Genomic DNA, 56,437 nt, shown 5'->3' with positions numbered 1-56,437 from the left:
GGGGACCCCGCAGAAGGCGAGGGTGTAGGCCCGGGCGATGAACCGGCCGCGCCGCGAGGCGGGCAGCACGTCCGCCAGATAGCAGTCGGACAGGGCCTGTTCGGCACCGATGCCGAGCCCGGCGAGGAAGCGGGTCACGATCAGCCAGGCGGCGTTCGGCGCGAGGGCGCCGAGCAGCGAACAGACCGAGTAGACGGCCAGGTTGACCTGGAAGGCCCGGCGCCGGCCGAACCGGTCGGCGATCCGGCCGAGCGTCAGCGAACCGAGGAACTGGCCGAGGAACGCGGAGGCCAGGACGAGCTTGAGCGAGGTCGTGCCGAAGCCGAAGTCGCTCTGCAGCACCTTGCCGATGGTGCCGGACAGGTTGTTCTCGAAGGTGTCGAAGAACAGGCCGACGCCGATGACCGCGGTGAGTCTGCGGTGCAGCGGAGTGATCGGCAACCGGTCCAGGCGGGCGCCGATCGGGGCGGGAGCGGTGAGACCGCCCGCCGCCGCGGTGGTCTGGGACATGGGGCTGGCTCCTTACGGGTTCCTGCGTGGGGTGCACGTCCGCCCCTGGCCAAGGAACCGCCCGGGCCGCCGACGGGCCCGGGCGTGCGGCCCGGGGGCCGGGGGTGTGGGGTTGTGGGGAGGTGGGGGGTGGAGGGTCGGGGAAAGGGCGCCGCGGCGACAGGTGGGGGGTCAGACCGATTCCATGGCCCGGCGCCGGATCTGCTCCTCCACATCGCCGCGGCGGACCGGCGCGCTGACCTCGTGGAGGTAGGAGGCGACCTCGCGGTAGGAGGCCCAGAACCCGACCTCGTGGTACGGCACACCGCGTTCGGCGCAGTACTCCATGGTCAGCTCGCGGGCGCGCGGCAGGTTCTTCTGCGGCATGGCCGGGAACAGATGGTGTTCCACCTGGTAGTTGAGGCCGCCGTAGAGGAAGTCGACCAGCCTGCCCGGCCGGATGTTGCGGGAGGTGAGGACCTGGCGCTCCAGCCAGTCCAGGGTCTCCTCCTCGCCGTCGCGGATCTGCATGCCCTTGTGGTTCGGGGCGAAGATCATGCCGAAGTAGACGCCCAGGGAGGCGTGCTGGACGACGATGAACGCGACCGCGAGCGCCGGGGACAGCACGGTGAAGACGCAGGTGAGATAGACGGCGGCGCGCAGCAGGATCAGGAACGTCTCCAGCACGGGCCGCTTGGTCCTGCCCTGGGCGATCGACAGGACGGCCGTCTTCAGCATCTTGAAGCCCTCCAGCACGAGCAGCACGAAGAACAGCACGCTCTGGTAGCGCACGACGAACTTCTGGGTGCCCTTGCGGGTGGGGTACTGCTTGATGTCGAAGATGGCGGTGCGCCGGGCGATGTCCGGGTCCATGTCCAGGTGGTTGGGGTTGCTGTGGTGCCGGTTGTGGTGGTTGACCCACCAGCCGTAGCTGACCCCGTTGACCAGGTTGGCGTGCACATAGCCGACCGCGGACGCGGCCTTCTTGCTGCGGAACATGGCCTTGTGGCCGGCGTCGTGCCACATGAACGCCGACTGGCCGCCGCACAGGCCCATCCACAGGGCCGTGACGAGCTGCCACCAGGTGTCGCCCAGCTCGAAGAAGGCGGCGAAGCCGATCAGCAGCAGGGTGGTGTTGAGGGCGAGCTTGCCCACGTAGTAGCGGGGGTCGAGGTCGAGCAGGCCCTCGGCCTTGACCCGTTTGAGCAGTTCGGCGAAGGTCGCCGAGGCGCCGGGGCGCGGGGCGGCCTCGGAGGCCGGGACCCCGGCCGTCTGGGTGTGCGGACGCTGCATGCGTTGCTCTCCTTGGGAGAAGTGCCCGGTGCGAGCGGCGGCGCCGCTGCCCGCGCGGAGCCGCGGGCGCCGCGAGTTCGACTTCGGCTCCCGCGTGCGGTCACCGTCGCGGGACAGGTCCTGTCGGGGCCCGCCCGGCGGGTCCGGGCGACGGGAACACAGTGCGGTGCTCCCGGGCCCGGGCCGCCGGGCGAACGTGTGGCCAGCGTTCCGTGCCGTACTGATGTGGCACTGATACCGGTCTGATCGGGCCGCCGGCGCTCCGGCCGGCGGCCGCCGGCGGCGTGGTCAGGCGGCCGCCTCGGCGCACAGCCGCTCGTCCAGCGCGCGCACGGCGGCGTCGGCGGCCTCGGCGACCTGCTCGTCGTCGGGCGCGCCGATGACGGCCATCAGCTGCTCGACCATGGCGTGCTGGAGTTCCTCGGTGGACGGGCTCATGACGAAGTCTCCTGTTCGGTGAGGCCAGATGAGGTGACGTGAGGCGATGACGGCCGGTCAGAAGGCGTTGCACGCACGGAAGATGTGCGCGAAGCCGGGCAGCGAGGCCTGCGGACCGTCGAAGGCGACGTACTCGGGGATGATCACGTCCGGCGCCCACTTCTGCTTGTACGACAGCTGGGTCTGCGCCGGGTACAGCGCCGCGCCCTCGGCCCACAGGGCGTGCATCAGCCACTGGAACGCGGGGCTGTGGCCGTCGAGTTCGTGGCTCGCGTCGAGACCGGTGAACGGGGTGAACCCGAAGTGCAGCCACTCGACGCCCTCGGCCCGGAACACCTCGATGGCGTGCGCGTTGATGGCCTCCATCAGGCCCGGGGAGCCCTCGGGGATGCGGCGGCTGAGGTCGTGCATCCAGCCGGCGCGGCTGCCGTACACCGGCGAGTACGAGATGTAGGCCACCGGGGCGCCCTCGATGGTGCCGGTGAACAGCCGGCGGTGCGCCTGGGCCTCGCCGCCGATCTGGCCGACGAGGAACTCCAGTTGCTGGGCGCCGCCCTTGGAGCCGAGCCAGGCCTTGTCGATGGTGGCGATGGCGTCCTGCACGGCGGCCGCGTCGGCCTCCTGGATCGTCAGGCCGTTGCGGTGGGCGCGGGAGATCTTGTTGCGCAGCTGCATGAACTTCGTGCCGCGCAGGGTGAACTCGGCGAGGGCAACCGCCCAGGAGGCGCCGACCTGGTTGACGATGCAGCCGCGCCGGGCGTAGCGCTCGGCGTCCGTGCGCTGGAGCTGGACGCCGACGAGGTTCAGCCCCTCGTCGCGCACGTACTGCCGGAAGGCGTCGAGGAGGGTGTCGTAGTCCTGCTCGGCGGCGAACGGGCCGCCGAACTGCACGGCCCAGCGGCCGGTGCGGCGGTACACGACGACGCCGTCCGCGCCCGGGACGGTGAAGATGCTGTTTCCGCTGTTGAGCGCCAGGAAGGAACTAGGATTCTCGCTCGCGGTGTGCCTGCCTATCGCGTCGAGAATCCGGTTGCCGGTGGCGGTTTCGGTGGTGGTGGCGGTCATTCCCTTACCCCTTTCGGGAGCGTTTTCACGGCACGGGAGTGTCGAAGCGAGTACAGCACCGGAAGGTTGTCCCGGAAAAGGGTCGTTGGAAATTCATTGCCTGCGTCAGAAGCGTGTCAGCATTCCGTCAGCCGGTACTGCCAATGTGGTCCATGTGAACGGCGCGGGGCATCCGGGCCGGGAACGAGGAGAGGTGCCCGGAGTGGCTGATCGGGGACCGTGAGCACAGCTCTGGTCGGGCCCAGCAGGCCCACGCAGGTTCAAATCCTGCCCTCTCCGCCGACAGCCGGAATCATCGCCGAACGGACTTCCCCATCCGGGTGAAGGGGAATTCGCCGATTCGGCGAGCGGAATCGGATTCCGCCCGGCCGGTGCGCCGCCGAAGACGATGGCGCACCGGAACCCCCAGAGACCGCCGGCCACCCCCCGTCCCGGCGGAGCAGCCGCCCCGGCGGGCCGATGAAGGAGTCGAGGCCCGCCGGGGCGCGGCCTGTTCGGTCACTCTGTCTTTCACCGCAGCACCACCCCAGAAACACCATCGCCGAGGAATTGTCGTCAAGGGGGAGAGACATGCTGAGGTTCTCCGTTCTCGGGGCACTCGAGATATGCACCGCCGCGGGTCCGGCGGACGTCTCCGGGGACCTGCAGCGCACCCTGGTGCAGACGCTGCTGGTCAGCGAGGGGCGTCCGGTCTCCGGGGAGGGCCTGGCCGAGGAGATGTGGGGCGACGCCGTACCCGACCGCCAGGCCAACGCCCTGCAGGCGCACATCAGCAGGCTCCGGCGCAGGCTGCGGGCGCTGGAACCGGACCGGCCGGCCTCGCGGGTGACCATCCATCCCGCCGGATACCGGCTCAGTGTCGGCGAGGGCGAGCTGGACGCGGCCGAGTTCGTGCGGGCCGTACGGCAGGCGGAGACGGCCTCGGACCGGGACGCGGCGCGCACCGCCCGGTCGCTCGGCGAGGCTCTGGCGCTGTGGCGCGGGCCCGTGTTCGGCGGCTTTCCCGGCGGCACCCTCTGCCAACTGGCCGGCGCCCGCTACGAGGAGTACCGGATGCGGGCCATGGAGCTGCGCTTCGACGCGGAGCTGCGGCTCGGCCGGCACGCGGCCGTGCTCGCCGAGCTGGCCGAGGCGCACGCCAACCACCCGTTGCGGGAGCGGTTCTGCGAGCAGCTGATGATCGCCCTGTACGGCGCGGGCCGGCAGGCCGACGCCCTCGACGTCTTCCGCCGTATGCGCCGCCACCTCGACGACGAACTCGGCATCCAGCCCTCCCCCGCGCTGCGCAAGGTCGAGACCGCGATCCTCTCCCACGATCCGGTCCTCACCGGTGACCCGCGCATCCACACGCCGCTCCAACCCGTCTGACGGCCGTGCGGATCGACGGCCGTGAGCGCCCGTCAGTCGCCGGTCAGCGCGCCCTGCCACGCTCGTGCCCACGCACGCCGGGGCCGGCAGCCGGCGCGGGCGCGGCATCCGATGTCCACCTCACACAGAGGCAGGGAGACATGAAGTCCCAGGTCGCGGAACTGGCCGCACTGCGCGCACGCGTGCTCGCCGGCCCCGGTGAGAAGGCGACGGCCGCACAGAAGGCCAAGGGGAAGCTGACCGTGCGGGAACGGATCGGTCTGCTCCTCGACGAGGGCTCGTTCCACGAGGTCGAGCCGCTGCGCCGGCACCGGGCGACCGGGTTCGGCCTGGAGGCGAAGAAGCCGTACACCGACGGTGTGGTCACCGGCTGGGGCACGGTCGAGGGCCGTACCGTCTTCGTCTACGCCCATGACTTCCGGATCTTCGGCGGCGCGCTGGGCGAGGCCCACGCCGCCAAGATCCACAAGATCATGGACATGGCCATCGCGGCCGGTGCCCCCCTGGTGTCCCTGAACGACGGGGCGGGCGCCCGCATCCAGGAGGGTGTGACCGCGCTCGCCGGGTACGGTGGCATCTTCCGCCGCGCCACCGCCGCCTCCGGGGTGATCCCGCAGATCAGCGTGATGCTGGGCCCGTGCGCGGGCGGCGCCGCCTACAGCCCGGCCCTGACCGACTTCGTGTTCATGGTCCGCGAGACCTCGCAGATGTTCATCACGGGCCCCGACGTGGTCAAGGCGGTGACCGGCGAGGAGATCACGCAAAACGGCCTGGGCGGCGCCGACGTCCACGCCGAGACCAGCGGGGTGTGCCACTTCGCCTACGACGACGAGGAGACCTGTCTGGAGGAGGTCCGGTATCTGCTCTCCCTCCTGCCTCGCAACAACCGCGAGAACCCGCCCGCGGTGCCCTGCGACGACCCGGCCGACCGGCGCTGCGAGTCGCTGACGGAGCTGGTGCCGGTCGACGGCAACCGGCCCTACGACATGGCCCGGGTGATCGAGGAGATCGTCGACGACGGCGAGTACCTGGAGGTGCACCAGCGCTGGGCCCGCAACATCATCTGCGCGCTGGCCCGCCTCGACGGCCAGGTCGTCGGGATCGTCGCCAACCAGCCGCAGACCCTGGCCGGTGTGCTGGACATCGAGGCGTCCGAGAAGGCGGCCCGGTTCGTGCAGCTGTGCGACGCGTTCAGCATCCCGATCGTCACGCTGCTCGACGTGCCCGGATTCCTGCCCGGCGTCGGCCAGGAGCACGGCGGCATCATCCGGCACGGCGCCAAGCTGCTGTACGCCTACTGCGATGCCACCGTGCCCCGTATCTCGCTGATCCTGCGCAAGGCCTACGGCGGCGCGTACATCGTCATGGACTCCCAGTCGATCGGCGCCGACCTCACCTACGCCTGGCCGACCAACGAGATCGCGGTGATGGGCGCGGAGGGCGCCGCGAACGTCATCTTCCGGCGGCAGATCGCCGAGGCCGACGATCCCGAGGCCAGGCGGGCGGAGCTGGTCAAGGAGTACAAGGCCGAGCTGATGCACCCGTACTACGCGGCCGAACGCGGCCTGGTCGACGATGTGATCGATCCGGCCGACACCCGCGCCGTCCTCATCGGTGCGCTCGCGATGCTGCGCACCAAGCACGCCGAGCGCCCGGCCCGCAAGCACGGCAATCCCCCGCAGTGAGTGTCCCCGGTGAGTCCCGCCATGTGACGGAGGTCCCCATGCCCGTGTCCCCCGCGTCCCCCACTCCCCCGATCCGGGTCGAGAAGGGCCAGGCCACCGACGAGGAACTGGCCGCCCTCGCGGTGCTGCTCCTCAGCCGGGGCGCCCTCGCCGGTGCCGATGCGGAGCCTTCCTCCCCCGGCACCACCTCCTGGCGCCCGCACGCCTTCCACGCGCCGCACAGCTGGCAGCGCTCCTGACCGGCGCACCCCGCGACAGCACCGAACGGCCCGGCGCATCCCGCGTCCGGGCCGCCCGGTGCCCCTCGCTCACCCCCGGCCGAGGGTGATGTCCTGGTCCGTGACCGCGTGGAAGGCGGGCAGCGGGGCGATGCCCGAGGGGCGCAACTCCGTGAGGGTGGCCTGCACATGGGCGGTACCGGTGCTGAGGGTCTCGGAGTCGGCCCTGCCGGTGTTCTGCCACCGGTGCTCGGCGCCGTCGCACCGCGCGACGCCGCCGCCGATGCCGTGCTTGACCCGGGCGTCGCTCTGGCTGAGCGAGGAGCTGACGAACACCGGTCCCGTGCCGGCGGTGCAGCGGTAGCTGCCGGAGAGCGTGATCGTGCCGTCGGACGCGATACGGCCGGTGGTGTCGACGGTGACGGTCTCTGCGGAGTCGGCGCCTGCCGGGCCGCCGGCGACACACAGCAGGGCGACGGCGCCGAGGGCCGCGGCGAGGGCGGGGCGAGTGGGCATGGGGTATCTCCCGGTTCCGCGGGGGGACGATGGCTTCCACTGGTACCGGTCGGCCGTGCCGCAGGGCGTGATCATCACTCCATCGGTGGCGCGTCTTGGAACCGTCCGGGAGTTGTCCGGTTGTTGTCACGCTTCACGGCGCGCGGTTCCGGGGCGTTCACGGCGGGAGCATGGTCTATGCATGACGGGCGGCGGCCGAACCCGCCGGCCCCTCACATCCCGATGTGGAGGTGCGCCATGTGCTCCAACCAGTCCTCGTGCCCCGCGTCCGGCCCCGCCCTGCGGCATCCGGTGGCCGCCCATCCCGAGCAGGGCTGGACCTTGCTGTGCGACGGCTCGATCGTGTTCGACGACAGCGGCGAACTGCACCCGGACGGCAGCGTGGTCCCGCCGTGCCGGGTCCCGGCCGAACGCCTCGCCACAGCGGCCTGACCCCGGCCCACTACGGCAGCACCGCGAACCCGTCCAGCTCCACCATCGCCTGCTCGTCCCACAGCCGTACGACCTGTACGACGGCCATCGCCGGGTAGTCCCGGCCCGCCAAGTCCCGCCAGATTCGGCCGAGTCGGCCGGCGTGCGCGCGGTACGCGGCGACGTCCGTGGCGTAGACGGTGACCCGGGCGAGGTCCGCGGGGGTGCCGCCGGCCGCGCGCAGGGCCGCGAGGAGGTTGCCGAGGGCCCGCTCGAACTGCTCGGGCAGCGTGTCCCCGGTGACCTTGCCGTCGGCGTCCAGGGCGGTCTGGCCCGCGAGGAACACCACGCGCGAGCCGGAGGCGACGACGGCGTGCGAGAACCCCGTGGGCGGGGACAGCTCGGGCGGGTTGACGCGCTCGGTCGTCACCGGGGGGCCTCCTCGGTCCTTGCGTACAACTCCTTGGCGATGATGCCCCGTTGGACCTCGCTCGCGCCCTCGTAGATGCGCGGGGCGCGCACCTCGCGGTAGAGGTGTTCGAGGAGGTGGCCGCGGCGCAGGGCCTGGGCGCCGTGCAACTGGACGGCGGTGTCGACGACGTACTGCGCGGTCTCGGTGGCGAGCAGCTTGGCCATCGCGGCGCGCTTCGGGACGTCGGCGGCGCCCTCGTCGTACGCCGTCGCCGCCGCGTACACCATCAGCCGGGCGGCCTCGGTGCGCAGGGCCATCTCGGCGACCTGGTGGGAGACGGTCTGCAGGTCCATCAGCCGGCCGCCGAAGGCCTCGCGGCGGCGGGTGTGGCCGAGGGTGGCGTCGAGCGCGGCCTGGGCCATGCCGACCGCGAAGGCGCCGACGCTGGGGCGGAAGAGGTTGAGGGTGCCCATGGCGACCGTGAAGCCGCGGTCGCGCTCGCCGAGCATGTCGTCGGCGGTGACCGGTACGGCGTCGAAGTCCAGGGCGCCGATGGGGTGCGGCGAGAGCATGTCCAGCGGGGTGCCGGTGAGCCCGGGCCGGTCCGCGGGGACGAGGAAGGCGGTCACGCCGCGGGCTTTGGCGCCGGGTGTGGTGCGGGCGAAGACGGTGTAGAAGTCGGCCTCGGGGGCGTTGGAGATCCAGCGCTTGGCGCCGGTGAGCCGCCAGCGGCCGGCGCCGTCGGGCTCGGCGGCGAGCGACAGCGCGGCCGCGTCCGAACCGGCCCCCGGCTCGCTCAGCGCGAAGGCGGCGACCGTGCTGCCGTCGGCGACCTGGGGCAGCCAGCGCTCGCGCTGGGCGGGGCTGCCATGGGCGTGCACCGGATGGGCGCCCAGGCCCTGCAGCGCGAGCGCGGTCTCGGCCTCGGTGCAGGACTGAGCGAGGGACTCGCGCATCAGGCACAGGTCCAGCGCGCCCGAGGTGAACATCCTTGCGAGCAGGCCGAGTTGGCCGAGCTCGGCGAGGAGCGGCCGGTTGACGTGTCCGGGCTCGCCCTTGTCGGCGAGCGGGCGCAGCCGTTCGGCGGCCGTCGTGCGCAGCTCGGCGCACCAGGCCGTCTGCCGCGGGTCGAGCGAGAATGCGGGCACTGCCGGTCCTCCCTCCGGTCCGGGCCACCCTGACCCTTCCCGTTCACCGTCCGGGACGGCACCACCGCGGCCCGCTCCAGCGCCTTCCGGCGACGAGCCACCCTCTCGGCCACCCCGGCTCCCCACCCACGTTATCGCGCAAGCTTGACTGCCGTCACCAAGCCGATACGCTCGTTGCGCGAGCCCATCAGGACGCCGGTGCCCACCACGACGCCCGTCTTCGACGCTTGTCACGGCAAGGGGGCGAACCGCCATGCACCGCTCGGCCCATGTCGACACCTTCGCGCGCGACCATCTGCCGCCGCCGGACGAATGGCCCGAGCTGCGGTTCGACCTGCCGGAACTGCGCTACCCCGAACGGCTGAACTGCGCCGCCGAACTCCTCGACCACGCCGAGGCGGACCGCCCGGTCTTCCACACCCCGGACGGGCCGAGCTGGACGTACGGCGAGCTGCGCGCGCAGGTGGACCGGATCGCGCACGTGCTCACCGGCGACCTCGGCGTGGTCCCCGGCAACCGGGTGCTGCTGCGCGGCCCCACCACGCCCTGGCTGGCCGCCTGCTGGCTGGCCGTGCTGAAGGCGGGCGCGATAGCCGTCACCGTGCTGGCCCAGCAGCGCCCGCACGAGCTGGCCACCATGTGCGAGATCGCCCTGGTGCGGCACGCGCTGTGCGACATCCGGTCGGTGGCGGATCTGGCGAAGGCCGACATACCCGGGCTGCGGATCACGACGTACGGCGGCGACGGCCCCGACGACCTCCTCAACCGACCGGCGCCCGGCGCGCCGTACCCGGCGGTCGACACCGCCGCCGACGACGTGGCCCTGATCGCGTTCACCTCGGGGACGACGGGTCGCCCGAAAGGCTGCATGCACTTCCACCGGGACGTGCTGGCGATCGCGGACACCTTCTCCCGGCATGTGCTGCGCCCACGCGCGGACGACGTCTTCACCGGCAGCCCCCCGCTCGGCTTCACCTTCGGCCTGGGCGGCCTGGTGGTCTTCCCGATGCGGGCCGGCGCCAGCTCCCTGCTCCTGGAACAGGCCGGCCCCCGGCAACTGCTCCCCGCGATCGCCGAGCACCGCGTCTCGGTCCTGTTCACCGCCCCGACCGCCTACCGCGCCATGCTGGAGCAGCTCGACGGGCACGACGTCTCCTCGCTGCGGCGCTGTGTGTCGGCCGGCGAGAACCTGCCCGCGGCCACCTGGCGGGCCTGGCACGAGCGCACCGGCCTGCGCGTCATCAACGGCATCGGCGCGACCGAGCTGCTGCACATCTTCGTCTCCGCGGCCGACGAGCGGATCAGGCCGGGCACCACGGGGGTGCCGGTGCCGGGCTGGCAGGCGCGGGTGCAGGACGCGCACGGCACGCCGGTGCCGGACGGCGAGCCCGGACTGCTCGCCGTGCGCGGCCCGGTCGGCTGCCGCTACCTGGCCGACCCGCGCCAGCGCGGGTACGTACGCGGCGGCTGGAACATCACCGGCGACACCTATGTCCGCGAGCCGGACGGCTACTTCCGCTATGTGGCCCGGGCCGACGACATGATCATCTCCGCCGGGTACAACATCGCCGGACCGGAGGTGGAGGACGCGCTGCTGCGGCACCCGGACGTGGTGGAGACGGCGGTCGTCGGCCGCCCGGACGAGGCCCGCGGACAGGTGGTGGTCGCCTACACCGTGCTGCGCGAGGGCGCCCGGCACGACCCCGAGGCCCTGCGCGGCTTCCTCAAGTCCGAGCTGGCACCCTACAAATGCCCGCGCGAGTTCGTCTTCCTCGACGCGCTCCCGCGCACCGCCACCGGCAAGCTCCAGCGCTTCCGGCTGCGCAGCGAAGGTGACCGGCAGTAATGCCGACGACCTAAAATGATCAACGTGTCCGAGCAGCACGCCCCCAGGTCCCTCATCGTCACGCTCTACGGCGCGTACGGCCGCTTCATGCCCGGCCCGGTGCCCGTCGCCGAGCTGATCCGGCTCCTGGCCGCGGTCGGCGTGGACGCGCCCTCCGTGCGTTCCTCGGTGTCCCGGCTCAAACGCCGCGGCCTGCTGCTGCCGGCCCGCACCGAGCAGGGCGCGGCCGGCTACGAACTCTCCCCGGAGGCACGTCAGTTGCTGGAGGACGGCGACCGGCGCATCTACGCGACCACGCCCGTGGAGGACGCGGGCTGGGTGCTCGCGGTGTTCTCCGTGCCCGAGTCCGAGCGGCAGAAGCGGCATGTGCTGCGCTCCCGGCTGGCCGGCCTGGGCTTCGGCACGGCGGCCCCCGGGGTGTGGATCGCCCCGGCCCGCCTCTACGAGGAGACCCGGCACACCCTGCGCCGGCTGCACCTGGACCCGTACGTCGACCTCTTCCGCGGCGAGCACCTGGGCTTCGCCCCGACGGCCGAGGCGGTCGCCCGCTGGTGGGACCTGGCCGCGATCGCCAAGGAGCACGAGCGGTTCCTGGACGCGCACGCCCCGGTGCTGCGGGCCTGGGAGCGCCGCGGCAGCACCCCGCCCCAGGAGGCCTACCGGGACTACCTCCTCGCCCTCGACTCCTGGCGCCACCTGCCGTACACCGACCCCGGCCTGCCCACCCCTCTGCTGCCCACCGGCTGGCCGGGCGTGCGCTCGGCGGAGGTGTTCCGGGGGCTGCACGAGCGGCTGCGGGACGCGGGGGCGGAGTTCGCCGGGGTGTGAGGCGGGGCGGTTTCACAGGGAGGTCAGGCAGTACAGGTGTGCTCCCTCCGTCCGGGCGCGGTGGGCCAGGCCGACGAAGGTGCGGATGCTGTCCTCGGCGTGCAGGTAGTCGGCGAAGTGCGCCTCGTCGATGTCGCACGCCTGGAGCGCGAGCATCGGCACCGCGTCCTCGACCACGTCGGCGAGCGCATCCCGCCAGGCGTCGGGCAGTTCCTCGAGGAACGTCCCTTCGTCCCAGGCGGTCCCGGACACCACCAGCGTCTCATGGGGGTACGGCACCTCGTCCGGGTCGGGCGAGACCAGTTCGGGCCGCTCCCCGCGGGCGGGCGGTATGCCCGCCGCGAAGGCGATCAGCCGGGGCAACGCCAGATGAGGGTCCATGTTCCCCACATCGAGCCCGTCCAAGCCCAGCCACTCACCGTCCGGCCCGATGACCCGCTCCACCGCCGTGCCCCGGTCGCCGGCGAGGAAGTACTCGTGCGACACGCCCATGATGTCTCCGTTCGTCTCACTCCCCCACGAGTCGAGTACAGCAGACGGCACTGACAATCATCCGCCGAGGGTCAACCGCGGCTTCGGGGCGTCCGTGCGGCCGGTCTGCGGGCGGCGGCTGCCCGCGCGATAGGGAGCGGGCCAGGCGACGCCGGGGCCTTCGTACCCCTGCTCGGCCGCCGCGTGCAGGGTCCAGTGCGCGTCGTACAGGTGCGGACGGCCCAGCGCGCACAGGTCCGCGCGCCCGGCGAGGAGCAGGGAGTTGACGTCGTCCCAGGACGAGATCGCGCCGACGGCGATCACCGGGACACCCGCCTGCTGCCGGATCCGGTCGGCGAACGGCGTCTGGTACGACCGCCCGAACTCCGGCCGCTCCTCGGCCACCACCTGCCCGGTGGAGACGTCGATCGCGTCGGCGCCGTGCGCGGCGAAGGCGCGGGCGATCTCCACCGCGTCCTCGGCGGTCGTACCGCCCTCGGCCCAGTCCGTCGCGGAGATGCGCACGGTCATGGGCCGCTCCGCCGGCCACACCGCGCGGACGGCGTCGAAGACCTCCAGCGGGAACCGCAGCCGTCGCTCCGGCGAGCCGCCGTAGGCGTCGGTACGCCGGTTGGTGAGCGGGGAGAGGAAGCCGGAGAGCAGATAGCCGTGCGCGCAGTGCAGTTCGAGCAGGTCGAAGCCGGCCCGCGCGGCCCGCCACGCGGCCGCGGTGAACTGCTCCCGGATATCAGTGAGTTGGGCCCGGGAGAGCTGCCGTGGGAGCTGGCTGCCCGGCTTGTACGGCAGCGGGGACGCGGCGACCAGGGGCCAGTTGCCGCGCGGCAGCGGCTCGTCCATGCCCTCCCACATCAGCTTCGTGGAACCCTTGCGGCCGCAGTGCCCGAGCTGCACGCCGATCGCGGTGCCGGGCGCCTGGGCGTGCACGAAGTCGGTGACCCGCCGCCACGCCTCGGCCTGCCTGCCGGTGTAGAGCCCGGCGCAGCCCGGCGTGATCCGGCCCTCCTCGCTCACGCACACCATCTCGGTCATCACGAGACCGGCCCCGCCGAGGGCGCGGGCGCCGAGGTGGACGAGGTGGAAGTCGCCGGGGACGCCGTCGGTGGCGGAGTACATGTCCATCGGCGACACCACGACCCGGTTGCGCAGGGTCAGACCACGCAGCCGAAACGGGGTGAACATCGGGGGTGTGCCGGGCGGGCAGCCGAACTCGCGCTCGACCGCCGCGGTGAAGTGGGGGTCGCGCAGCCGGAGGTTGTCGTGGGTGACGCGGCGGCTGCGGGTGAGCAGGTCGAAGGCGAACTGGCGGGGCGGCCGGCCGAGGTGGAGGGAGAGGTTCTCGAACCATTCGAGGCTGGCCCGGGCGGCGCGCTGGGTGGAGGCGACGACGGGTTTGCGCTCCTCCTCGTAGGCCGCCAGTGCCGTTTCGAGTGTGGGCTGTTCGCGCAGGCACGCCGCGAGTGCGAGGGCGTCCTCCACGGCGAGTTTGGTGCCCGAGCCGATGGAGAAGTGGGCGGTGTGCGCGGCGTCGCCGAGGAGGACGACGTTGCCGTGCGACCAGCGGTCGTCGGCCACCGTACGGAAGGTGGTCCAGGCCGAGTTGTTGGAGCGCAGGGGGCGGCCGCGGAGCGCGTCGGAGAAGATCTTGGCGCAGCGCTCGACGGACTCGTGCGGGGTGAGGTCGTCGAATCCCGCCGCCTTCCAGACCTCCTCGCGCATCTCCACGATCACGGTGGAGGCGTCGGCCGCATAGGGGTAGCCGTGCAGCTGCATCACGCCGTGTTCGGTCTCGGCGATCTCGAAGCGGAAGGCGTCGAACGCGAAGTCGGCGGCGAGCCAGATGTAGCGGCAGCGGTGTGTCGTCACCTGCGGGCGGAACACATCGGCGTAGGCGGCGCGGGTGGTGCTGTTGACTCCGTCGGCGGCGATCACGAGGTCGTACGCGGCGGAGAGCGTGTCCGGGTGGGGCGCCTCGGTGGAGAACCTCAGGTCCACGCCGAGGGAGCGGCAGCGCTCGTGCAGGATCTCCAGCAGACGGCGCCTGCCGAGCGCGGCGAATCCGTGGCCGCCGGAGCGGTGGGTGACACCCCGGTGGACGATGTCGATGTCGTCCCAGCGGACGAAGTCCCGTTGCAGGGCCGCGTAGACGACGGGGTCGGCGTGTTCGATGCCGCCGAGGGTCTCGTCGGAGAGGACCACTCCGAAGCCGAAGGTGACGTCCGGGGCGTTGCGCTCCCAGACGGTGACCTCACGGGTGGGATCGAGCCGCTTGAGGAGCGCCGCGGCGTACAGCCCCCCGGGGCCGCCGCCGATGATCGCCACGCGCATGAAGGCTCACCTCCCCCGCCACTTCGGCGGGCGTTTCTCCGTGAAGGCCGCGTGGAACTCCGCGTAGTCCTCGCCGTTCATCAGCAGGGCCTGGGTCGAGGCGTCCAGTTCGACGGAGGCCGCCAAGGGCATGTCCAGCTCGGACGTGAGCAGGGCCTTCGTCTGGGCGTACGCCAGTGCGGGGCCGTCGGCCAGGCGGCGGGCCAGCGCTTGAGCCGCCTCGTCGGCCCGCCCCTCCTCGGTCAGCTCGCTGATCAGGCCGATGCGCTCGGCCTCGGGGGCCCGGACCGCTTCGCCCAGCATGAGCAGCCGGGTGGCGTGGCCGAGGCCGACGACACGGGGCAGCAGATAGGCCGCGCCCATGTCGCCGCCGGACAGGCCGACGCGGGTGAAGAGGAAGGCGAAGCGGGCGCTCGGGTCCGCGACGCGGAAGTCGGCCGCCAGCGCCAGGACCGCTCCGGCACCGGCCGCCACGCCGTGCACCGCGGCGATCACCGGGAACGGGCACTCCCTGATCGCCCGCACGACCTGGCCCGTCATCCGGTTGAAGTCGAGCAGCCGCGCGGTGTCCATGCCGAGGGTGGCGCCGATGATCTCGTCGACATCGCCGCCCGAGCAGAAGCCGCGTCCCTCGCCGGCGAGCACCAGGGCGCGTACGGCGCGCTCCCGGGACAGCTCGGCCAGCAGGTCGCGCAGGTCGGCGTAGGCGCCGAAGGTGAGCGCGTTGAGCTTCTCGGGACGGGCGAGGGTGACGGTGGCGACACCGTCGGCGAGCCGGACCCGCAGATGCTCCCAGTCGGAGGTGCGGGCGGCGGAGCCGGTGAAGGGACTCATGACGTGCGGCCTCCTAGGGCGGCGGTGCCGTACGTTGCGCTGTCCCCTGAAGTTATCACCTGTTTGTGACTGTCGTCACGAGTACGCGACAGGCGGCGGCCGATCGGCCGGATCCGGTCACGTGCGTCACCGGTTGTCGACAGCGCCGTAACAAGGGGCCCGGGCGGGCGAGGCGGGGCGTTCGCCGGGGTAAGCCGCCCGTACCGGGGCCGAGGGTCCCGGGCGAAGCCCGCCGACGGTCCGAAGTGGCCGGGCCCGTACCATTCCTACAGTCGAAAGCAGGACAGCCTGCTCCATGAACGGACTCGCCTTGCACGAACGCCCCACCGAACCGGCCTCCTGGCGCATCGCACTGCCGCACACCGCCGCGGCGGTGCCCGTGGCCCGTGCCCTGGTGCGCACGGCCCTCGCCGAGGTGGAGCACCCGGCCGACAGCGACACCGCGGAGCTGCTCACGGCGGAGCTGGTGGCCAACGCGGTGGAGCACACCGCCGGGCGCGGCCCGCTGGAGCTGGTGGTTGAGCTGCTGCCGACCGGCTGCCAGGTCGAGGTGCACGACCCGGACCCGGCGCCGCCCGGCCATCTGACCCGGCCGGTGATCGAGGAGCCCGACGTCTGGCAGGAGGGCGGGCGCGGGCTGCTGCTGATCCGTGCCCTCAGCTCGTCCTGCGGTCACCGCCCCACCCCGTCGGGCAAGGCGGTGTGGTTCAGACTGCCTGCGGTTCCCGCTCAGCGGCGACGCTCGGCGTGACCTCGGGCGCGAGTGCCCGGGCCAGCGTGGAGTGCCGGCGGCCGTAGCCGGCGTAGATCGCGAGGCCCACCGCGAGGAACACCGCGAACTGGATCCAGGTCTGCCAGCCGGTCTCGTACATCAGGTACAGGCAGAAGCCGACGCCGAGCAGCGGGCCCACCGGGTAGAGCGGCACCCGGAAGCTGCGGGTGAGGCCCGGCTCGCGGCGGCGCAGGGCGATCACCACGATGTTCACCACGGCCATGATCGCCAGGGTGCCGATGGTGCACAGGTTCATCACGGCGTCGAGGGAGGCGAAGGCCGCCGGGAGCGCGAAGACGACCGCGACGATCAGCGTGCCGGCGACCGGGGTGGAGGTCTTCGGGTTCACCTTCTCGAAGACCCGCGGGATCAGTCCGTCCCGGGACATCGACATCAGGATGCGGGTCTGGCCGTACATCACCGCGAGGACCACCGAGGCGATGGCGACGACGGCGCCGAAGGCGATCACTCCGCCGCCGACGGCCGAGCCGGTGACCTCGTTGACGACGTACGACAGCGCGGCGGGGCGGCCGGCGACCTGCTTGCCGCCGATGGCGCCGATCGCCGCCAGCGCGACCGCGCAGTACAGCAGAGTCACGATGCCCATGCAGACCATGATCGCCACCGGGATGTCCCGGCGCGGGGTCTTGGCCTCCTCGCCGGCGGTCGTGATCGCGTCGAAGCCGATGTAGGAGAAAAACGCGGCCGTCGTGCCCGCGCCGATGCCGCCGAGGCCGGCCGGGGAGAACGGGGTGAGGTTGCCGTGCTTGAAGGCGCTGTAGCCGATGGCGCAGAAGGCCAGCAGGATGACGAGCTTGACCGCGGCCATGGCGGCCGTCGCCCGGGCGCTCTCGCGCACCCCGCGCACCAGCAGCACGGAGGCCAGGGCGATGACGATCACGGCGGGGAGGTTGATGATCCCGCCGTCGCCCGGGCCCGCGGACAGCGCGGCCGGGAGCTGGACGCCGGTGAGGCTGTGCAGCAGCTCGTTGACGTACTGGCTCCAGCCGACGGCGACGGCCGAGATGGAGATGCCGTACTCCAGCAGCAGGCACCAGCCGACCAGGAAGGCGGTGGACTCGCCGAGTCCGGCGTAGGCGAAGGAGTACGAGGAGCCGGAGACCGGGATCGCGCCGCCCAGCTCCGCGAAGGAGAAGGCGGTGAAGACGCAGGTGATCGCGGCGAGGACGAAGGAGACGACGACGGCCGGGCCGGCCTGGGCGACGGAGTCGGAGAGGCCGACGAAGATGCCGGTGCCGACGATGGCGCCGACGCCGAAGCAGATGAGCTGGAAGAGGCCCATCGTGCGCTTGAGGCCGTGGCCCTCGCGGTCGGCGCCGGATTCGGCGACGAGCAGGTGCGGGGACTTGATGCGGGGAGCGGGCATTGCGGGTGGTGCTCGTTTCTGGGTGGTGCGGGCGACCGGGTGAGGTCGCGGCGGCGGCCCGGGCTGGGGTGGTGCGGGGCCGCCGGTCAGGATAAGGGCAGGTCGGGGCGGTGGGCCAGGGTCAGCGGGCGAGTGTGGCGACCAGCACCGCCTTGATGGTGTGCAGGCGGTTCTCGGCCTCGTCGAAGACGACCGAGTGCGCGGACTCGAAGACCTCGTCGGTGACCTCCAGCGAGGTCAGGCCGTAGGTCTCGTGGATCTCGCGGCCGACCTCGGTGCCGAGGTCGTGGAAGGCCGGCAGGCAGTGCAGGAACTTCACGTCCGGGTTGCCGGTGGCGCGCAGGACGTCCATGGTCACGGCGTACGGCGCGAGGGCCTCGATCCGCTCGGCCCAGACCTCCTTCGGCTCACCCATGGAGACCCACACGTCGGTGGCGACGAAGTCCGCCCCCGACACGCCCTCCCGGACGTCCTCGGTGAGGGCGACCCGGGCGCCGCTCGCCTCGGCGAGCTTGCGGGCGTGGGCGACGACGTCCTCGGCGGGCCAGTACGCCTTCGGGGCGACGATCCGCACGTCCATGCCGAGCAGGGCGCCGGTGATCAGGTAGGAGTTGCCCATGTTGAAGCGGGCGTCGCCGAGGTAGGCGAAGGCGATCTCCTTCAGCGGCCTGGCGCTGTGCTCGGTCATGGTGAGCACGTCGGCGAGCATCTGGGTGGGGTGCCAGTCGTCGGTGAGGCCGTTGTAGACGGGCACGCCGGCGTGCGCCGCCAGCTCCTCGACCTTGGCCTGGCTGTCCCCGCGGTACTCGATGCCGTCGTACATCCGGCCCAGCACCCGCGCGGTGTCCTTCACGGACTCCTTGTGGCCGATCTGCGAGCCGGACGGGTCCAGGTAGGTCGTGTGGGCGCCCTGGTCGGCGGCGGCCACCTCGAACGCGCAGCGGGTGCGCGTCGAGGTCTTCTCGAAGATCAGCGCGATGTTCCGGCCGCGCAGGTACTGCGTCTCCGTCCCCGCCTTCTTGGCGGCCTTCAGCTCGGCTGCCAGCTCGACCAGGCCGCGGAACTCCTCCTCGGTGAGGTCCAGCTCCTTGAGGAAGTGGCGGCCGGCGAGGGCGGTCGGGACTGTCGCCATGGGGCGCGCTCCAGACGTACGACTACACATGACAATGGAAGTCTATACGACCATTCACAAATCTATACAGCGTCTCGCTCCACGGGACAGCTCATGCATCTCGGGCCGCCCCGGCCCCGGCCCAGCTCGCTGCCCGGGATCTCGATCACCTCGATGCCCTGCTTGCGCAGATGCGTGTTGGTGGTCGAGTTGCGCTCGTAGGCGACGACGACCCCCGGCTCGACGGCGAGCACATTGCAGCCGTCGTCCCACTGCTCGCGCTCGGCGGCGTGCACGTCCTGGGTGGCGGTCAGCACCCGGATCTCACCGAGGCCGAGGGCGGCGGCGATCGCGCGGTGCATGTGCTCCGGCGGATGGTCGGTGACCTTCAGCTCCTTCTCGGAGACCCCCGGCTCGATGGTGTACGAGCGCAGCATGCCGAGCCCCGCGTACTGGGTGAAGGTGTCGCCGTCGACCATGGTCATCACGGTGTCGAGGTGCATGAAGGCGCGCCGCTTGGGCATGTCGAGCGCGACGATGGTGCGTGCCGAGCCGGCCGCGAACAGCTTGTACGCCAGCATCTCCACGGCCTGCGGGGTGGTGCGCTCGCTCATCCCGACCAGGACGGCGCCGTTGCCGATCACCAGGACGTCGCCGCCCTCGATGGTGGAGGGATGGTCGGCCTGTCCCTGGGACCAGACGTTGAACGTCTCGGCACGGAACAGCGGGTGATGTCGGTAGATCGCCTCGAAGTGGACGGTCTCCCGCTGCCGCGCGGGCAGCCGCATGGCGTTGATCGCGACCCCGTCGTAGATCCAGGCGGAGGTGTCGCGGGTGAAGAGGTGATTGGGGAGGGGGCCGAGGAGGAAGTCGTCGAGGTCCATCACATGGAAGCGGACGGAGATCGGCTCCGCGTGCGCCTGCAGGAACTCGCGCTTGGTCATGCCGCCCACGAGCGCCTCGGCCAGCTCGCGTGCGGGCAGGGCCTCGAACGCGGCGCGCAGATGGTCGGCGGCGAGGGGGCCGTACTCCTTCTCGTGGAAGACGCGGTCCAGGACGAGGGCGCGGGCCTCGGGAAGCTCCAGGGTCTCCGTGAGCAGGTCACCGAAGAGGTGGACGGCGACCCCGCGGTCCCGCAGGACGTCGGCGAATCCGTCGTGCTCGGCGCGCGCCCGGCGCACCCACAGCACGTCGTCGAAGAGCAGGGCGTCCTTGTTGCTGGGGGTGAGCCTCTTGAGCTCCAGGTCGGGCCGGTGCAGGATCACACGGCGCAGCCGCCCGGCCTCGGAGTCGACGTGGTATGCCATGTCTCCATCCTGGCCGTCCGCGCCCGTCTTCACGCCCTTGTTGACTGTTTCCGACTCCTCCTGTTTTCGTCTCCCTGACGAGAAGGGGCGGTCAGATCGCGGTGCACGGGACCGGCCAGCGCCGGACGCGCGGGGGCAGCGCCACCGCCCAGCCTCCGGCGGCCAGCACCAGCCGCTCCGCGCGGAGCAGGCCGACGGCCTCCCGGTCGACCGCGTCCAGCGGTGCCGGGTCCTGGAGGCGGAGGAACGCGGCGAGGAGATCGGGGTGGTCGAGGGTGAGTCGTACGGCCGTGCCCTTCTCCCTGCGGTCCAGGACCGTGACAAAGCCGGGGCCGCGGCGGTGGTAGAGGTTCCCGAAGGCGTGTCCGGCCCGCCAGGCGGCCAACTCCGCCTCTTCGGCGGCCAGTTCGCTCGGCGGCGGCAGGTGGTGCAGCAGTCCGATGTCGTACGACGGCCTGCCCACGGCCCGCCAGGCAACCGGCAGCCCCTGGCTCTGGCACTCGCGCAGGAAGCGCACCGCCTCCGCCGTGCTGCGCCCCGAGCCGCTCAGGTCCAACGGCCCGGTCACCTCGACCCGCCGTCCGGTGACCCGGTACGGCACGGCGGTCGCCGGCGCGCTCATACCACGCCCTCGGGCAGGCGGACCGGCTCGCCCCAGGTCGGCAGGGCCACATAGGTGGCCCCGTCGCGGAACAACAGGCCGAGCTCCAAGGCCTGTCGGACCCATGCGGTGAGAACGTCCGAGGCCGGTCCCCGGCCGTCGGCGGTCAGCAGCCGGTGCAGCGCCGGTACGGTACGGCCCTCCTCCAGGCGGCGCAGGGCCTCGGCGCGCCAGCCGGTGAAGCGGTGGGTGGCCGGTGGCCGCCCGTGCCGCCGGTCGTGCACCAGCAGCTCCCCGCCGTCCTCCTCGAACAGCAGCCGGGAGTGCGCGTGCCCGGCCCGCCAGTCGGCGACGGCGGCCTGAAGCCGGCGCTCGACCGGGCCGGCGATCCCGGCGTCCTCGGTGTCGAACAGATAGACGAGGTCGGCGAGTTCTTCCTCGGGCAGCTCGTAGACGTGCTGGTACATCCGGGCCGGGCGGCGCTTGCCGAAGCCGAGGTCCGGGTCGGTGAAGTGCGGGCTGAACCGCTCCAGCTGAATGCGGTGGGCGCCGCTCGGCGGCTGGAGGTGGACCAGCGCGGGGAGCTGGTCGATCACCGGTGCGTAGTCGTCGGCCGTCTCGCCGGGGAAGCCGTAGAGGAGGTTCCAGGAGCAGGTCAGCGCGTGGTTCTCGCACTCGCGCAGGGTGCGGACGTTACGGGCCCCGGTGACGCCCTTGTCCATCAGGTCCAGCACCCGGCTGCCCAGGCTCTCGATGCCCGGCTGGATGTGCACGGTGCCGGACGCGCCGAGGAGCTCCAGCTGTGCCGGGGTGAGGTTGGACTTGACCTCGTAGTGCAGCCGCAGGTCCCAGCCGCTGTCCACCACGCGGGGCAGGAAGTCCCGGAAGTAGGCCATGTCGATGATGTTGTCGACGGTGACCACGTCGAGGATGCGGTGCCGGCGCACCAGCCGGTCGATCTCGGCCCACAGCCGCTCCCCCGGCTTGGCGCGGAAGGCCATCGCGGAGCCGTTGAGCCCGCAGAAGGTGCAGTGGTGCTTCTCGCCCCACCAGCAGCCGCGGGCGCCCTCCACCACGAGTTTCGGATGGACGTACTCCCGGACCGGGGAGGCGTCCAGCGCGGCCTGCCACTGGTCGTAGTCGGGCGAGGGGATGTCGGCGGGGGCCACGGTCCGCCGGGTCGCGGGGTTGGCGCGCGACACCGGGCCGTCCCACCAGCACAGGCCCGGCACGTCTACGGGGTCGGTGCCCTCGGCCAGGTGCCGTAACAGGGCCGGGAAGGCGTACTCGGCCTCGCCGCGGACCACATGGTCGACGAAGGGGTGGTTGCGGTGCAGGGCGTGGCCCATCGGACCGTCGCAGTTGCTGCCGCCGAAGACGACCCTCAGCTCCGCGCGTCTTCGCTTGAGTTCGCGGGCGAGCGCGAGGGAGGCGACGTTCTGCATGAAGGTGGTGGTGAACCCGACGAGGTCCGGCTCCGCCGCCAGCACCTCGTCGGCGCAGGCCGCGACGAAGGCGGCGGCGTACGGCCGCATCGCGACGGCCGTGTCGACGAAGACGTCCCGCTCGGCGGCGTAGTCCCGCAGCCGGGCCAGACCCCAGTCCGGATCGTCGTACAGGACGCCGGAGAAGACCCAGTCGCCGAGGCCGTGGAAGATGGCGTCGCTGCCGACGGAGACGTAGTCACCCGGCCGCAGCCGGCCCCCGGAGCGCTCCAGCAGGAACTCGGCCCAGCGCAGGGAGCCGTGGAACTCCGTCACCTCGGCGTCCGGGCGCGCCTGCCGGACCAGCGGGTTCAGCAGGCCGAGTTGCAGCGACGGCAGGTCGAGCGGATGCCAGGGCATCGTGACCAGGTGAACGCGCATGCTCAGCGGGTCGGCCGCTTCTCCAGGATCGCCGGCCGACGCCCGGTGCCCTGCTGCTCCTCGCGGACCACGACCTTCTTGATCTCCATGTCCACCCCTCCCCGCACGCGAACACTCTTGCGCCGCACGGCTGTCCACCATATGGACAGAGTGTGTGCGACACAAGGGCGTTCCGTGACGGACAGGATGTGACGTGGCGGACTACAGGCGCGGATCCACCGGCTCCGACTCCAGGGCCAGCACCCCGAACACCGCCTCGTGCACTCGCCACAGCGGCTCCCCGTCCGCGAGCCGGTCCAGGGCCTCCAGGCCGAGGGCGTACTCGCGCAGGGCGAGGGACCGCTTGTGGTTCAGGAACCGCTGCCGCAGCTTGGCGAGGTTGTCCGGGCGGGTGTACTCGGGGCCGTAGATGATCCGCAGGTACTCCCGGCCCCGGCACTTGATGCCGGGCTGCACCAACCGGCCGTCGCTGTTCCGGACCAGCGCGCCGAACGGCTTGACGACCATGCCCTCGCCGCCGCGACCGGTCATCTCCAGCCACCAGTCGACACCCGCGCGCACCGACTCCGGCTCGCCGGTGTCGACGTACAGCCGCCGGGTGGTCTGCAGCAGTCCGGTGCCGTCGTGCTCCACCAGCCGGTCGATCAGGACCAGTTGCTCGTCGTGCGGCAGCGCGGCGAGGCTGCGGCCCTGGACGGCCAGCAGCTGGAAGGGTGCCAGGCGTACGCCGTCCAGGCCGTCGGTGGTCCAGCAGTAGCGGCGGTAGGCGGCGGTGAACGCGGCCGCGTCGGCGGCCCGGTCCCGCTGCCGGTCCAGCAGGCCGGTGAGGTCGACGCCCCGGGCCGAGGCCGCTTCCAGCGCGGCCAGCGCACCCGGGAAGACCGCGCCGGACGCGGCGCCGACCGCCGCGTACTGACTGCGCAGCAGCCCCGAGGCCTTCAGCGACCACGGCATCAGCTCGGCGTCCAACAGCAGCCAGTCGGTGGCCAGTTCGTCCCAGAGTCCCGCCCCCGTGATCGCCGAGCGCAGCCGGCCGAGGATCTCCTCGGTCACCTGCTCGTCGTCGAGGAACGGCCGCCCGGTACGGGTGTAGAGCGACCCGGTCGGACCATCCACTCCGAAGCGCTTCCGTGCCGCCTCCGCGTCCCGGCACACCAGGGCCACGGCCCGCGAGCCCATGTGCTTCTCCTCGCACACGACCCGCTCGACGCCGTCCGCCGCGTACTGCGCGAAGGCCTCGACCGGGTGCTCCAGGTAGCCGTCCACCCGGGACGTCGGCGTCGGTGCCATGGTCGGTGGCAGGTACGGCAGCAGGCGCGGGTCGGTCGCGAAGCGGCTCATGACCTCCAGGGCCGCCGCCGCGTTCTCCTCGCGGACCGCCACCATGCCGGCGTGCCGGGTCTCCACGGCCCGGCGGCCGTGGACGTCCGCCAGGTCCACCGGCCGGCCGTCCCGGCCGCCGGGCGCCTCCGCGCGCAGCGGGCGGGCCGGCTCGTACCAGACGCGCTCGGCGGGTACGTCGACCAGCTCGCGCTCCGGCCAGCGCAGCGCGGTCAGCTTGCCGCCGAAGACCGCGCCGGTGTCCAGGCAGATGGTGTTGTTGAGCCAGGTCGCCTCGGGAACCGGGGTGTGGCCGTAGACCACCGCCGCGCGACCCCGGTAGTCCTCGGCCCACGGGTAGCGCACCGGAAGACCGAACTCGTCGGTCTCGCCCGTGGTGTCGCCGTACAGGGCGTGCGAGCGGACCCGGCCGGAGGTGCGGCCGTGGTACTTCTCCGGCAGGCCGGCGTGGCAGACGACCAGCTTGCCGCCGTCGAGGACGTAGTGACTGACCAGGCCCGCCAGGAACCTGCGTACCCGCCCCTTGAACTCCTCGCTCTCGCCCTCCATCTGCTCGATGGTCTCGGCGAGGCCGTGGGTGTGCTGGACATTGCGGCCCGCCAGGTGGCGGCCGTACTTGTTCTCGTGGTTGCCGGGCACGCACAGCGCGTTGCCCGTCTCGACCATCGACATCACCCGGCGCAGCACGCCCGGGGTGTCCGGGCCGCGGTCGACCAGGTCGCCGACGAAGACGGCGGTACGGCCGTCCGGGTGGACGCCGTCCGAGTAGCCCAGCTTGGCGAGCAGCGCCTCCAGTTCGGCGGAGCAGCCGTGGATGTCGCCGATGATGTCGAAGGGGCCGGTGAGGTGGGTGAGGTCGTTGAAGCGCTTCTCGGTGACGACGGTGGCGTTCTCGGCCTCCTCGACGCCGCGCAGGACATGCACCTTGCGGAAGCCCTCGCGCTCCAGGTGCCTCAGCGAGCGGCGCAGTTCGCGGATGTGCCGCTGGATGACCCGGCGGGGCATGTCGGCGCGGTCGGTGCGGGCCGCGTTGCGCTCGGCGCACACCTCCTCCGGCATGTCCAGCACGATGGCGATGGGCAGCACGTCGTACGTCCTGGCCAGCTCGATCAGCTGACGCCGGGCGTCCTGCTGCACGCTGGTGGCGTCCACGACGGTGCGCCGGCCGGCCGCCAGCCGCTTGCCGGCGATGTAGTGCAGGACGTCGAAGGCGTCCCGGGTCGCGCTCTGGTCGTTCTCGTCGTCGGAGACGAGACCGCGGCAGAAGTCCGAGGAGATCACCTCGGTGGGCTTGAAGTGCCGTCGTGCGAAGGTGGACTTGCCGGAGCCGGAGGCGCCGACGAGGACGACGAGGGAGAGGTCGGTGACGGGGAGGATCCGCCCCTTGTTCTCTGTTGTCTCGGTCATGCCGCCTTCGCCTCCCTCTCGGTCTTGATCGTGAACAGTGCCATCTGGGTGGGCGGGCCGACCTCGGGGTCGTCCGGGCCGACTGGGGCGAACTCCAGGTCGTAGCCGTGCCGTTCCGCCACCTTCGCCGCCCAGGTGCGGAACTCCTCGCGCGTCCACTCGAAGCGGTGGTCGCCGTGCCGGGCGTGTCCGGCGGGCAGGGTCTCCCAGCGGACGTTGTACTCGACGTTCGGGGTGGTCACGAGGACCGTACGGGGACGGGCGTGCCCGAACACGGCGTACTCCAGGGCGGGCAGCCGGGGCAGGTCGAGGTGCTCGATCACCTCGCTGAGCACGGCGGCGTCGTAGCCCCTCAGCCGTTTGTCGGTGTAGGCGAGCGAGCCCTGCACCAGCTTGACCCGGGACGCCTGCCGCTCCCCCATGCGGTCCAGCTTCAGCCGGCGGGCGGCGATGGTGAGCGCCCGCACCGACACGTCGAGGCCGACGATCTCGGTGAACCGCACGTCCTTCAGCAGCTCCCGCACCAGCTCACCCTGTCCGCAGCCGAGATCCAGGACGCGCGCGGCACCCCGGTCCCGCAGGACGGCGAGGATCGCCTCCCGGCGCTGGACGGCGAGCGGGGTGGGCCGCTCCTCCTCCTCGGTCTCGGCCTCGACGGCGTTGTCGATCTCCTCGACCTCGCTGTCGTCGGCCTCGGCGAGCCGCACCAGCTCCAGCCGCTCCATCGCCTGCCGGGTCAGCGACCAGCGGCGGGAGAGGTAGCGGCTGGTGATCAGCTTCTGCTCCGGGTGGGCGGGCAGCCAGCCCTCGCCGGCCCGCAGCAGCTTGTCGACCTCGTCGGAGGAGACCCAGTAGTGCTTGGCGTCGTCGAGGACCGGCAGCAGGACATAGAGGTGGCGCAGGGCCTCGGCGAGGGTCAGCTCCTCGGCCGCCAGGACGAGACGCACATAGCGCGAGTCGCCCCACTCGGGGAACTCGGCGTCCAGGGGGACCGGTTCGACGGTGACCGTCCAGCCCAGCGGCTCGAAGAGACGCCGTACGAGCTCCGGTCCGCCGCGGGCGGGCAGCGCGGGCACCTCGATGTGCAACGGCCTTGTCTGTGCCGGGAGTTCGGGCCTGGCGTGGCAGGTGCCCTTCATCGCGCTGGAGAACACGCCGCTCAGCGCGACCGCGAGCAGCGAGGAGGCCGCGTAGGGGCGGTCGTTGACGTACTGCGCGAGCGCCGCGTCGGGGGCGCCGCCGCGGCCCTTGCCCTTGCCCCGCCGGACCAGCGCGAGCGTGTCGATCTCCAGCAGCAGCGCGGCCGTGCAGCGCAGGTCGTCCGCCTGGGGGTAGAAGACGTGCGCCGTGCCGTACGACGTGGAGAACTTCTGCGCCTTGTCGGGGTGCTTGTGCAGCAGGTACCCGAGGTCGGTGGCCGGGTGGGCGGCGTCGCCGCGCGTGGAGATCGTCAGGAACACATGACCGAGTCTCCCGGGACCAAGGCCCGCTGACCACCGGTTTTCTCATCGCGGCCATGCCATCCCCTGGGGCCTTGATCAGTTGCGCTGTGGCCAAGCCCACAGTCCACACACAAGTCGTCCACGCCTACGGCATAGTGATCGACCGTCAACTGACCACTGACTGAAGGGGGAACCATGTCCCACGGCCACAAGGTCCGCGCCGGCAGAAGAGCAGTCGTAGCGGCACTGGCGGGTGCGGTTCTCGGTACGGGGGTCCTCGCGGCCGCTCCCGCCCAGGCGGCCACGGCACCGCAGGTGTCGGCCCAGGGAGCGTTCGCGCTGAACCCCGCCACCGGCAAGGCGCTGTTCGGCAAGGCGCCGGACGGACGGCTGCGGACCGGGTCCACGACGAAGATCATGACCGCGCTGGTGGTGCTGTCCCAGCCCCATCTGAACCTCGACCGCAAGGTGGAGATCAAGAAGGAGTACACGGACTACGTCATCGACCCCACCACGCACACCCAGCGCTACTCCAGCGCCCACCTGATCCTCGGCGACTCGATGAAGGTGCGCGACCTGCTGTACGGGCTGCTGCTGCCCTCGGGCTGCGACGCGGCCTACGCGCTCGCGGACACCTACGGCACGGGGTCGACGACGGCCCAGCGGACCAAGTCGTTCATCGCCGGGATGAACGCCAAGGCACGTGAACTGGGCCTGGCCAACACGCACTTCGACTCCTTCGACGGGGTGTCCAACGGCGACAACTTCGCCTCGCCGCGCGACCTGGCGAAGCTGGCCGGGGTCGCGCTGAAGAACGCGACCTTCAAGAAGGTCGTCGGCACCAAGGAGTACAAGGACATGCAGTCCTACCGGCCGGGCGGCGGAACGCACGCGATGCAGCCGTGGGACAACACCAACAAGCTGCTCGGCTCCTACCGGGGCGCGATCGGCGTGAAGACCGGCTCCGGACCGGAGGCACAGTTCTGCCTGGTGTTCGCGGCGACCCGGGGCGGCCGGACGGTCGTGGGCACGGTGCTCGCCGACACCTCGGCGGACCAGCGCTTCCAGGACGCGGCGAAGATCCTCGACTACGGCTTCGCGCAGAGCGGCTGAGGCAGACGGGGGGCTGCCGCCGTGGTGCACGGCGGCGGCCCCTCGGCGGGTCACACGCCCGACGGGCTGTTCTGGTTGCCGTTCTCCTGTAATGCCTCCTCCCGCGCCGCCAGCTTGCGGAGCATCTCCAGGACGCGGTCGCGGGACTCGTCGGCCGCGTCGATGGCCTCCATGCACTGCCAGTACGTCGTCTCGTCGTCGGCCGCGCTCGCCATGCCGACCAGGGCCATGCCGACCTCGCCGAGCAGACCCCCGAGGCAGAGCAGGGTCTCGCGGGCGTCGGCCAGCTCGGTGAGCTGGGCGGCGCGCAGGTCGCCCAGGTCGAGTTCGGGCGGGTCCAGGACTCCGCAGCCCCGGCCCGCCAGTTCGGTCAGGCCGAGCGCCTCGCCGCGCAGCTCGGGCGGGCCGGAGACCGCGAGCCGGCTCCCGATCGCCTGGGCCAGGGCCTGCGCCTGCCACACCTCCGCCATGATCTCGGCCGCGTCGGCACCGCACGCCAGCGCACGCCTGCTCGTCAGGATGAGCCGTATCGCATCCATGCGTCGCCCCCGTCCTTCCGCGTGCTTCCTCGCACGCCCGCTTGAACACTCCTGGTCACTACCCAGAGTGAAACCGCTCGGGGCGAAAAGCCAGAGGTAGACGGAAATCTGTGGACAACAATTCGGATTCGACAGGCGCTTCAACTCCGGAGCGTAATACCGGAGTTCAGCCCTCCGGCCGTGGGGGGCGCTCGGACGCGCCGTGCGCCCCCGGCACCGGGAAGCGCCGTTCGTTGCGGTCGATCTTGGCGTCCAGGGCGGCCAGCGCGTCGATGCCGAGGACATCGCAGAACTGCAGCAGATAGGCGAGGACGTCGGCGACCTCGTCGGTGACCCGGTGCGCGGTGTCCGGGTCGTCCATCACGCGTGCGGACTCCTCGGGTGTCAACCACTGGAAGATCTCGACCAGTTCGGAGGCCTCCACGCTGAGCGCGGCGACGAGGTTCTTGGGAGTGTGGTAGGGCTGCCAGTTCCGCGCGGCCGCGAACTCGGCGAGCCTGCGCTGGAGTCGGGCCAGGTCGAGAGGTTCCGTCACGCGTCCAGGTGTACCACTGTGACGCCCTCGGTCCCGGTTGCCCACGAGGCGTCGCTCACCGCGCCCACCCACCGGATGTGGCCACGCTCGCCCATCCGGACGGCCGTCCGCAGCAACTCCCGGCGCTGGGCGGGGTCGAGGCCGCGGTCGAAGCCGTCGGCGAGGACGGTGAGGGTGCGCAGGGCGTCGGGCACCTCGCCCGGGGTGTCCACGTCCAGGACGCCGGGCCCGGTCAGCAGCACCAGCGCCAGCGCGAGATAGCGCAGTTCGCCATCGCCGAGCCGGGCGAGTTCGGTGCGCAGTCCGTCGCCGCGGTCGAGCAGGGCCCGTACCGTGCCGTCCGGCAGCGGCTCCGTGACGAGATCGGTCACCGGCCCCGCACAGCCCGCGCGCAGGACATCGACCAGCAGGCCGTGCCGGCGGGCGCATTCCGCGCGGGTGCGCCACAGCACGTCGGCGAGGTTGTCGCAGCCGGACAGCAGCCGGCCGGAGCCGGTGGGTACGGGGGTGCGCATGCACTCGGGGCGGGGGTCGCAGGGGAAGACGGAGCGCAGGGCGACCACCATCTGCTCGGCGGCGGCGAGCACTTGGCGCTGCCCGTCGGTCTTGCCGGCCACGCGCAACGGCAGCAGGGCGGTGCCGAGGCGGTCGTCGGGGAGCGGGGCGCGGGTCACCGGGGCGGAGCCGGCGGTGTACCAGGCCGCCTGGACGGTACCGCGCCCGGGATCGCGCAGGGCGGTCTCCAGCAGGACGACCCCGCCCGCGGTCAGCCGCTCCCCCACGATCCTGAGGTCCGGTTCGGCCTGTACGGCGACGTCGAGCCGGACCGGCCCCTCGGCGCCGTCGGCCGTGCAGCCGATCCGGAAGCCGCGCCGCCCTCCGGCATCGGGGCGCGCCCGCTGCGGCACACAGGCCACCGGATCCGGGAACACCTCGAAGAGCGAGGCTCCGCCACCGAGCCGGGCCAGCGCCTCGTACGCCGTGAGCGCGGTCGTCTTCCCCGCTCCACTGGGCCCGGCGAAAAGGGTGACGGACCCCAGCGGAAACCCGGCCCGCCGATGCCTGGCGAAGGCCGACAGCCGCAGCTCGGTGATCCGGGCACGTACATCGGGGGACCGCCGGGACCGCGCGGGGACGGTCCCGGCGGGCGCGCCGACGGCGGGGGACTCAGCGGACACGGAAGGCACGGCCATGCCGGGACCGTAGAACCCGCCCCACCTGCCGAACCGTTTCCTGCCGAGACCTTCCTACGAACGGGCGGCCGGGCCGGCCCAAACGGGACCAGGAGACACTCGGTCGAGTGACACCGGACGGACCGACACCCGCGCCCCCCGGACACGCACCCACCACACGCCCACCGAGAACTCAGCCGCCCCGAGCACCCCGCTCAACCGCCAGGTCCAATCCCCTCAGCCTCCGGGCCAGAACGCCGGCGTCCCCGCGCTCCCCTCCGAGACCCACGACTCATCCGCCCGAACACCTAGCTCGACCGCCAGACGCACCCCCGCAACCGCCAGGCCAGGAACACCCGCGCCCCACACCCACCCCAGAGACCCACGACTCATCCGCCCCAGCACCCCGCCCAGCCACCAGACGCACCCCCGCAACCGTCAAGCCAGGAACACCCGCGCCCCACACCCACCCCAGAGACCCACGACTCATCCGCCCCAGCACCCCGCCCAGCCACCAGGCCATCCCCCAGCCACCCGGCCAGGAACACCCGCGCCCCACACCCACCCCAGAGACCCCGGGCCCAGCCACCCCAAGCGCCCCGTCCGACCACCAGACGCATCCACCAGCGACGCCCGCCCCCGCTCACCCCGGAGGCCCCGCGTCCAGCCACCCCAAGCACCGCCTCGGCAGCCGGGCCAGGGGTCAGCCGCCCGACACCCCCGCGCCCTCCATCAGCCCGCTGACCTCGGTGCCGGGTGGGGTGAGGAGGAACACATTGCGGTCGACGCGGTGCATTCCGCTGCCCAGGCCGAAGACCACGCCCGTGCTGAAGTCGAGGACGCGCTTGGCGACCTCGGTCTCCGCGCCGGTCAGGTCGAGCAGGACCGGCGCGCCGGCCATCAGGGTCTCGGCGACTTCCCGGGCGTCAGCGAAGACGTTGACGCGCAGCACGACGAACCGGCGCCGAGTCTCGGTCTCGGCGTCCGGCAGTGAGCGGTGGTTCACCGCGGACGGCCAGGCGTCCCGGCCCCGCAGCGGCACGACCTGGGCGAGCCCTTCCCACTGTTCATCGGTGACGTCGTAGCGGCTCACCGGCTCCCCCCGACCTGACTCGCACTCGATGCCTGCACCAGCCAATTCTTACGCCAAGTCACCCGTTCGGCCCAACAACGACACACTGCGCGACCGATCCGGCGGCGCATCTCCCGGAGCGACCTGAGGCACATGTACGAATACGCCCGCTTCTTACCTCCCTCATACCGTTCTCTTCACCCCCGGCCACATGTCGCTCATTCGCCCCCGATAGCGTCCGGCCCGTGCACTTGGCAGAAACACAGCAGGTGACAGCCGGCCGGCGGACGCGGTCGGCGGTGTCCGCCGTACCGGTCGCCCGCGCTGAGCTCCATGAGCCACCCGCGCAGTGGCACCGCGTGCTGACGCTGCTCGCCGACGTCAGCCTGTTCATCGGTACGCGCTCGGTGTGGACGCAGGCGGCCACCCACAGGCTGGCCCTCGCGGGGGTCATCTCCGTGTGCTACGCCTCGATCCTGGTGACCGGCGTGCTCACGCTGACGGTCCGCCGGGCGCGTTCGCTGGCCCGTCTCGACGCCGTGGTGCTGGTGACCGCGATCGCGCTCACCCTGTGCGCCTGGGCGCTGAACCACGCGGGCGGCGACGAGGCGGTCCTGACCACGCAGGCCGCGAAACAGATCGTCGGCGGACACCTGGTGTACGACCAGCCGTGGCCGTGGCTCTTCCACATCAAGGGCGTCGCCCTGACCGCGACGACGACCGGCGGTTACGACTACACATACGGCTATCCCCCGCTGACCCCGCTGCTCACCGTGCCCTTCCTGTGGCTCGGTCACACCGGGGCGCCGGCGACGCTGGCGGTGACGGTCGTACTGATCGTGGGCGCGGTGATGCTGTGGCGGCTGCTGCCGATGCCGTGGCGGTCGGCGGCCACGATGGTCTGTCTGGGCTTCAGTTTCCTGCCGATGTACGCCCGTCAGGGCTACCCGGCGATCGTCGGCCTGGTCCTGCTGATCCCGGTGGTGGTGCGCTGGCCGCGGTTCGGCGCCGGCGGCCGGCTGGGTCCCGCCGGGATCGCACGCGCCGCGTGCATCGGAGCCGCGTGCGCGGCGCAGCAACTCCCCTGGTTCGTCACGCCGTTCCTGCTGGCCGGGATCTACGCCGTGCGCCGCGGTGAGCTCGACGGCCGGGCGGCCACGCGGGTGGTGCTGCGGATCGCCGGGATCGCGGTCCTCACCTGGCTGCTGATCAACACGTACTTCATCGTGACCGAGCCGGGTCCATGGTTCCGGGGCATCGCGCTGCCGCTGACCCAGGGCGCGGTGCTGCACGGCCAGGGTCTGGTCGACATCTCCCTGTACTTCACCCACGGCAGCGACCGGCTCGACTGGTACGGCCACGCGAGCATGCTGCTCGCCGCGGCCCTGCTGGCGCTGTTCGTGCTGTTCGTGCGGCGGCTCGGCCCGGCCGCGACCGTGCTGCCCTGGTGCGCCTTCTACCTGGCGACCCGGTCCCAGGACGGCTACTACCTGATGTACACACCGCTGTGGCTGGCGGCGGCGATCACCGTGCCTCTGTCGGAGTTCAGGAACGCGTGGCAGCCGCGCCCCCGGTGGCTGACGGGCCCGCGCCGCCGGCCCGCGCTGACCGCCGCCGTGGCGCTGCTGGTGCTGCCCGCGCTGGTGAGCGCGACCCTCGCGGTGACGGGGAAGCCGCCCCTGCGGATGCACATCACGGCGGCCCGGCACTCCTCGGCGCACACTCTGTCGGCGCTGACGGTGGAGGTCACCAACACCGGGAGCAGCGCGCTTACCCCGCACTACATGCTGACGACCGGCCAGGGCATGAACCGGTACTGGACGCTCGCGCACGGTCCGGCCACGATCCCCGCGCACACCACGGCGACCATCCTGCTGCGGGCGCCCAAGGGTGGCGTCCCCCTGCCCGGGAAGAAGGCCTCGCACATCCGGCTGCGCGCCTTCACGGCGACCCCGCAGACGCTCTCCACCGAGGACGTGAGCCGGGCCGAGCTGGGCATGAAGGGCTGAGCGGCCGGCTCAGGCCCGCGCCCGCGTGAAGCGCAGCTTCGCCGTCACCGTGGTCAGGCCGCGCATCATGCCCAGCTGGTTCCAGCCCATGCCGAACTGGTCGCGGTCGACGCTGAACTCGGCGTCCAGGGTGAGCGCGTCGGCTCCCGCGTCGGTCAGGTGCGCGGTGAAGGTCACGGGCCTGCTGACGCCCCGTACGGTCAGCTGACCGGTGACCCGTACGCCGTCGCCGTCGAGGCGGTCGGCGCCGCGGACGGCGAAGGTGATCTCGGGGTGGTTGTCGGCGTCGAAGAAGTCGGCCGAGCGCAGGTGGGTGTCCCGCTTGGCGTGCTTGGTGTCCAGGGAGGCAGCCTCCAGGGTCACGGCGCCGGTGGCCGAGCCGTCGGCGTGCACCTCACCTCCGCCGGAGGCAGCGGTGAAGGTGCCCTTCACGGTGACGAGTCCCCACATGGTCTTGTGCCGCAGTCCCACGGTGGAAGCGGCCGGGTCGAGCTGCCAGGTGCCTGTCTGCACGGCGACGGTCATGGTCGTACTCCGGATTCAGGTGATTCAAATTTGGATGACTGACGGTCACGCTAGCGCCTCATCCAAATTTGAACAACCCACTCATCCAAAACTGAACAAGCTTCTGGTCCAAAATTGGACAACAGGTAGACTCGACCCATGTCCGCATCCGACGCGCACCCCGCCGACCGGCTCGAATGCCCCGCCTCCGGGGGCGGCCTGCTGCCCCCGGAACTGCGCGCCTGGATGATCCTGCTGGCCGCCACGGGCGCCGTGGAGCAGCGGCTGCGGTCGGTCGTGAAGGAGACCCTCGACGTCTCGCACGACGAGTTCCTGATCCTGTGCCTGCTGGCGGAGCAGCCCCGCACCGGACTGCGCATGACCCAGGTCGCCGACCTCCTGGGCCGCCCCAAGACCCGGCTCACCTACCAGATCGCCTGCCTCCAGCGGGCCGGCCTGGTCGTCCGCACCTCGGTGTGCGGCGACAAGCGCGGCGTGCAGGTCGCCCTCACCGACAAGGCGCGCGACCTCCTGAACGAGACGTCCGCCCTGCTCGCCGGAACCGTCCGCCAGGCCCTCGCCGACTCGATGGGCCCCGACCAGCGCGCGGCCATGTGCGCGCTGGTCCCGGACCTCGACGAGGAGCCCTCCGGCGGCTGAGCGGCACAGGTCACAAGCGCAAGGAGGGAAACCTCACAGCCCCCGCGCTGCACTCACTTGAGCATGCTGCCCTAGCATCCGAGCCATGACGGTCCTGCCTGACGACGGGCTCTCACTGGCCGCCGAGTTCCCTGACGCGACGCACGAGCAGTGGCAACGCCTGGTCGAGGGCGTGCTGCGCAAGTCGGGCAAGGAAGTCTCGGGCGCGGCAGCTGAGGACGCCCTGTCCACGACGCTGGAGGACGGGCTGCGCACCCGGCCCCTCTACACCGCGCGCGACGCCGCGCCCGACCCCGGTCTGCCGGGCTTCGCGCCGTATGTGCGCGGCAGCCGCCCCGAGGGCAACACCGCGGGCGGCTGGGACGTACGGCAGCGGCACACCGCCCTCGCGGACGGCGCCGTGCTGGCCGACCTGGAGAACGGCGGCACCTCGCTGTGGCTGGTGCTGGGCGAGGGCGGCTTCCCGGTCGACGGGCTGGGCCGGGCGCTGGAGGGGGTCTACCTCGACCTGGCGCCGGTCGTCCTGGACGCGGGCCGGGACACCGCGCAGGCCGCCGAGGCGCTGCTGCGGCTGTCCGCGGACAAGGGCGTGGCCGCCGAGGCCGTACGCGGCAATCTGGGCGGCGACCCGCTCGGGTACGAGGCCCGCACCGGCACGGCGCTGGACTTCGCGCCGTACGCCGCCCTGGCCGCGCGCTGCGCCGGGCAGTACCCCGGGCTGCGCGCCCTCACCGTGGACGCGCTGCCGTACCACGAGGCGGGCGGCTCGGCCGGGCAGGAGCTGGGCGCCTCGCTCGCCACCGGTGTGGCGTATCTGCGGGAGCTCACCGAGGCGGGACTGAGCGTCGAACAGGCCGCCGGGCAGCTGGAGTTCCGCTACGCGGCCACCGCCGACCAGTTCCTCACCATCGCCAAGCTGCGCGCCGCGCGCCGGCTGTGGGCCCGGGTCGCCGAGGTCTGCGGGGCCCCCGGCGCGCAGGTGCAGCACGTGGTGACCTCGCCGGTGATGATGGCCCGCCGCGACCCGTGGGTGAACATGCTCCGCACGACCGTCGCGACGCTCGCCGCCGGGGTCGGCGGCGCCGACTCGGTGACCGTGCTGCCGTTCGACCACACGCTCGGCCTGCCCGACGCGTTCGCGCGCCGGATCGCCCGCAACACCTCCACGATCCTCATCGAGGAGTCCCACCTGGCGCGGGTCATCGACCCGGCGGGCGGCTCCTGGTACGTGGAACAGCTCACCGACCAACTCGCCGAGGCCGCCTGGGAGTTCTTCCGGACGATCGAGCGCGACGGCGGCCAGGCGGCCGTGCTGCGCTCCGGCCGGCTGCGCACCGACCTCGCGACGACCTGGGCGGAGCGTTCCAAGAAGCTCGCCAAGCGGCGCGAACCCATCACCGGCGTCAGCGAGTTCCCGCTGCTGGCCGAGAAGCCGGTGGAGCGCGAGCCTGCGCCCGAGCCGCCGTCCGGCGGTCTGCCGCGGGTGCGCCGCGACGAGGCGTACGAGGAGCTGCGCGCCCGCTCCGACGCCCACCTCGTAGCGACCGGCGCCCGCCCCCGGATCTTCCTGGCGACCATCGGGTCGGCCGCCGCGTACACCGCGCGCGCCACCTTCGCCGCCAACCTCTTCCAGGCCGGCGGCATCGAGCCGGTCACGGAGGGCGCCTTCGAGGACAGCGGCGCCACCGAGGCCGTGCTGTGCTCCAGCGACGCGCTTTACGCCGAACAGGCCGAGCAGGCCGCCGAGTCGCTCAGGGCGGCCGGGGCCCGGCATGTGTTCCTGGCGGGCCGGGGCGAGTACGCCGGCATCGACTCGTACGTCTTCGCGGGCTGCGACGCCATCGACGTGCTGTCCGCGACCCTCGACCGCATGGGAGTGTCCTGATGGGAATCCCCGACTTCTCCGGCATCGAGCTGGGGACGCCGGTCGCCGACGGCAGTGCCGATCAGTGGCGTGCGGCCGTCGCGCGGGCGGCCGGGAGCGAAGAGCCGCTGTGGGAGACCCCGGAGGGCATCGGGGTCAAGCCGCTGTACACCGGCCGTGACCTGGAGGGCCTGGACTTCCTGGGCACCTACCCGGGCATCGCGCCGTATCTGCGCGGCCCCTACCCGACGATGTACGTCAACCAGCCCTGGACGATCCGCCAGTACGCGGGCTTCTCCACCGCCGAGGAGTCCAACGCCTTCTACCGGCGCAACCTGGCGGCCGGCCAGAAGGGCCTGTCGGTCGCCTTCGACCTGCCCACGCACCGGGGCTACGACAGCGACCACCCGCGCGTGACCGGCGACGTCGGCATGGCGGGCGTGGCCATCGACTCCATCTACGACATGCGGCAGCTGTTCGACGGCATCCCGCTGGACAGGATGACGGTGTCGATGACGATGAACGGCGCCGTGCTGCCGGTGCTCGCGCTGTACATCGTGGCGGCGGAGGAACAGGGCGTACCGCCCGAGAAGCTGGCCGGAACCATTCAGAACGACATTCTGAAGGAGTTCATGGTCCGCAACACCTACATCTATCCGCCGAAGCCGTCGATGCGGATCATCTCCGACATCTTCGCGTACACCTCACAGCGGATGCCCCGCTACAACTCCATCTCCATCTCCGGCTACCACATCCAGGAGGCCGGCGCGACGGCCGACCTGGAGCTGGCGTACACGCTCGCGGACGGCGTGGAGTACCTCCGCGCGGGCCGGGAAGCGGGCCTGGACGTGGACGCGTTCGCGCCGCGCCTGTCCTTCTTCTGGGCGATCGGCATGAACTTCTTCATGGAGATCGCCAAGATGCGGGCCGCTCGCCTGCTGTGGGCCAAGCTGGTCTCCCAGTTCGAGCCGAAGAACTCCAAGTCCCTCTCCCTGCGCACCCATTCGCAGACCTCGGGCTGGTCGCTGACCGCGCAGGACGTGTTCAACAACGTCACGCGTACGGCCGTGGAGGCGATGGCGGCGACCCAGGGCCACACCCAGTCGCTGCACACCAACGCCCTCGACGAGGCCCTGGCCCTGCCGACCGACTTCTCCGCGCGCATCGCCCGCAACACCCAGCTGCTCATCCAGCAGGAGTCGGGCACCACCCGGGTCATCGACCCCTGGGGCGGCAGCGCGTACGTGGAGAAGCTGACGTACGACCTCGCGCGCAAGGCCTGGGCCCACATCCAGGAGGTCGAGCAGGCGGGCGGCATGGCGCAGGCCATCGACGCCGGCATCCCGAAGCTGCGCGTGGAGGAGGCCGCGGCCCGCACCCAGGCCCGCATCGACTCGGGCCGTCAGCCGGTGATCGGCGTGAACAAGTACCGCGTGGAGAACGACGAGGCGATCGAGGTCCTCAAGGTCGACAACTCCGCCGTACGCGCCCAGCAGATCGAGAAGCTGCGGCGGCTGCGGGAGGAGCGGGACGAGACGGCGTGCCGGGACGCGCTGGACGCGCTGACGCGGGCCGCCGAGGGCAAGGAGAACCTGCTGGAACTGGCCGTGCGCGCGGCCCGCGCCATGGCCACCGTGGGCGAGATCTCGGACGCCCTGGAGAAGGTGTACGGACGGCACGCGAGCCAGATCCGTACGATCTCCGGCGTGTACCGCAACGAAGCAGGCAAGTCCCCGAACGTGGACCGCACCCGCGCCCTGGTGGACGCCTTCGAGGAGGCCGAGGGGCGCCGGCCGCGCATCCTGGTCGCCAAGATGGGCCAGGACGGCCATGACCGCGGCCAGAAGGTGGTCGCGACCGCGTTCGCCGACCTCGGCTTCGACGTCGACGTCGGCCCGCTGTTCCAGACCCCGGAGGAGGTCGCCCGGCAGGCGGTCGAGGCGGACGTCCACGTGGTCGGCGTGAACTCGCTGGCCGCGGGTCACCTCACGCTGGTCCCGGCGCTGCGCGAGAAGCTCGCCGAGGAGGGCCGCGAGGACATCATGATCGTGGTGGGCGGGGTGATCCCGCCGCAGGACGTGCCGACGCTGCGGGAGATGGGCGCGGCGGAGGTGTTCCTGCCCGGGACGGTGATCCCGGACGCGGCCTACGACCTGGTGCGGCGGCTGTCGGCCGACCTGGGCCACGAGCTGTAGCGGGGGCTCTCGGGGTGGCATCGATCGATCTCGACACGTATGTGAAGGGCGTGCTGGACGGGAAGCGCGCGATCGTGGCCCGCGCGATCACGCTCGTGGAATCCACGCGCCCCGCGCACCGGTCGGCGGCTCAGGAGTTGCTGACCCAGCTCCTTCCGCACAGCGGCCGGGCGCGGCGGATCGGCGTGAGCGGGGTGCCGGGTGTCGGCAAGTCGACGTTCATCGATGCGTTCGGCACCATGCTGACCTCGCTGGGCCACCGGGTCGCGGTTCTCGCGGTCGACCCCTCCTCGACCCGTACCGGCGGCTCGATCCTGGGCGACAAGACGCGCATGGAACGCCTGGCGGTCGACCCCGCGGCCTTCGTCCGCCCCTCCCCCAGCGCGGGCACGCTGGGCGGGGTCGCGAAGGCCACCCGGGAGTCGATGGTGGTCATGGAGGCGGCGGGCTACGACGTGATCCTCGTCGAGACGGTCGGCGTGGGCCAGTCGGAGACGACGGTCGCGGAGATGGTCGACTCCTTCCTCCTGCTCACCCTCGCCCGCACCGGCGACCAGTTGCAGGGCATCAAGAAGGGCGTCCTGGAGCTGGCCGACGTGATCGCCGTCAACAAGGCGGACGGCCCGCACGAGCGCGACGCGAAGGCCGCCGCCCGTGAACTGGCGGGCGCGCTGCGCCTGATGCACGGCAAGGAGGCGTTCTGGACCCCGCCGGTGCTGAGTTGCAGCGCCCGTGAGTCGACGGGCCTGGACACGGTCTGGGAGCGCCTGGAACAGCACCGCACCCTCCTCGACTCCACCGGCCGGCTGACCGCCAAGCGGCGCGATCAGCAGGTCGGCTGGACCTGGGCGATGGTCCGCGACGAACTGCTGGACCGCCTCCACGCCGACCCGGCGGTGCGCGAGGCCGCGCCGGACCTCGAACGACAGGTCAGGGAAGGCCGGTTGACGGCGACCCTGGCGGCGGAACGGATTCTGGAGGCGTTCGGCGTGCGTACGGCTCCGCCGACGGCCGACTGAGCCGCCACGAGAGCGGGCTGCCGACGGGCACGGATGCGGTGGGGCGTCGGGACCGCCGGCCCGGAGACCTGACGCTCGGCTGTGCGGCTGTGCGGCCCGGGGAACCCGCGAAGGTGTCATCGGGCCACGTAACCGCCGTCGACGGGCAGGGCGACGCCGACGACGAAGCTGGGCGCCGGGGCTGCACAGCCACAGGACGCCCTGGGCGATCTCGTCCGCGGTGCCCAGGCGGCTGACGGGCTGGTTGGCCTCCGCTTCGGCCCGGTCCAGCTCCCCCTTGGCGATCATGTCACTGACCATGGGGGTGTCGATGGTGCCGGGGCAGACGGCGTTGATGCGGATGCCGCGCGGGGCGTGTTCGAGGGCCGCGCTGGTGGTCAGGCCGATGACTCCGTGCTTGGAGGCGTGGTAGGAGGCGCGGCCGGGCAGGCCGACCAGCCCGCCGAGGGAGGAGCAGTTGACGATGGCGCCGCTGCCCTGAGCGCGCAAGTGCCGCAGTTCGTGCTTCATGCAGGCCCACACGCCACGGAGGTTGACGGCGTTGACGCGGTCGAACCTCTCGGCCGGTTCGTCCGCCGCGTCGCTGGGCGGGATCTGGATGCCGGCGTTGTTGTAGGCCATGTCGAGACGGCCGAAGGTCGCGACGGTGCGGTCGACCGCGGCGGCGACCTGCTCTTCGTCGCTGACGTCGCAGGTGAGGGCGAGGATTTGGTGGCCCGCGCCGCTGAGTTCCCCGGCGGCTTCGACCTGTCCTCCTGGCGGAGGAAGCCACCGAAACACTCCTCCCCCTCGCGGAAAAGCATGGCGTCACCATCGAGACCTGCGGCGACATCAGCCCCACGAGCGGATCGCAAGCGCTCCTGCTGCAGCTGACCATGAACCTCGTGCACAACGCGATCGTCCACAACCTGCCTGCACAGGGCACCGTGTGAGTGAAGACCGGCGTCCACCCCAGGACCGTGGTGCTCACCGTCGAGAACACCGGTGAGAAGCTCACCCCACAGCTGGTCCCGACACTCACCGAGCCGTTCCAGCGCGGCACCGAGCGCATACACGCCGATCACGCGGGCGTGGGCCTCGGCCTGGCAATCGTCAGAGCCATCACCCAGGCACACGACGGAACGCTCACCCTCACCCCGCGCCCCGCCGGCGGGATCCGCATCACTGTGGAACTACCCGCGATGTCCCCGCACGTCGACAGGTGACAGGTAGGAGCAGAAGACTCCGTCCGGGTCGTAGCGCGTTCTCAGGTTCTGCAGGCGCTGCCAGTCGTCGTCGGTGAAGGAGCGGCGGGCGCGGGACGATGCCGCGGTGAGGTCCGCCTCGGCGATGTAGTGCCCCGTTCCGAAGGGTTCCACCCTGTGCATCGCTTCCCGCAGCCAGCCGATGTTGGCGGCGTCCTGACGGGGGTCGTCCCAGACGGCGTAGGGAACGACATAGCTCTCCCCGAGCACGGAGAAGGCCATGTCCGGCGGCGGCCGGCCTGCCGGCGAGAACGGTGCGAGGACCAGCGATCTGCTCGAAGGGGCCGAGTCCACGACATCCGCGAGCTCGCTGAGCAGTGTGGGGAAGTCGGCGTCCGACCACAGGGTGTCCGCTGCATAGCGGAGTTGCGGAGGCCACATGGCGGCGGAGGAGTCGTACAGGGCCTCGAACGTCGTCGGCTCGTCCAGTCGATGGGAGAGGGAGCTCTGGCGCAGGGGACAGTCGCGCAGCGGCAGGAGGAACTCGCTTGCTTCCTGTGGCGACGCGGCGAAGGCGGTGCCGGTGACGGTCACCGCTTTGGGGCCTGGCTTCGTACCGGGGTCCACCGTGCCGAGGGAAAAGCTCAACTCGACGTTCGGGGAGAGCCCTGCGGCCAGCTCGGTGGCCCAGTGCGCGACCTCGGTGAGGTTCGCGAGGGAGCAGGTCCAGCTGGTGCTCGTGATCGCGCCGGGGCGGGGATACAGCCTGAGGCGGAAGGCGGTGACCGCGGCGAAGAAGCCGGGACCCGCTCCCCGGGCCGCCCAGAACAGGTCCCTGTGCTCGCTCTCACTGCAGGTGACCGGCTCCCCGTCCGCGGTCACGGCTTCTATCTGCTCCACACTGGCGCACGCCGGCCCGCGGACCCCGGAATTCCAGCCGAGCCCTCCGCTGAGGAGGTATCCGCCGACGGCGACGGACCCGCAGTGGCCTGTGGGGAAAGCGAGTCCGTGACGGCCGAGTTCCGAGGTGAGCTGCACGCCTGTGACGCCGGGCTGCACCGTCGCCGTCCCGGAGGCCGGGTCGACGGCGCAGCCGCGCAGCCCGGACAGGTCGATGAGCATGCCCCCGTCGCGCAGGGGCGACCCGCACCAGCTGTGTCCCCCCGACCGTATGGCGATCTGGAGGCGCTGGGACCGGGCCAGGCGCACCGCTTCCCTGACATCATCGGCCGACGCCGCGCGAACGATGACGTCCGGGAACCGCGCCGGTGTGAGCGCGTTCCACACGACGGCCCTGCGGATGTCTTCGTAACGGGCGTCGTTCCGCCGTACCGACAGTTCCCCGAGACCGCGAATCTGCGTGTAGCGGCTCATCCTGCACTCCTTGCCCCGGCACCCGCGGTCTGCACGCCCTCAGAGCGGAGGAGTTGCGGAGACCGCCGTTTTACACGACGCTGAAAGGACGTCGCTATCCAGTGATGAGCCAGGACGGTTCAGGCCTTTACAGCTTACCGCGCGGCCCGCAGGGGAACGACTCGTGGCCGGCAGGGATTGCCCACAGACACCATGAAATGCTTCGTCATGAGGAACGTCGGCGAGGTCGCCGTAGTCGACAAACGCGTTCCGGAACCGGGCCCGAATGAGGCCGTGGTGCGTACGACCACCGCGATGATCTGCAGTTCCGACGTCCATACGGTAAGGGGAGCGATCCCGGTCGCCTCCGATGTCACCCTGGGACACGAGGCGGTGGGAACGATCCATGCGCTCGGCTCCGCGGTGGAGGGACTCACCGAAGGTGAACGCGTGGCGGTGGGCGGAGTCACGCCCTGCTTTCAGTGCGAATTCTGTCAGCGCGGTCTGTCCTCGCAGTGCGGAGGCAGAATGATGGGTGGAGCCAGGTTCACCGTGCAGCGGGACGGCAACCTGGCGGAGTACTTCCTGGTGAACGACGCACAGGCGAATCTCGCTCCGATTCCCGAGACACTGTCCGACCACCAGGCTTTGTACGCGACGGACATGCTGTCGACCGGATTCGTCGCCGCCGAACACGCTGAACTCGACTTCGGGCAGACCGTCGCCGTCTTCGCTCAGGGAGCAGTGGGTCTTTCGGCCACCATCGGGTGCCGGTTGCGCGGCGCCGGATTCATCATCGCCGTCGAATCGCGGCCCGAGCGTCAGGAACTGGCCCGTCATTTCGGCGCCGATGTGATCGTCGATCACACGCACTGCGATCCCGTCGAGCGAATCCTTGAACTGACGGACGGGCAGGGTGTGGACGCGGCCATCGAGGCGCTGGGCACACCGGGTACCTGGGAGGCGACGTTCCGCGTCACCAAGCCGGGCGGCCACATCTCCAATGTCGGCTACCACGGCGAGGTGCCTGAACCACTGAGGATCCCGCTGGAGCCCTTCGGGTACGGGATGTCCGACAAGCACGTCCACGGCGGGCTCAACCGAGGAGGCAGGGAGCGCCTGAGGCGGATCTTCCGGCTGATGGAGCACGGCAGGGTGGACCCCACCCCGATGACGACCCAATGATGGAGGCCGGGGTCGATGGCATCATCAAGCCGCTGATTCACTTTGGCGGTTGACGGCGGGTGATACGCCATCCGACGGTGAGACCGAAACTCAGCCGGTGAGACTGAAAACCGCAAGGAGCGCCGCGTAACACACCGCCACCACGGCCGCACCCACCAGGTCGGTGCGGCGCGAATGCGGTCGGTCGGGTGCCAGCCAGAAGGCCAGGCCGCGGTTGACGACCAGTGGCATCAGAAGCCAGGTCAGAATCGAAACACTCAGCACGTTTGAGATGAAAAGGCCGAGGTACCCCGCAACGCCGGCATGCGTAAAGGCGCGACCAACAGTGAGGTTGAGCACCATGACGGTGGGGTAGAGCGCGAGAAGAACGGACATGGCCTGCTTCCAGTTGGGCGGGACACCCGCCTCCTCCCCTTCACCGAAGCGGAACCATCCGCTGAAGGCCGACCCGATCTGGCGCACGTCGTAGTCGGCGAAGTAGTCGCGCCCCTCGTCCAGCAGCTTCCTGCGGACATCCGACTTCAGCCACTGGTCGAGGTGTTCGCGGGTGTCGAACCGGAACACAGCGACCCAGCGGTCCTGGATGCCTTCGACGGGCGCGAAGAGTTCGGATCCCATGAAACCCCGGCACTTCTGCTGGGCCCTCAGGACCTTTTCCTGCCAGCGCTCGAAGTCCTGCTCGCGACCTGGCCGCACGGTGTGGGAGATTACGGCCGTCACGGCTTCCTGAGCCGGTTGCCCTCCGCGCAGAACCTCCTGGGAGGGCTCGTCCTCGAACAAGTCGCGGCTGTCATCGAGGAGTTCTCGGCGTCTTGCCGACCCGAGCCAGGCGCTCAACCGGTCGACGTCCGAGAAGCGGAACACCACGACCCACTCGTTGTCCTCGGCGGAGTCGGGCGGGTACAGCTCCGTTCCCTCGAAGCCGTCGAAGGCCCGTACGGCCCCGTTCACCTGTTCCTGCCAGCGCTTGTAGTCCTCCTCGCGACCGGGGACGACCTTCTGCGAGGTCACCACGGTTGCTCCGGCCGCACCATGGCCGCGGTTTGCGCTGGCACTCATACGGAGTAGCGTAGACACAAAGCGACTTATGAGACAAATGGGAAATATGTAATCAAGCCAACTGAATCCTGACAATCGATTCGGAATGCCCGAGCCGGTGCGGAGTGGAGGTCGCCATGGGTCACAAGGAGTTCCTGGCGGAAGCGGTACGGCTGGCCACGGAGTCGGTGGAGCACGGCTGGGGCGGTCCGTTCGGCGCGGTGCTCACCCGGGACGGCGAGATCGTCGCCCGCGGCCAGAACCGCGTCCTCCTGACCGGCGACCCGACCGCACATGCCGAGATAGAGACCATCCGCAAGGCGTCCCAACTCCTCAACGAGGAGGCACCCACCATCTCGGAAGAGCACCAGAACGAGGGCACCCTGGAATACGTGCCGCGCCCCGAAGGCTCCCCCGACCCGGTCCCGGAGCGGGCCCGGATGCTCCAGGGCTGCTCGATCTACATCAGTGGCGCACCGTGCCCCATGTGCATGAGCGCTATCTACTGGTCGCGCATCGACAACGTCTACTTCAGCTGCGACCTGGAGGCCACGGCGAAGATCGGGTTCGATGACGCCTTCCAGTACGAGGACTTCCAGAAGCCGCTGGACCGGCGCCGGATCCACATCGAGCAGATCCACCCGGAGCTTGGTGCGCGCGCATACGAAGCCTGGGAGACGAAGCCCGACCGGCACGCCTACTGATCAGAGATCCTTTGCCGCGGCTCAAGAATCGCCACGCACTCCACGTGATGCGTCATCGAAAGACGTGCCAAGACACGGAAACTGGATATCTGCAGGTCAGCGTAGGTTCACGGGGCGCTCTGAACGGCTCGTCCGGCCCCGGAGCGTCAGACGAGCGTCACCGCGGTGGCGCTACAGCATCGACGAGACGGGTCCGAGGTGGTCAGCTGAGCAATCCACGGGACTCTCTCAGACGACTCCGGTGATCTTGAATGCAGCCCAGAACAGCGGGCTTTCGGCGACCTGTTGGTCAAAGTGGCGTGCGAGGTGTGCGTGGAGCACAGCGGAGAACACGACGCCTTGCAGGTCAGTGTTTCCCCACAGAGTGGAGATGACCGCTTTTGCGTCGCGGGCGAGAAAGGCGGACTCGATGCTGCGCAAGGTCTGCACGGTACGGTCGGTGCCTTCATGCGTGCCCGTTCTGCAAGCGTTAAGGATGATCAGGTCGACGCTGGAAAAGACTCCGTCAGCGAGGATCCCGCTGGAAGTGAGCATGGCCGCACCGAGTGAATCGCCGTGCAGAGCGAGTCCGGCAGCCCAGCGATTCGGGTGTGTGAGGCCATGTGCCGCGGCATGGACGATCCGGGCCATGGACATGAGGACCAGCTGCTCGGACCTGCTCTTCGTGGCCTCGACCCGGGCACGCGACAGCGTGGCGTCTTCTGGCACGGCAGGCCCAGCCCGTTCCTCGACAGCTCATGGGTGGGACGGAGCACGGCGGCGGGTGACATGCTCAACACCAGCCCGGACCGGCGGCTGGAGTCAACGCATAGAGCTTCCACTAGAGCACCGTGTCCGGCTCGGCGCTCGTTAGCGGTTCATCGGCTTCCCCGGCGCTGCTTCATGGTGGCAAAGGCGACGGCCGGCCCGATCTGGGTGAGGCCGGCCGTCGGCGAGATGCACAGGCCGGTTCAGCGCTGCAGGGTGAGGACAGCCGGCCGCCAGGGCAGTTGGTCGTAGGGGCCGGTCGCGGTGGGGGACTTGCCCTGGTAGAGGAACTGCAGGTTGCAGGGGTCGATGGTCATGGTCTGGTCGGGGTTGTTGCGGACCAGGTCGCCGTGGCTGATGTCGTTGGTCCAGGTGGCACCGCTGTTGGCCTTGCCCGCGAAGGGGTTGCTCTCGCCGGCGGCCTGCGGGGTCCACGAACCGTTCAGGCTGGAGGCCGTGAACGAGCGGAAGTAGCGCTGCTCATGCGCACCCCGCGCCTCGACGATCATGAGGTACTGGTTCTGGCCCTGGACCTTGTAGACCTGCGGCGCCTCGAACAGGTTCTTCACCGTGTCGCTCATGACCGTCGTGTACGACGAGCCGAAGCTGCCCGGGAAGTTCCCGATCGGCATGCTCGCCCGGTAGATCTTGCCGTTGTCACCGGCGAAGAACAGGTACATGTTCTGGTCGTCGGCGATCAATGTCTGGTCGATCGGGGCGGCGCCCGGGATGCTGCCGGTGAACAGCGGCTGCGGCGCGGACCAGCCGTCGGGGTTGGTGGGGTCGCTCGACGTGCGGTAGATGAAGGGCCATGCACCCCACTGGTACGCCAGCACCCAGATCTTCTTGGGTGCGAAGTAGAACAGCGTGGGAGCCACCGCGGACTGGCTCATCCCGGTCTGGCCGGCCGACGCCATGTCCGACCAGTTCGTGAAGGGCCTGAACATCATGGAGCCGTACGACGACCCCGACACGTTCGACGCGTAGACCAGGTGCTTGCCGTTGTACGTCACGTTGGTGAAGTCCTTCAGCGAGACCCACCCGTTCGCCGGCTGCGCCAGCGCACCCGTCGACGTCCACCGGTACGTCGACGGCAGAGAACACGTGCCGTCCCCCGGCGGGGTCGTCCCGGACAGGCCGGTCCACTTCTGGTTGCTGCCTCCGTTGCACGTCCAGATCTGCGCCGCTGTGCCGTTGGCCGTACCGGAACCCGTAACCTCCAGGCAGAGCCCGGACTCCACGCCGACGACAGTGCCGTCGGAGTTCACCCGCCACTGCTGGTTCGCACCGCCGGAGCAGGACCAGATCTGCACCCGGGTGCCGGCCGTGGTGGCGTGGCCCGGAACATCCAGGCACTTGTTGCCGTACACGGTGAGCTGGTTGCTGTCCGTCAACGTCCACTGCTGGTTGGTCCCGCCCCAGCAGTCATAGATCTGCAGATACGTGCCGTCGGTCTGGCTGGCGCCCGGCACATCGAGACACCGGCCGGAACCAACACCGCGCAAGGCGCCGCTGGAAGCCGCCTGAGCCGGGGCGGCGACGAGCATCGCCGCCAACGCGGCCAGGGCCGCAACCACGGCGGCGAGCACCACTGACGGATGCCTGCGGCTGGAACTTCCTCTGCGCATGGATACTCCCTAGACCCTGAGTAGGCGGTTCCGGTTGGCCTCGTCGGAGGCTGGCCGGACTGTCGGCGTGGTGCGGTGTGCAGCAGTCCGCGAGCACAGCGGCGGACTGGGCGGTTGATGAGTCCATGACATATGCAACCGTGACATATGCATCCGTTACATACACATGCGGCATGACCCTTGCGATTCCGACTTTCAGGCGGTGCTGCCCGGCATGGCCCTACTGCGCGATGGAGCGGCCCGAAATGTTCGTCATGTCGAACAAAGTGCGAACCATCGAGGCAGCCCGATGATAGAGAACCGGTGAGCGCCGTCAATACCTCTCGCATGTATCGCCTCAAGCGCCGAAACATTCGCACCACCACGCGCCGACCAGCGCACGCCACACCGTCAAATGGCTGGCTCGTAAGCGACTTGACCCCGGAAGGGAGCGATGTGCGGACGGTGCAGACACTTGGTCGACCCTGCCTCCGACGTCCCTGACGACGAAATCCGCACGCCGCCGATGCCAGCACCGGGGGCCGCCGTCCGCTCACTGGATGACCGAAAGTTTCGCCCAACAATCGGAAATTTCTTCGGCCGGGAGTATTGACGATCCACGGTCACGCCTCAATCATCCCTGTCTGAGAAGCCGGGCCTGGTTCGAGATTCCGGGCTGTATCGGCCTGGGCAATCCATGCTGCACGGCAGATCAGCGACCAGCTGCACGGCAGACCCGCGCACCAAATCACCTGCGCCACCCCGTTCCGTTCCGGTGAGGTTCGCACCAGCGCATCCTGGCTCTTCCCGCAGTTGGAGAGGCATGCGACGCCGTGTGACGGTCCCCCGGCTGAGCCGCGCTGGAGTACCCCATGCCTGTGTCGAGACGTGGAACACGCCCGCCGCCCGCCGTACGTCGCCCGACGGCCGACCGGGTGCGGCGCCCTTGCCGTCGGCGTCATCTCGGTCCCAATGACTGCGGTGCCCGGTGATTCCGTCCTGCCCGGGTTCCGACCTGCCCCGTCCGTCTGCCGGACGGGGCCGGACGACGCAATCCCCTGCGCTTCAGTCGATCAGCGATTTCTACCTCGGAGGCACAGTCATGGGCTCGTATGCCCTTCCCGGATCCGTTACCCGCCGGAAGATCCGCAGCCTGCTGCTGGCGCTGGTCGTCGGCGTCCTCGGTGCGGTCACCGCACTGGCCGCACCGCCGACCGCACACGCCGCCGAGAACACGCTTGGCGCCGCGGCGGCACAGAGCGGCCGCTACTTCGGCACCGCCATCGCCTCCGGCAGGCTGGGCGACTCGGCGTACACGACGATCGCAAGCCGTGAGTTCAACATGGTGACGGCCGAGAACGAGATGAAGATCGACGCCACCGAACCACAGCGGGGCCAGTTCAACTTCAGCGCCGGCGACCGCGTCTACAACTGGGCGGTGCAGAACGGCAAGCGGGTGCGTGGCCACACACTGGCCTGGTACGCCCAGCAGCCCGGCTGGATGCAGAGCCTCAGCGGCAGCTCACTGCGCCAAGCGATGATCGACCACATCAACGGCGTCGTGGGCCACTACAAGGGCAAGATCGCCCAGTGGGACGTCGTGAACGAGGCCTTCGCCGACGGCAATTCGGGAGGTCGGCGGGACTCCAACCTGCAACGCACGGGCAACGACTGGATCGAGGTCGCCTTCCGCACCGCGCGCGCCGCCGACCCGGCGGCCAAACTCTGCTACAACGACTACAACATCGAGAACTGGACCTGGGCCAAGACCCAGGCCGTGTACGCCATGGTCCGGGACTTCAAGCAGCGCGGCGTGCCGATCGACTGCGTCGGGTTCCAGTCGCACTTCAACAGCGGCAGCCCCTACAACAGCAACTTCCGCACCACCCTGCAGAATTTCGCCGCCCTCGGCGTCGACGTGGCCATCACCGAACTCGACATACAGGGCGCCTCGGCCTCGACCTACGCCAACGTGACCAACGACTGCCTGGCCGTCCCGCGCTGCCTCGGCATCACCGTCTGGGGTGTGCGCGACACCGACTCCTGGCGATCGGGGGACACGCCGCTGCTGTTCAACGGCGACGGCAGCAAGAAGCCTGCCTACACCGCCGTCCTCAACGCACTCAACGGCGGCGGCTCCACGACGCCCCCTGCGGATGGCGGACAGATCAAGGGCGTCGGTTCGGGCCGTTGCCTGGACGTGCCCGGAGCCGGCACCACCGACGGCACACAGCTCCAGCTGTGGGACTGCCACAGCGGCACCAACCAGCAGTGGACGTACACCGACGCCGACGAGCTCAGGGTCTACGGCAACAAATGCCTTGACGCCGCCGGCACAGGCAACGGCTCCAAAGTCCAGATCTACAGCTGCTGGGGCGGCGACAACCAGAAATGGCGCCTCAACTCCGACGGATCCATCGTGGGCGTCCAGTCCGGCCTCTGCCTCGACGCCGTCTCGGGCGGCACCGCCAACGGCACCCTGATCCAGCTCTACTCCTGCTCGAACGGCAACAACCAACGCTGGACCCGTACCTGAGGGGGCCTGCCACAAACGAGGGGTGAAGCCGTGACAGCCCACGGTGCGGCTTCTCCCGCCCCTCCGCAAGGACATCGTTGACGGTCCCGGGTCGCCGCCGTGGTGGCGGCGACCTCGCGATCGGGATGCTCGCCGCGGTGCATCCGGCGCCCGCCGAGGCGGCGAGGGCGAACACCGTGGCCGAGAGTCCGTCCTGCTCAGGGCTGAGCAGACTGCGGCAACCAGCTCACCCGGGGATCCGCCCTCGCTCGCTTCGGACACCGGCTCGCACTCGGCTGCCGCCATCCCAGAGTGCGGGTGCGCGTCGCCTTCCCCCGACAGGACGTGCCAGCTGGCGATTGACCCGCGCTATCCGATCCGGGACAACCGCGTCACGCTCCGTCAGAATCAGCGTCGAACGAGCGTCAAGACATGTGCCGAACCCGGCCCTCACGGAGTTGAGGCAGAGCGTTCTCGACCCGCGCCCCCGCTGCGAAACCGCAGGTGAGACATGTGGCGGGAACCTGCATCATGCTCCACGCGGTGGACCTACGGAAACATGTCGGCACGACCCGCACGCAACTGGGAAGCCAGAAGAACAGCAGGTCAGACGCCCTTTGCCGCGGGCTCAAGAATCGCCACGCACTCCACGTGATGCGTCATCGGAAAGATGTCGGCTTGAGCGGGTCTCGGAAAAGGCCAGGTCAGAGGCCATTTCTCGACTCGCTGTCCCGCCTGCGGGAGACCAGAGCGTCAAACGAGCGTCATGACACACAGCACATCCCTCCTGTCCGGGACGGAACAGGCTGCCACGACCAACTACCCCGGCACGGCCCGTTGCTCGGCAGGCACGCCTGTGTGCTTTCGGGCTGAACGCTGGCGCACCCGATGAAGCCGTGCCTTCTGCACTCCATCGAGAACGCCAGGGCCTCGGTTCTTCCAGGCTGACGCTGCTTGCAGAGGGACCGCTGGTTTCAAGCGAGCCGAAGGCGTTGGTCCGGGGCATCTTGGCGCAGAGGGTCGGGACATTCGTTGATGCGCATCAACCAGTCGTAGGTGCGTACCTGGATGTGGGAGCGCCGGGCATGCAGTTCCCGGATTTCGGCGGCTGCGTCGTCGTAAGTCTCGCGGGCCATGATGATCAAGCCTGGGACTTCGGCCGTGATGCCCGCCAGGCCCAGCCCGTCGGCGTCGCGCGCGGAGCGGGCGTAGTGCAGATTGGTGGACAGCCACCTGCGCCAGTCCTCGATCTGGTCGACTGCGTGCCGCAGGGTGGCCGTCGCCCGCCTATTGTCGGGGTTGGTCAGGCGACTGACCGGGCTCTCCAGTTCGACCAGCGTCCACCGAACTCCGAGTGAGGTCTGACCGGCGATCATGCAGTCGGCCGTGTAGTGGTTGCCGAGCTGGACCTGGGGCCGGACCCAGGTGTCGTGGGTGGGAGCCTTCCGTGACACTCAGCCAGCGGAGTCGAGCTGGGACCGCGAGGATCCCCCAGTGATCTCGCGCTGGCCGACGGCCTGATCGAGTTGCCGAGCCAGGACCTGGACGCTCGCCGACGTCACGTAGGTGTCGGCACCGCAGTCGAGAAGACGCCGCACCGGGCCGCGATAGCTTAGGCCCAGCTCGGGGTCCTCAAGTTCGGTCACGACGATCCGGGCGGTAGGAAATCGATAGCGCAACCGGGCCAGCAGCTGGGCGCTGATCGGCGGCACCAGCAGCACGTCGGCGCTCCGCGGCGCGGCGTGCATGTCGAGAACGACGTAGTCGGCACCGAGTTTCTCGGACAGGGTCGCGCGCGCGGCCTCGGAGAGCATCATCGCCGTGGCGACGACCGTGGCGTTCTGACGGTCTGTCGTCGGCGGTGCGGGGTCGTCCTCACCGGTGCTGACGATGACGCCCTCCAGCGGACCGCCGGCAGCGGTAACAGTCGCCGCGAAGTCGCCTGCCCGCGTCAGGACGATCATCTCGCCCGGCGCCAGGCCGGTGAAGAAGTCCACGACTCCGGCCGGCAAGGACCCCATGTCGACCTGCCGCGCGGTGGACGCTGCATGCTTGTCGGCCATTGATCACCCGAGGCCCGTGAGGAATGGTGCGCGTATCCCATCCAGCCTACCCACTCCGGCCGACCGGTATCCGTCCTCCGCTGTAGGCCGAGGACGCAGCAAGACCGACATCGTGGTGAGCGCCTATTCCGGGTCAACGAAGAAGTAAGGGCTCTCGAATGCCTGCCGCGCCCGGGCGCGGATTCTGGCTGCACGATCGACCTCACCGTTCCGAGCCGCCGCGAAGGCCTCAGCGATGAGGGTCATGGACGCCTCGGAAGCGCCTTCGAACGTCACCTCGGCGCTGCCCAGTCGGAAGATAGGACCCGCGAAGCCCGGCATGTCGGTCTGGACGTTGACCCGGACCCCAGCCTGAGCCAGTGCCCCGGAAAGTTTGTTCGTCGCGGCCTGGTCCCCGACATCAACCCAAAGCTGATGGTTGTCGGTGAACCCGTCCGCGCAGCGCGCGACTTTGAAGTCCCGCGCCGCCAGCTCAGCACCGAGCCGCCGGGCATTGACAACCACCTGACGGGCGTAAGTCGTTCCGAAGTACTGGAACTCGCGCGCCGCCAGGCCCAGTGCCAGGGTCGCGGCGAAGTGATGACTACTCAGCAAGACGTACTGCGCGTCCTTGATCAGCTCACGTACCCGCGGTAGCCGGGTGAACAGAACACCCTTGTGCGGCCCGGGAAAGGTCTTGTGCGTAGAGCCACCGAAGGAGGTCGCGCCGAGCTCAAGGGGGTTGGGCACCTGACCGCCTAGAATGAGGCCCAAGGTGTGACTGGCGTCGACGTGCAGCAAGGTGTGCGGGCTGTGCTCGGCCAGGCAGGCGGCAACCGGTGCGACGTCCAGCAGATGCAGGCTGTTCTGCAGGTCAAGGTAGACCAGGGACACGTCCTGCGCGCAAAGGATCTTTCGCAGGCCATCGACGTCCACGACACCCGCTTCGGCCGAGACCGTAGCCGGAACAAAGCCAAAACGCTTAATCACCGCCACAGTGGCATAGTGGCCTCCGCTCGCGGGGTCAACACAGACCACCGTGCTGCCAGTCTCGCCCCCCATGCCCGAGATCGCGATGATCATCGCGCTGAGCCCGGAGACGGGGCGGAGGTTCACGAACGGGGCACCGGACAGCATGCTCAAGCTGCTGTACGCCACATCCGTTTCGATATCCGCGATGCTTTCCCCGCCCCGGAATTGCCAAAAATCCGGGTCGTGGTTTTCATTGAAGAAGTAGCGGTTGTAGAAATCAAGCTGCAACGGCAACTGCGCCAACGGGGAAAGGCGGTTCTCACTTGGAACCAGACTCAGCGCCTCCCGGCCGCTGTGATGGCCATCGCGAAGTCGACGGGCCAACCCAAAGAGCTCACGCTCGTACTGTCCTCGTGCAGCCGTGCTGGGCACGACGCCTTTACCTTCTGCCACCGTACCTCACATATCAGAGTAGACCAGGGCGGATGCCGGACGGACACAGTCACCCATCCGGGACGGAATGCTCGACAAGGAGCCTCACCTGTCGGTAGGCGTGATCGGATTCGGTGGCTATCGCCGTAGCCGACAGCAGACACATCCCCGGCCCGTAGAGGACATAGTCTCGTTTGGCTCCCCTAACCGCTGTGCCGCTCGGGAACGCGTTCAGGTACTTGTCTCGCCCGAGAGCCGCGTTCAGCACGTCCTCGATCGGGTCATGGTTCAGGTCGATGGCGACCAGCGCTGGACCGGACTCCCGCAGAGTCAACATGTCCCGGACCAGCATGGCCCAACCCTCGTCGAATTCCGGATCCGTGGCGCACGCGCCGAAGTGCCGCAGCGGAAAACAATGGCCGTTGATCAGCCCGATCTCATGATTCCCTAGGTCGACCCGGGTGATCAGGTACCCCTTGTCGTCCAGCGTCCATGGCTCTCCGTCGGGGCCGGTTCCGGTCCGGCCTGGATTGGGGAACTGCCGGTAGACCGTATTCTTAATCGGGAACCGAGACAGGACCGCCAGTGCGAAATTGGCGTCTCCGGCCAGGTGCGAGACGCTGGTGGGGAACAACTCCACATGCGGATAGCCCGCTTGGCGCGCCAAGTAGTGCGGCTGGCTCTCCCGAGACCCGAAGTAGTCGTGCGCCTCCTGAAGGCAGACCACATCCGGCGCGTGCCGTCGGAGCACCGAGGCGTAGTAGTCAGGCGAGGAGGTTCCACCGCGCTGATGAGACGCTCCGAGAATCCCACCTCCGATGTTCCAGGTCGCCAGCTCAAGGAATGCCGAGTCGGGGTGGAGTGAGGACTTCACGAGCGGGCCGTGTCCGGAATCTGGCTCTTCTCCAGAAACCTGACGTGCCGTTCCTTCGCTTCGTCGAACGCTGGGGAGACCGTGAGCACCATCTCCAGGGCGCCGAAATAATAGATGCGCGTCATCGGTGGAACGACGACCAGATCCCTGGCGTTCACCGGCACGGCATCGTCATTGAGATAGAAGGTGCCGCAGCCACTGATGACATAATACACATAGGTGCTCTCCGAGTTGTAGAACTCCTGAAAGTGGCCTTCCGAGACGCTGACGTGGACGACGGTCACGGACGGGTCCACTTGCCCGTACACGGTAAGATTGACGCCGTGCTTGGTGAAGTGGGCTGCCTCATCCGCCGGGTACTTGTACTGGGTCATGTTCCCGTGCACCTGGCCCGCGTCACAACCAGTGGTGGAGCTGCGCCAGCTCGCCACGCAGTTGGTCGACGGAAGGTCGTTCGACGTAGATCCCCTTGTCTCCGCCGCCCTTTTCGCCGACCGGGCTCGTGCGATAGACATTCGTCGTATCCCGCACCGTGGGCCCCTGGAGCACCACCGTGGCTGTGGGCCCGTCGTTGGAACGCGCGATGCTGTGAAGGACCCGATGGTCAAGGTGGTAGACCGTGCCGGCTTGAACGTTGATTTCGCAGACTTTGGCGAGCTGTTCGCTCCCCACGGCCTCCAGCGAGAAGTGCTGGTCCGCTCGGACCGGGGTGTACCGGTAGTGGTGGTAGTCGTCGCCGGGGGCGATCATGTACTCGCGGGCGTTGTATTCGCCGAGCAGCAGGGCGGTCGTGAAGTCCCAGCGGTGCGAGTGGATGTCCTCCCTCGGCAGGAGATCCGCCTCCGACCGCGAGTGCCACACGTGCAGACGAAGCTTCCAGGCGTTCTCGTCGCCCACCGCCAGAACGATTTTAAGGAAGCTGTTCGCGTGATAGTACGACCGCGCTGCGATCTCGCCGAGCTGACGGTCGTCCGACAGAATCCCGTCCAGCAAGTATCGCATCTCGTCGCGCCTGCTGAGCGTGCGGACCACCGCCTCGCCTAGCTCGGAGAGCGAGCCGCCCAGCGGGCCAATCGTCTCCAAGCGGTCGCGCACCTCAGGCAGTAGAGTTTTCACAAGAGACCTTGCCATGAGTCAGATCCTTCGTACGAGGTCGGTTCCCCAGTCGCTCGGAACCGTTGCCTGCCTGACGACTCCCCAGCCGTGAGTAATTCGAGCTGTCGAGCCGGGGCAACTCGGTAGCCGACCTTACCGATCGCGCAGCGACCCGCGTACTGACAACAGCTAGTACGGCAGCCGCCAATCGCCAGCTGGCCAGGGCGTAGTTGCGCGCCAGGCGTGTGCGTTTGTGGAACCAGCGGTATCGTGCCTGGTGGCGGCGTCGCCAGTGGAGCCAGTGGGCTTCGAGCCAGGATGGCTGCGGGCGGGTGAGTTCGGCGGCGAGCAGGCGCTCGATCTCGTGGGTCCTGGAGCCGGGTCTGCTGCAGGTTTGGGTGACAGATTCGGTCACGCGGCGTGGAGGGCCGGTGTGGTCATGACGGTCTCGTATTCGAGGGGGGTCAGCCGGCCGAGCGAGGCTTGTCGGCGGCGTCGGTGGTAGGTCCGTTCGATCCAGGTCACCATCGCGATCCGCAGTTCCTCGCGGGTGGTCCAGGTCCAGCGGTCGAGGACGTTCTTCTGGAGCAGGCTGGAAGAAGGACTCCATGGCCGCGTTGTCGCCCGCCGCCCCGACCCTCCCTATCGATCCGGCCATCCGGTGACGGTCGAGCGCCCGGACGAACTTCCGGGACCGGAACGGGACGGATTCAATCCGTCGTTGCAACACCTCGTCCTCGGAGATGTTGAGGGGCAGGCCAGCAGGGTGGATGGCGGCGTTGACCGGGCGGTCGCCGATGAAGTCGCCGGGTGCGCCGGCGCTTCGACGGGAAGTGGAACGTCGGTTCTGGCGGGAGATCGCGAAGGGACTGCTGCCGGAGGAGGCGGCAGCTTCGGTCGGCGTATCCCAAGCGGCGGGGGGAAGAAGGTTCCGCCACGGTGGCGGCATGCCCCCGATGGATCTTGCTCCGCAGTCCGGCCGGTACCTGTCCCTTCAAGAGCGTGAGGAGATCGCGATCCTCAAAGCGCAGGGCATCGGGGTCCGGGAGACCGCGCGACGCCTTGGCCGTGATCATTCGACGGTGTCCCGGGAACTGCGGCGCAACGCCGCGACTCGTGGCGGCCGGCTGGACTACGGGCTTCGGTCGCCCAGTGGGAAGGCCGATCTGGTGGCCCGGCGCCCGAAGCCCGCGAAACTGGCGGCCAACGACCGGCTGCGGGACTACGTGCAGGAAAGGCTTTCAGGCCAGGTCAGCCGCCCCGACGGGACGGTGCTGGGGCCGGAGGGGCCTCGGTGGAAGGGAAGGAATGACAGGCCATTTCATTTGGAGACTCTGCGGTAGCAGATAAGGGCAGCTGCGATCGCGGTGAAGGCCAGGAAGTGGTCGGGCTTGCGCTCGTAGCGA

General features: G+C 70.2%; 48 protein-coding genes, 1 tRNA gene and 4 pseudogenes (1 of these 53 cut by a window edge). 19 read left to right on the top strand and 34 right to left on the bottom strand.

Going from position 1 to position 56,437, the window contains the following annotated elements; genetic code table 11:
• From ACWCQS_RS28895 to ACWCQS_RS28880, 4 genes are all read right to left on the bottom strand, one after another.
• On the bottom strand, positions 1-510 hold the start of the coding sequence (locus ACWCQS_RS28895; protein WP_451007165.1) for an MFS transporter. It extends 858 nt beyond the left edge of the window; only the first 510 of its 1,368 coding nucleotides appear in the window; it begins with the start codon at positions 508-510; its stop codon lies beyond the left edge, outside the window.
• A gap of 171 nt (positions 511-681) precedes the next feature.
• A complete protein-coding gene (locus ACWCQS_RS28890; RefSeq protein ID WP_451007164.1) occupies positions 682-1,782 on the bottom strand; it encodes a fatty acid desaturase family protein in 1,101 nt (366 codons plus the stop codon).
• Positions 1,783-2,070: 288 nt separating this feature from the next.
• Entirely contained in the window at positions 2,071-2,220 is a 150-nt protein-coding gene (locus tag ACWCQS_RS28885) for a hypothetical protein (RefSeq protein ID WP_388624689.1), read from the bottom strand.
• A gap of 57 nt (positions 2,221-2,277) precedes the next feature.
• On the bottom strand, positions 2,278-3,285 hold the full coding sequence (locus ACWCQS_RS28880; protein WP_451007163.1) for a DUF2156 domain-containing protein: 1,008 nt from the start codon (positions 3,283-3,285) through the stop codon (positions 2,278-2,280).
• 187 nt (positions 3,286-3,472) lie between these two features.
• Between ACWCQS_RS28880 and ACWCQS_RS28875 the strand changes: the two genes are divergently transcribed.
• From ACWCQS_RS28875 to ACWCQS_RS28860, 4 genes are all read left to right on the top strand, one after another.
• Positions 3,473-3,564 (top strand) — tRNA-Cys (locus tag ACWCQS_RS28875).
• Between the two features lie 291 nt (positions 3,565-3,855).
• Positions 3,856-4,653, top strand: coding sequence for an AfsR/SARP family transcriptional regulator (locus tag ACWCQS_RS28870; protein ID WP_451007162.1), 798 nt, complete (start codon positions 3,856-3,858; stop codon positions 4,651-4,653).
• Between the two features lie 140 nt (positions 4,654-4,793).
• Positions 4,794-6,338, top strand: a complete 1,545-nt coding sequence (locus ACWCQS_RS28865; protein ID WP_451007161.1) for an acyl-CoA carboxylase subunit beta — start codon at positions 4,794-4,796, stop codon at positions 6,336-6,338.
• A 38-nt stretch (positions 6,339-6,376) separates the two neighbouring features.
• Complete coding sequence (locus tag ACWCQS_RS28860) at positions 6,377-6,577, top strand: acyl-CoA carboxylase epsilon subunit (RefSeq protein ID WP_388624699.1); 201 nt, start codon at positions 6,377-6,379, stop codon at positions 6,575-6,577.
• Positions 6,578-6,646: 69 nt separating this feature from the next.
• Here the strand turns inward: ACWCQS_RS28860 and ACWCQS_RS28855 are convergent, their stop codons facing one another.
• Entirely contained in the window at positions 6,647-7,072 is a 426-nt protein-coding gene (locus ACWCQS_RS28855) for a DUF6299 family protein (RefSeq protein WP_451007160.1), read from the bottom strand.
• A 237-nt stretch (positions 7,073-7,309) separates the two neighbouring features.
• On the opposite strand from ACWCQS_RS28855, the gene ACWCQS_RS28850 reads away from it, so the two are divergent.
• Complete coding sequence (locus ACWCQS_RS28850) at positions 7,310-7,504, top strand: DUF5999 family protein (protein WP_351806179.1); 195 nt, start codon at positions 7,310-7,312, stop codon at positions 7,502-7,504.
• 10 nt (positions 7,505-7,514) lie between these two features.
• Here the strand turns inward: ACWCQS_RS28850 and ACWCQS_RS28845 are convergent, their stop codons facing one another.
• Together ACWCQS_RS28845 and ACWCQS_RS28840 are read right to left on the bottom strand one after the other, a co-directional pair.
• On the bottom strand, positions 7,515-7,913 hold the full coding sequence (locus tag ACWCQS_RS28845; RefSeq protein ID WP_451007159.1) for a RidA family protein: 399 nt from the start codon (positions 7,911-7,913) through the stop codon (positions 7,515-7,517).
• A complete protein-coding gene (locus tag ACWCQS_RS28840) occupies positions 7,910-9,043 on the bottom strand; it encodes an acyl-CoA dehydrogenase family protein (RefSeq protein ID WP_451007158.1) in 1,134 nt (377 codons plus the stop codon). Before ACWCQS_RS28840 ends, ACWCQS_RS28845 begins: the two co-directional genes overlap by 4 nt.
• Before the next feature lie 253 nt (positions 9,044-9,296).
• Here ACWCQS_RS28840 and ACWCQS_RS28835 point away from each other — a divergent pair, with 253 nt between their 5' ends.
• Both ACWCQS_RS28835 and ACWCQS_RS28830 read left to right on the top strand, forming a co-directional pair.
• Complete coding sequence (locus tag ACWCQS_RS28835) at positions 9,297-10,889, top strand: AMP-binding protein (protein WP_451007157.1); 1,593 nt, start codon at positions 9,297-9,299, stop codon at positions 10,887-10,889.
• A gap of 15 nt (positions 10,890-10,904) precedes the next feature.
• Positions 10,905-11,717: a PaaX family transcriptional regulator gene (locus ACWCQS_RS28830; protein WP_451007156.1), complete on the top strand. Its 813-nt coding sequence runs from the start codon at positions 10,905-10,907 to the stop codon at positions 11,715-11,717.
• 12 nt (positions 11,718-11,729) lie between these two features.
• Here the strand turns inward: ACWCQS_RS28830 and ACWCQS_RS28825 are convergent, their stop codons facing one another.
• The 3 genes from ACWCQS_RS28825 to ACWCQS_RS28815 are packed head-to-tail and all read right to left on the bottom strand — an operon-like array spanning position 11,730 to position 15,368.
• Positions 11,730-12,209 carry a hypothetical protein gene (locus tag ACWCQS_RS28825; protein WP_451007155.1) on the bottom strand — a complete coding sequence of 160 codons (480 nt, stop codon included), beginning with the start codon at positions 12,207-12,209 and terminating at the stop codon, positions 11,730-11,732.
• 57 nt (positions 12,210-12,266) lie between these two features.
• Positions 12,267-14,534, bottom strand: a complete 2,268-nt coding sequence (locus tag ACWCQS_RS28820; protein ID WP_451007154.1) for a bifunctional salicylyl-CoA 5-hydroxylase/oxidoreductase — start codon at positions 14,532-14,534, stop codon at positions 12,267-12,269.
• A gap of 6 nt (positions 14,535-14,540) precedes the next feature.
• Positions 14,541-15,368 (bottom strand): enoyl-CoA hydratase family protein, encoded by an 828-nt coding sequence (locus ACWCQS_RS28815; protein WP_451007153.1) that lies wholly within the window; start codon positions 15,366-15,368, stop codon positions 14,541-14,543.
• 295 nt (positions 15,369-15,663) lie between these two features.
• Between ACWCQS_RS28815 and ACWCQS_RS28810 the strand changes: the two genes are divergently transcribed.
• Positions 15,664-16,119 carry an ATP-binding protein gene (locus tag ACWCQS_RS28810; RefSeq protein WP_451007152.1) on the top strand — a complete coding sequence of 152 codons (456 nt, stop codon included), beginning with the start codon at positions 15,664-15,666 and terminating at the stop codon, positions 16,117-16,119.
• On the opposite strand, the gene ACWCQS_RS28805 is transcribed toward ACWCQS_RS28810, so the two are convergent.
• From ACWCQS_RS28805 to ACWCQS_RS28775, 7 genes are all read right to left on the bottom strand, one after another.
• Entirely contained in the window at positions 16,076-17,527 is a 1,452-nt protein-coding gene (locus ACWCQS_RS28805) for an amino acid permease (protein ID WP_451007151.1), read from the bottom strand. The two genes, ACWCQS_RS28810 and ACWCQS_RS28805, sit on opposite strands and share 44 nt — an antisense overlap.
• A gap of 121 nt (positions 17,528-17,648) precedes the next feature.
• Entirely contained in the window at positions 17,649-18,659 is a 1,011-nt protein-coding gene (gene argF, locus ACWCQS_RS28800) for an ornithine carbamoyltransferase (protein ID WP_451007150.1), read from the bottom strand.
• A gap of 62 nt (positions 18,660-18,721) precedes the next feature.
• On the bottom strand, positions 18,722-19,945 hold the full coding sequence (locus ACWCQS_RS28795) for an arginine deiminase (protein ID WP_451007149.1): 1,224 nt from the start codon (positions 19,943-19,945) through the stop codon (positions 18,722-18,724).
• Positions 19,946-20,036: 91 nt separating this feature from the next.
• The gene (locus tag ACWCQS_RS28790; RefSeq protein ID WP_451007148.1) at positions 20,037-20,567 is read right to left on the bottom strand and encodes a DUF5825 family protein; all 531 of its coding nucleotides are present in this window, start codon (positions 20,565-20,567) and stop codon (positions 20,037-20,039) included.
• Entirely contained in the window at positions 20,564-22,411 is a 1,848-nt protein-coding gene (locus tag ACWCQS_RS28785) for a RiPP maturation radical SAM C-methyltransferase (RefSeq protein WP_451007147.1), read from the bottom strand. Before ACWCQS_RS28785 ends, ACWCQS_RS28790 begins: the two co-directional genes overlap by 4 nt.
• A gap of 201 nt (positions 22,412-22,612) precedes the next feature.
• Positions 22,613-25,159 (bottom strand): polynucleotide kinase-phosphatase, encoded by a 2,547-nt coding sequence (locus ACWCQS_RS28780; protein WP_451007146.1) that lies wholly within the window; start codon positions 25,157-25,159, stop codon positions 22,613-22,615.
• Positions 25,156-26,619 (bottom strand): 3' terminal RNA ribose 2'-O-methyltransferase Hen1, encoded by a 1,464-nt coding sequence (locus ACWCQS_RS28775; RefSeq protein ID WP_451007145.1) that lies wholly within the window; start codon positions 26,617-26,619, stop codon positions 25,156-25,158. Before ACWCQS_RS28775 ends, ACWCQS_RS28780 begins: the two co-directional genes overlap by 4 nt.
• A 177-nt stretch (positions 26,620-26,796) precedes the next feature.
• Here ACWCQS_RS28775 and ACWCQS_RS28770 point away from each other — a divergent pair, with 177 nt between their 5' ends.
• Complete coding sequence (locus tag ACWCQS_RS28770; protein WP_451007144.1) at positions 26,797-27,714, top strand: D-alanyl-D-alanine carboxypeptidase family protein; 918 nt, start codon at positions 26,797-26,799, stop codon at positions 27,712-27,714.
• Between the two features lie 50 nt (positions 27,715-27,764).
• Here the strand turns inward: ACWCQS_RS28770 and ACWCQS_RS28765 are convergent, their stop codons facing one another.
• The 4 genes from ACWCQS_RS28765 to ACWCQS_RS28750 form a co-directional block, all read right to left on the bottom strand.
• On the bottom strand, positions 27,765-28,253 hold the full coding sequence (locus ACWCQS_RS28765) for a DUF6099 family protein (protein ID WP_451007143.1): 489 nt from the start codon (positions 28,251-28,253) through the stop codon (positions 27,765-27,767).
• Positions 28,254-28,419: 166 nt separating this feature from the next.
• A complete protein-coding gene (locus ACWCQS_RS28760; RefSeq protein WP_451007142.1) occupies positions 28,420-28,788 on the bottom strand; it encodes a nucleotide pyrophosphohydrolase in 369 nt (122 codons plus the stop codon).
• On the bottom strand, positions 28,785-29,981 hold the full coding sequence (locus ACWCQS_RS28755; protein ID WP_451007141.1) for an ATP-binding protein: 1,197 nt from the start codon (positions 29,979-29,981) through the stop codon (positions 28,785-28,787). The genes ACWCQS_RS28760 and ACWCQS_RS28755 overlap by 4 nt, the downstream gene beginning before the upstream one ends.
• A 682-nt stretch (positions 29,982-30,663) precedes the next feature.
• Positions 30,664-31,053, bottom strand: a complete 390-nt coding sequence (locus tag ACWCQS_RS28750; RefSeq protein ID WP_388624753.1) for a cell division protein SepF — start codon at positions 31,051-31,053, stop codon at positions 30,664-30,666.
• Positions 31,054-31,277: 224 nt separating this feature from the next.
• Here ACWCQS_RS28750 and ACWCQS_RS28745 point away from each other — a divergent pair, with 224 nt between their 5' ends.
• The gene (locus tag ACWCQS_RS28745) at positions 31,278-33,041 is read left to right on the top strand and encodes a hypothetical protein (protein WP_451007140.1); all 1,764 of its coding nucleotides are present in this window, start codon (positions 31,278-31,280) and stop codon (positions 33,039-33,041) included.
• A 9-nt stretch (positions 33,042-33,050) separates the two neighbouring features.
• Here ACWCQS_RS28745 and ACWCQS_RS28740 read toward each other — a convergent pair whose 3' ends face one another.
• A complete protein-coding gene (locus ACWCQS_RS28740) occupies positions 33,051-33,566 on the bottom strand; it encodes a YceI family protein (protein WP_451007139.1) in 516 nt (171 codons plus the stop codon).
• Positions 33,567-33,704: 138 nt separating this feature from the next.
• On the opposite strand from ACWCQS_RS28740, the gene ACWCQS_RS28735 reads away from it, so the two are divergent.
• The 4 genes from ACWCQS_RS28735 (at position 33,705) to meaB (ending at position 39,283) form a co-directional block, all read left to right on the top strand.
• Positions 33,705-34,205, top strand: coding sequence for a MarR family winged helix-turn-helix transcriptional regulator (locus tag ACWCQS_RS28735; protein WP_451007138.1), 501 nt, complete (start codon positions 33,705-33,707; stop codon positions 34,203-34,205).
• 85 nt (positions 34,206-34,290) lie between these two features.
• Positions 34,291-36,090 carry a methylmalonyl-CoA mutase family protein gene (locus ACWCQS_RS28730; RefSeq protein ID WP_451007137.1) on the top strand — a complete coding sequence of 600 codons (1,800 nt, stop codon included), beginning with the start codon at positions 34,291-34,293 and terminating at the stop codon, positions 36,088-36,090.
• Entirely contained in the window at positions 36,090-38,264 is a 2,175-nt protein-coding gene (scpA, locus tag ACWCQS_RS28725) for a methylmalonyl-CoA mutase (RefSeq protein WP_388624766.1), read from the top strand. The genes ACWCQS_RS28730 and scpA overlap by 1 nt, the downstream gene beginning before the upstream one ends.
• Positions 38,265-38,278: 14 nt before the next feature.
• Positions 38,279-39,283 (top strand): methylmalonyl Co-A mutase-associated GTPase MeaB, encoded by a 1,005-nt coding sequence (gene meaB, locus ACWCQS_RS28720; protein WP_451007136.1) that lies wholly within the window; start codon positions 38,279-38,281, stop codon positions 39,281-39,283.
• Positions 39,284-39,399: 116 nt separating this feature from the next.
• Here the strand turns inward: meaB and ACWCQS_RS28715 are convergent.
• Positions 39,400-40,024, bottom strand: a pseudogene (locus ACWCQS_RS28715) (SDR family oxidoreductase); the annotation flags it as partial.
• An 11-nt stretch (positions 40,025-40,035) separates the two neighbouring features.
• On the opposite strand from ACWCQS_RS28715, the pseudogene ACWCQS_RS28710 reads away from it, so the two are divergent.
• Positions 40,036-40,488: pseudogene (locus ACWCQS_RS28710) on the top strand (sensor histidine kinase); the annotation flags it as partial.
• On the opposite strand, the gene ACWCQS_RS28705 reads toward ACWCQS_RS28710, so the two are convergent.
• Positions 40,456-41,841, bottom strand: a complete 1,386-nt coding sequence (locus tag ACWCQS_RS28705; protein WP_451007135.1) for an FAD-binding oxidoreductase — start codon at positions 41,839-41,841, stop codon at positions 40,456-40,458. The pseudogene ACWCQS_RS28710 and the gene ACWCQS_RS28705 sit on opposite strands and share 33 nt — an antisense overlap.
• A 192-nt stretch (positions 41,842-42,033) precedes the next feature.
• Between ACWCQS_RS28705 and ACWCQS_RS28700 the strand changes: the two genes are divergently transcribed.
• The gene (locus tag ACWCQS_RS28700; protein ID WP_451007134.1) at positions 42,034-43,005 is read left to right on the top strand and encodes a zinc-binding dehydrogenase; all 972 of its coding nucleotides are present in this window, start codon (positions 42,034-42,036) and stop codon (positions 43,003-43,005) included.
• A 90-nt stretch (positions 43,006-43,095) separates the two neighbouring features.
• Here ACWCQS_RS28700 and ACWCQS_RS28695 read toward each other — a convergent pair whose 3' ends face one another.
• Positions 43,096-44,016, bottom strand: coding sequence for an antibiotic biosynthesis monooxygenase (locus tag ACWCQS_RS28695; RefSeq protein ID WP_451007133.1), 921 nt, complete (start codon positions 44,014-44,016; stop codon positions 43,096-43,098).
• A 164-nt stretch (positions 44,017-44,180) separates the two neighbouring features.
• Between ACWCQS_RS28695 and ACWCQS_RS28690 the strand changes: the two genes are divergently transcribed.
• A complete protein-coding gene (locus ACWCQS_RS28690; protein ID WP_451007132.1) occupies positions 44,181-44,747 on the top strand; it encodes a nucleoside deaminase in 567 nt (188 codons plus the stop codon).
• Between the two features lie 228 nt (positions 44,748-44,975).
• On the opposite strand, the gene ACWCQS_RS28685 is transcribed toward ACWCQS_RS28690, so the two are convergent.
• Positions 44,976-45,455 carry a CHAT domain-containing protein gene (locus ACWCQS_RS28685; protein WP_451007131.1) on the bottom strand — a complete coding sequence of 160 codons (480 nt, stop codon included), beginning with the start codon at positions 45,453-45,455 and terminating at the stop codon, positions 44,976-44,978.
• A gap of 242 nt (positions 45,456-45,697) precedes the next feature.
• Positions 45,698-47,122 carry a non-reducing end alpha-L-arabinofuranosidase family hydrolase gene (locus ACWCQS_RS28680; protein ID WP_451007130.1) on the bottom strand — a complete coding sequence of 475 codons (1,425 nt, stop codon included), beginning with the start codon at positions 47,120-47,122 and terminating at the stop codon, positions 45,698-45,700.
• Between the two features lie 1,081 nt (positions 47,123-48,203).
• Here ACWCQS_RS28680 and ACWCQS_RS28675 point away from each other — a divergent pair.
• A complete protein-coding gene (locus ACWCQS_RS28675; protein ID WP_451007129.1) occupies positions 48,204-49,637 on the top strand; it encodes an endo-1,4-beta-xylanase in 1,434 nt (477 codons plus the stop codon).
• 953 nt (positions 49,638-50,590) lie between these two features.
• Here the strand turns inward: ACWCQS_RS28675 and ACWCQS_RS28670 are convergent.
• The 7 genes and pseudogenes from ACWCQS_RS28670 to ACWCQS_RS28640 all read right to left on the bottom strand — a co-directional run.
• On the bottom strand, positions 50,591-51,070 hold the full coding sequence (locus ACWCQS_RS28670; RefSeq protein WP_451007128.1) for a Shedu anti-phage system protein SduA domain-containing protein: 480 nt from the start codon (positions 51,068-51,070) through the stop codon (positions 50,591-50,593).
• A complete protein-coding gene (locus tag ACWCQS_RS28665) occupies positions 51,071-51,613 on the bottom strand; it encodes a hypothetical protein (RefSeq protein WP_451007127.1) in 543 nt (180 codons plus the stop codon).
• 189 nt (positions 51,614-51,802) lie between these two features.
• Complete coding sequence (locus ACWCQS_RS28660; protein WP_451007126.1) at positions 51,803-53,062, bottom strand: hypothetical protein; 1,260 nt, start codon at positions 53,060-53,062, stop codon at positions 51,803-51,805.
• Positions 53,063-53,132: 70 nt separating this feature from the next.
• Positions 53,133-53,936, bottom strand: a complete 804-nt coding sequence (locus ACWCQS_RS28655) for an endonuclease/exonuclease/phosphatase family protein (RefSeq protein WP_451007125.1) — start codon at positions 53,934-53,936, stop codon at positions 53,133-53,135.
• A complete protein-coding gene (locus ACWCQS_RS28650) occupies positions 53,933-54,310 on the bottom strand; it encodes a hypothetical protein (protein WP_451007124.1) in 378 nt (125 codons plus the stop codon). Before ACWCQS_RS28650 ends, ACWCQS_RS28655 begins: the two co-directional genes overlap by 4 nt.
• 22 nt (positions 54,311-54,332) lie before the next feature.
• Positions 54,333-55,019 carry a hypothetical protein gene (locus ACWCQS_RS28645; protein ID WP_451007123.1) on the bottom strand — a complete coding sequence of 229 codons (687 nt, stop codon included), beginning with the start codon at positions 55,017-55,019 and terminating at the stop codon, positions 54,333-54,335.
• 423 nt (positions 55,020-55,442) lie between these two features.
• Positions 55,443-55,731, bottom strand: a pseudogene (locus ACWCQS_RS28640) (integrase core domain-containing protein); the annotation flags it as partial.
• A gap of 43 nt (positions 55,732-55,774) precedes the next feature.
• Between ACWCQS_RS28640 and ACWCQS_RS28635 the strand changes: the two are divergent.
• Positions 55,775-56,341 (top strand): annotated as a pseudogene (locus tag ACWCQS_RS28635) (helix-turn-helix domain-containing protein); the annotation flags it as partial.
• Positions 56,342-56,437 lie beyond the last annotated feature (96 nt).

The organism is Streptomyces sp. NPDC002076 (assembly GCF_053593835.1).
The sequence above is the reverse complement of the archived record's forward strand: the minus strand, read 5'-3'. Positions and strand labels throughout refer to the sequence as shown.

Excerpts from the sequence above, each read along its gene's own strand:
- argF (WP_451007150.1), bottom strand. The coding sequence starts at position 18,659 with ATGGCGACAGTCCCGACCGCCCTCGCCGGCCGCCACTTCCTCAAGGAG.
- ACWCQS_RS28755 (WP_451007141.1), bottom strand. The coding sequence starts at position 29,981 with ATGGCCGTGCCTTCCGTGTCCGCTGAGTCCCCCGCCGTCGGCGCGCCC.
- ACWCQS_RS28880 (WP_451007163.1), bottom strand. The coding sequence starts at position 3,285 with ATGACCGCCACCACCACCGAAACCGCCACCGGCAACCGGATTCTCGAC.
- ACWCQS_RS28700 (WP_451007134.1), top strand. The coding sequence starts at position 42,034 with ATGAAATGCTTCGTCATGAGGAACGTCGGCGAGGTCGCCGTAGTCGAC.
- ACWCQS_RS28680 (WP_451007130.1), bottom strand. The coding sequence starts at position 47,122 with ATGCGCAGAGGAAGTTCCAGCCGCAGGCATCCGTCAGTGGTGCTCGCC.
- ACWCQS_RS28805 (WP_451007151.1), bottom strand. The coding sequence starts at position 17,527 with ATGCCCGCTCCCCGCATCAAGTCCCCGCACCTGCTCGTCGCCGAATCC.
- ACWCQS_RS28825 (WP_451007155.1), bottom strand. The coding sequence starts at position 12,209 with ATGGGCGTGTCGCACGAGTACTTCCTCGCCGGCGACCGGGGCACGGCG.
- ACWCQS_RS28795 (WP_451007149.1), bottom strand. The coding sequence starts at position 19,945 with ATGGCATACCACGTCGACTCCGAGGCCGGGCGGCTGCGCCGTGTGATC.
- ACWCQS_RS28765 (WP_451007143.1), bottom strand. The coding sequence starts at position 28,253 with ATGGATGCGATACGGCTCATCCTGACGAGCAGGCGTGCGCTGGCGTGC.
- ACWCQS_RS28675 (WP_451007129.1), top strand. The coding sequence starts at position 48,204 with ATGGGCTCGTATGCCCTTCCCGGATCCGTTACCCGCCGGAAGATCCGC.
- ACWCQS_RS28860 (WP_388624699.1), top strand. The coding sequence starts at position 6,377 with ATGCCCGTGTCCCCCGCGTCCCCCACTCCCCCGATCCGGGTCGAGAAG.
- ACWCQS_RS28890 (WP_451007164.1), bottom strand. The coding sequence starts at position 1,782 with ATGCAGCGTCCGCACACCCAGACGGCCGGGGTCCCGGCCTCCGAGGCC.
- ACWCQS_RS28735 (WP_451007138.1), top strand. The coding sequence starts at position 33,705 with ATGTCCGCATCCGACGCGCACCCCGCCGACCGGCTCGAATGCCCCGCC.
- ACWCQS_RS28815 (WP_451007153.1), bottom strand. The coding sequence starts at position 15,368 with ATGAGTCCCTTCACCGGCTCCGCCGCCCGCACCTCCGACTGGGAGCAT.
- ACWCQS_RS28740 (WP_451007139.1), bottom strand. The coding sequence starts at position 33,566 with ATGACCGTCGCCGTGCAGACAGGCACCTGGCAGCTCGACCCGGCCGCT.
- ACWCQS_RS28835 (WP_451007157.1), top strand. The coding sequence starts at position 9,297 with ATGCACCGCTCGGCCCATGTCGACACCTTCGCGCGCGACCATCTGCCG.
- ACWCQS_RS28855 (WP_451007160.1), bottom strand. The coding sequence starts at position 7,072 with ATGCCCACTCGCCCCGCCCTCGCCGCGGCCCTCGGCGCCGTCGCCCTG.
- ACWCQS_RS28650 (WP_451007124.1), bottom strand. The coding sequence starts at position 54,310 with ATGACCCAGTACAAGTACCCGGCGGATGAGGCAGCCCACTTCACCAAG.
- ACWCQS_RS28780 (WP_451007146.1), bottom strand. The coding sequence starts at position 25,159 with ATGACCGAGACAACAGAGAACAAGGGGCGGATCCTCCCCGTCACCGAC.
- ACWCQS_RS28885 (WP_388624689.1), bottom strand. The coding sequence starts at position 2,220 with ATGAGCCCGTCCACCGAGGAACTCCAGCACGCCATGGTCGAGCAGCTG.
- ACWCQS_RS28705 (WP_451007135.1), bottom strand. The coding sequence starts at position 41,841 with ATGAGCCGCTACACGCAGATTCGCGGTCTCGGGGAACTGTCGGTACGG.
- ACWCQS_RS28785 (WP_451007147.1), bottom strand. The coding sequence starts at position 22,411 with ATGCGCGTTCACCTGGTCACGATGCCCTGGCATCCGCTCGACCTGCCG.
- ACWCQS_RS28690 (WP_451007132.1), top strand. The coding sequence starts at position 44,181 with ATGGGTCACAAGGAGTTCCTGGCGGAAGCGGTACGGCTGGCCACGGAG.
- ACWCQS_RS28865 (WP_451007161.1), top strand. The coding sequence starts at position 4,794 with ATGAAGTCCCAGGTCGCGGAACTGGCCGCACTGCGCGCACGCGTGCTC.
- ACWCQS_RS28830 (WP_451007156.1), top strand. The coding sequence starts at position 10,905 with ATGATCAACGTGTCCGAGCAGCACGCCCCCAGGTCCCTCATCGTCACG.
- ACWCQS_RS28870 (WP_451007162.1), top strand. The coding sequence starts at position 3,856 with ATGCTGAGGTTCTCCGTTCTCGGGGCACTCGAGATATGCACCGCCGCG.
- ACWCQS_RS28810 (WP_451007152.1), top strand. The coding sequence starts at position 15,664 with ATGAACGGACTCGCCTTGCACGAACGCCCCACCGAACCGGCCTCCTGG.
- scpA (WP_388624766.1), top strand. The coding sequence starts at position 36,090 with ATGGGAATCCCCGACTTCTCCGGCATCGAGCTGGGGACGCCGGTCGCC.
- ACWCQS_RS28730 (WP_451007137.1), top strand. The coding sequence starts at position 34,291 with ATGACGGTCCTGCCTGACGACGGGCTCTCACTGGCCGCCGAGTTCCCT.
- ACWCQS_RS28820 (WP_451007154.1), bottom strand. The coding sequence starts at position 14,534 with ATGCGCGTGGCGATCATCGGCGGCGGCCCCGGGGGGCTGTACGCCGCG.
- ACWCQS_RS28850 (WP_351806179.1), top strand. The coding sequence starts at position 7,310 with ATGTGCTCCAACCAGTCCTCGTGCCCCGCGTCCGGCCCCGCCCTGCGG.
- ACWCQS_RS28790 (WP_451007148.1), bottom strand. The coding sequence starts at position 20,567 with ATGAGCGCGCCGGCGACCGCCGTGCCGTACCGGGTCACCGGACGGCGG.
- ACWCQS_RS28770 (WP_451007144.1), top strand. The coding sequence starts at position 26,797 with ATGTCCCACGGCCACAAGGTCCGCGCCGGCAGAAGAGCAGTCGTAGCG.